This window comes from Paenibacillus ottowii (assembly GCF_050516475.1).
Taxonomy (GTDB): Bacteria; Bacillota; Bacilli; order Paenibacillales; family Paenibacillaceae; genus Paenibacillus; species Paenibacillus ottowii.
This window is the reverse complement of the sequence record NZ_CP191577.1, coordinates 2182321-2239991: the sequence shown is the minus strand read 5'-3', so window position 1 is coordinate 2239991 and position 57671 is coordinate 2182321. Positions and strand designations below refer to the sequence as shown.

56 protein-coding genes, 5 tRNA genes and 2 riboswitches (1 of these 63 running past the window's edge) are annotated in these 57671 nt (G+C 44.1%); of the genes, 39 read left to right on the top strand and 22 right to left on the bottom strand.

Annotated elements, in window-relative coordinates:
- From groL to ACQQ6X_RS10720, 3 genes are all read left to right on the top strand, one after another.
- On the top strand, positions 1 to 1014 hold the 3' portion of the coding sequence (gene groL, locus ACQQ6X_RS10730) for a chaperonin GroEL (protein WP_063207884.1). The gene continues 615 nt to the left of window position 1, outside the view; 1014 of the gene's 1629 nt are visible here — the last part of the coding sequence; its start codon lies off the left edge, out of view; the stop codon is at positions 1012 to 1014.
- 503 nt (positions 1015 to 1517) lie between these two features.
- A riboswitch (M-box (ykoK) riboswitch) is annotated at positions 1518 to 1690 on the top strand.
- A gap of 311 nt (positions 1691 to 2001) precedes the next feature.
- Positions 2002 to 2556, top strand: coding sequence for a DUF1003 domain-containing protein (locus tag ACQQ6X_RS10725; protein ID WP_064795429.1), 555 nt, complete (start codon positions 2002 to 2004; stop codon positions 2554 to 2556).
- Positions 2557 to 2659: 103 nt separating this feature from the next.
- On the top strand, positions 2660 to 2728 hold the full coding sequence (locus ACQQ6X_RS10720; protein WP_369425854.1) for a hypothetical protein: 69 nt from the start codon (positions 2660 to 2662) through the stop codon (positions 2726 to 2728).
- A gap of 202 nt (positions 2729 to 2930) precedes the next feature.
- Here the strand turns inward: ACQQ6X_RS10720 and ACQQ6X_RS10715 are convergent, their stop codons facing one another.
- The 5 genes from ACQQ6X_RS10715 to ACQQ6X_RS10695 all read right to left on the bottom strand — a co-directional run bounded on the left by ACQQ6X_RS10715 (position 2931) and on the right by ACQQ6X_RS10695 (position 7611).
- A complete protein-coding gene (locus ACQQ6X_RS10715) occupies positions 2931 to 4439 on the bottom strand; it encodes an oligosaccharide flippase family protein (RefSeq protein ID WP_430493579.1) in 1509 nt (502 codons plus the stop codon).
- Between the two features lie 56 nt (positions 4440 to 4495).
- Positions 4496 to 5620: an amidase domain-containing protein gene (locus ACQQ6X_RS10710; protein WP_430493578.1), complete on the bottom strand. Its 1125-nt coding sequence runs from the start codon at positions 5618 to 5620 to the stop codon at positions 4496 to 4498.
- A gap of 46 nt (positions 5621 to 5666) precedes the next feature.
- Positions 5667 to 6323, bottom strand: coding sequence for a class F sortase (locus ACQQ6X_RS10705; protein ID WP_326401961.1), 657 nt, complete (start codon positions 6321 to 6323; stop codon positions 5667 to 5669).
- Between the two features lie 48 nt (positions 6324 to 6371).
- Complete coding sequence (locus ACQQ6X_RS10700) at positions 6372 to 6698, bottom strand: hypothetical protein (protein ID WP_305165304.1); 327 nt, start codon at positions 6696 to 6698, stop codon at positions 6372 to 6374.
- Between the two features lie 121 nt (positions 6699 to 6819).
- Entirely contained in the window at positions 6820 to 7611 is a 792-nt protein-coding gene (locus ACQQ6X_RS10695; protein ID WP_305165303.1) for a polysaccharide deacetylase family protein, read from the bottom strand.
- A gap of 216 nt (positions 7612 to 7827) precedes the next feature.
- Between ACQQ6X_RS10695 and ACQQ6X_RS10690 the strand changes: the two genes are divergently transcribed.
- From ACQQ6X_RS10690 to ACQQ6X_RS10675, 4 genes are all read left to right on the top strand, one after another.
- The gene (locus ACQQ6X_RS10690) at positions 7828 to 7941 is read left to right on the top strand and encodes a YjcZ family sporulation protein (protein ID WP_081276706.1); all 114 of its coding nucleotides are present in this window, start codon (positions 7828 to 7830) and stop codon (positions 7939 to 7941) included.
- A gap of 315 nt (positions 7942 to 8256) precedes the next feature.
- On the top strand, positions 8257 to 9000 hold the full coding sequence (locus ACQQ6X_RS10685; protein WP_305165302.1) for a collagen-like protein: 744 nt from the start codon (positions 8257 to 8259) through the stop codon (positions 8998 to 9000).
- 469 nt (positions 9001 to 9469) lie between these two features.
- Positions 9470 to 10354 carry an AraC family transcriptional regulator gene (locus tag ACQQ6X_RS10680; protein ID WP_305165301.1) on the top strand — a complete coding sequence of 295 codons (885 nt, stop codon included), beginning with the start codon at positions 9470 to 9472 and terminating at the stop codon, positions 10352 to 10354.
- A gap of 98 nt (positions 10355 to 10452) precedes the next feature.
- Positions 10453 to 11766 carry a prolyl oligopeptidase family serine peptidase gene (locus ACQQ6X_RS10675; RefSeq protein ID WP_305165300.1) on the top strand — a complete coding sequence of 438 codons (1314 nt, stop codon included), beginning with the start codon at positions 10453 to 10455 and terminating at the stop codon, positions 11764 to 11766.
- Positions 11767 to 11828: 62 nt separating this feature from the next.
- Here ACQQ6X_RS10675 and ACQQ6X_RS10670 read toward each other — a convergent pair whose 3' ends face one another.
- Entirely contained in the window at positions 11829 to 12614 is a 786-nt protein-coding gene (locus ACQQ6X_RS10670; protein ID WP_305165299.1) for a polysaccharide deacetylase family protein, read from the bottom strand.
- Between the two features lie 371 nt (positions 12615 to 12985).
- A complete protein-coding gene (locus tag ACQQ6X_RS10665) occupies positions 12986 to 13159 on the bottom strand; it encodes a hypothetical protein (protein WP_013369893.1) in 174 nt (57 codons plus the stop codon).
- Between the two features lie 92 nt (positions 13160 to 13251).
- Here ACQQ6X_RS10665 and ACQQ6X_RS10660 point away from each other — a divergent pair, with 92 nt between their 5' ends.
- Both ACQQ6X_RS10660 and ACQQ6X_RS10655 read left to right on the top strand, forming a co-directional pair.
- Entirely contained in the window at positions 13252 to 13968 is a 717-nt protein-coding gene (locus ACQQ6X_RS10660; RefSeq protein ID WP_305165298.1) for a hypothetical protein, read from the top strand.
- A 436-nt stretch (positions 13969 to 14404) separates the two neighbouring features.
- The gene (locus ACQQ6X_RS10655; RefSeq protein ID WP_305165297.1) at positions 14405 to 14782 is read left to right on the top strand and encodes a hypothetical protein; all 378 of its coding nucleotides are present in this window, start codon (positions 14405 to 14407) and stop codon (positions 14780 to 14782) included.
- A 112-nt stretch (positions 14783 to 14894) separates the two neighbouring features.
- Here the strand turns inward: ACQQ6X_RS10655 and ACQQ6X_RS10650 are convergent, their stop codons facing one another.
- Complete coding sequence (locus tag ACQQ6X_RS10650; protein WP_305165296.1) at positions 14895 to 15215, bottom strand: hypothetical protein; 321 nt, start codon at positions 15213 to 15215, stop codon at positions 14895 to 14897.
- A 193-nt stretch (positions 15216 to 15408) separates the two neighbouring features.
- On the opposite strand from ACQQ6X_RS10650, the gene ACQQ6X_RS10645 reads away from it, so the two are divergent.
- The 6 genes from ACQQ6X_RS10645 to ACQQ6X_RS10620 all read left to right on the top strand — a co-directional run bounded on the left by ACQQ6X_RS10645 (position 15409) and on the right by ACQQ6X_RS10620 (position 22135).
- Complete coding sequence (locus tag ACQQ6X_RS10645) at positions 15409 to 16374, top strand: carbohydrate ABC transporter permease (protein WP_305165295.1); 966 nt, start codon at positions 15409 to 15411, stop codon at positions 16372 to 16374.
- On the top strand, positions 16371 to 17192 hold the full coding sequence (locus tag ACQQ6X_RS10640; protein WP_305165294.1) for a carbohydrate ABC transporter permease: 822 nt from the start codon (positions 16371 to 16373) through the stop codon (positions 17190 to 17192). Before ACQQ6X_RS10645 ends, ACQQ6X_RS10640 begins: the two co-directional genes overlap by 4 nt.
- Before the next feature lie 120 nt (positions 17193 to 17312).
- Entirely contained in the window at positions 17313 to 18680 is a 1368-nt protein-coding gene (locus ACQQ6X_RS10635) for an ABC transporter substrate-binding protein (RefSeq protein ID WP_305165293.1), read from the top strand.
- 256 nt (positions 18681 to 18936) lie between these two features.
- On the top strand, positions 18937 to 19521 hold the full coding sequence (locus ACQQ6X_RS10630; RefSeq protein ID WP_305165292.1) for a TetR/AcrR family transcriptional regulator: 585 nt from the start codon (positions 18937 to 18939) through the stop codon (positions 19519 to 19521).
- A 24-nt stretch (positions 19522 to 19545) separates the two neighbouring features.
- Complete coding sequence (locus ACQQ6X_RS10625) at positions 19546 to 20910, top strand: HlyD family secretion protein (RefSeq protein WP_305165291.1); 1365 nt, start codon at positions 19546 to 19548, stop codon at positions 20908 to 20910.
- A 1-nt stretch (position 20911) separates the two neighbouring features.
- Positions 20912 to 22135, top strand: a complete 1224-nt coding sequence (locus ACQQ6X_RS10620) for an ABC transporter permease (protein ID WP_305165290.1) — start codon at positions 20912 to 20914, stop codon at positions 22133 to 22135.
- A 94-nt stretch (positions 22136 to 22229) separates the two neighbouring features.
- Here the strand turns inward: ACQQ6X_RS10620 and ACQQ6X_RS10615 are convergent, their stop codons facing one another.
- Complete coding sequence (locus ACQQ6X_RS10615; RefSeq protein WP_305165289.1) at positions 22230 to 24824, bottom strand: glycine betaine ABC transporter substrate-binding protein; 2595 nt, start codon at positions 24822 to 24824, stop codon at positions 22230 to 22232.
- Complete coding sequence (locus tag ACQQ6X_RS10610; RefSeq protein ID WP_305165288.1) at positions 24799 to 26022, bottom strand: quaternary amine ABC transporter ATP-binding protein; 1224 nt, start codon at positions 26020 to 26022, stop codon at positions 24799 to 24801. Before ACQQ6X_RS10610 ends, ACQQ6X_RS10615 begins: the two co-directional genes overlap by 26 nt.
- 513 nt (positions 26023 to 26535) lie before the next feature.
- Here ACQQ6X_RS10610 and ACQQ6X_RS10605 point away from each other — a divergent pair.
- Both ACQQ6X_RS10605 and ACQQ6X_RS10600 read left to right on the top strand, forming a co-directional pair.
- A complete protein-coding gene (locus ACQQ6X_RS10605; protein WP_063207928.1) occupies positions 26536 to 27099 on the top strand; it encodes a GbsR/MarR family transcriptional regulator in 564 nt (187 codons plus the stop codon).
- A gap of 152 nt (positions 27100 to 27251) precedes the next feature.
- The gene (locus ACQQ6X_RS10600; protein WP_305165638.1) at positions 27252 to 28733 is read left to right on the top strand and encodes a carboxylesterase/lipase family protein; all 1482 of its coding nucleotides are present in this window, start codon (positions 27252 to 27254) and stop codon (positions 28731 to 28733) included.
- Positions 28734 to 28873: 140 nt separating this feature from the next.
- Here the strand turns inward: ACQQ6X_RS10600 and ACQQ6X_RS10595 are convergent, their stop codons facing one another.
- The 6 genes from ACQQ6X_RS10595 to ACQQ6X_RS10570 form a co-directional block, all read right to left on the bottom strand.
- Positions 28874 to 30904, bottom strand: coding sequence for a methyl-accepting chemotaxis protein (locus ACQQ6X_RS10595; RefSeq protein ID WP_305165287.1), 2031 nt, complete (start codon positions 30902 to 30904; stop codon positions 28874 to 28876).
- A gap of 236 nt (positions 30905 to 31140) precedes the next feature.
- A complete protein-coding gene (locus ACQQ6X_RS10590) occupies positions 31141 to 32088 on the bottom strand; it encodes a DMT family transporter (RefSeq protein ID WP_305165286.1) in 948 nt (315 codons plus the stop codon).
- Positions 32089 to 32258: 170 nt separating this feature from the next.
- Positions 32259 to 32403, bottom strand: a riboswitch (FMN riboswitch).
- A gap of 76 nt (positions 32404 to 32479) precedes the next feature.
- Positions 32480 to 33172, bottom strand: a complete 693-nt coding sequence (locus ACQQ6X_RS10585) for an ABC transporter permease (RefSeq protein ID WP_305165285.1) — start codon at positions 33170 to 33172, stop codon at positions 32480 to 32482.
- Positions 33165 to 34088, bottom strand: a complete 924-nt coding sequence (locus ACQQ6X_RS10580; protein ID WP_305165284.1) for an ABC transporter ATP-binding protein — start codon at positions 34086 to 34088, stop codon at positions 33165 to 33167. The genes ACQQ6X_RS10585 and ACQQ6X_RS10580 overlap by 8 nt, the downstream gene beginning before the upstream one ends.
- Before the next feature lie 102 nt (positions 34089 to 34190).
- Complete coding sequence (locus ACQQ6X_RS10575) at positions 34191 to 35135, bottom strand: sensor histidine kinase (RefSeq protein WP_305165283.1); 945 nt, start codon at positions 35133 to 35135, stop codon at positions 34191 to 34193.
- Position 35136: 1 nt separating this feature from the next.
- The gene (locus ACQQ6X_RS10570; protein WP_149035779.1) at positions 35137 to 35844 is read right to left on the bottom strand and encodes a response regulator transcription factor; all 708 of its coding nucleotides are present in this window, start codon (positions 35842 to 35844) and stop codon (positions 35137 to 35139) included.
- 362 nt (positions 35845 to 36206) lie between these two features.
- Between ACQQ6X_RS10570 and arcA the strand changes: the two genes are divergently transcribed.
- From arcA to ACQQ6X_RS10535, 7 genes are all read left to right on the top strand, one after another.
- Positions 36207 to 37439 (top strand): arginine deiminase, encoded by a 1233-nt coding sequence (gene arcA / locus ACQQ6X_RS10565; RefSeq protein WP_305165282.1) that lies wholly within the window; start codon positions 36207 to 36209, stop codon positions 37437 to 37439.
- Positions 37440 to 37463: 24 nt separating this feature from the next.
- The gene (gene argF / locus ACQQ6X_RS10560) at positions 37464 to 38462 is read left to right on the top strand and encodes an ornithine carbamoyltransferase (protein WP_305165281.1); all 999 of its coding nucleotides are present in this window, start codon (positions 37464 to 37466) and stop codon (positions 38460 to 38462) included.
- Positions 38463 to 38529: 67 nt separating this feature from the next.
- Positions 38530 to 39945 (top strand): arginine-ornithine antiporter, encoded by a 1416-nt coding sequence (gene arcD / locus ACQQ6X_RS10555; RefSeq protein ID WP_305165280.1) that lies wholly within the window; start codon positions 38530 to 38532, stop codon positions 39943 to 39945.
- 35 nt (positions 39946 to 39980) lie between these two features.
- Positions 39981 to 40922 (top strand): carbamate kinase, encoded by a 942-nt coding sequence (arcC, locus tag ACQQ6X_RS10550; protein WP_305165279.1) that lies wholly within the window; start codon positions 39981 to 39983, stop codon positions 40920 to 40922.
- 142 nt (positions 40923 to 41064) lie between these two features.
- Positions 41065 to 41754, top strand: coding sequence for a Crp/Fnr family transcriptional regulator (locus tag ACQQ6X_RS10545; RefSeq protein ID WP_305165278.1), 690 nt, complete (start codon positions 41065 to 41067; stop codon positions 41752 to 41754).
- Between the two features lie 274 nt (positions 41755 to 42028).
- A complete protein-coding gene (locus ACQQ6X_RS10540; protein ID WP_326402175.1) occupies positions 42029 to 42532 on the top strand; it encodes a DUF6933 domain-containing protein in 504 nt (167 codons plus the stop codon).
- Positions 42533 to 42666: 134 nt separating this feature from the next.
- Positions 42667 to 44298, top strand: a complete 1632-nt coding sequence (locus ACQQ6X_RS10535) for a formate--tetrahydrofolate ligase (RefSeq protein ID WP_305165276.1) — start codon at positions 42667 to 42669, stop codon at positions 44296 to 44298.
- Here the strand turns inward: ACQQ6X_RS10535 and ACQQ6X_RS10530 are convergent.
- Positions 44291 to 44506 (bottom strand): helix-turn-helix transcriptional regulator, encoded by a 216-nt coding sequence (locus ACQQ6X_RS10530; protein WP_430493577.1) that lies wholly within the window; start codon positions 44504 to 44506, stop codon positions 44291 to 44293. The two genes, ACQQ6X_RS10535 and ACQQ6X_RS10530, sit on opposite strands and share 8 nt — an antisense overlap.
- Here ACQQ6X_RS10530 and ACQQ6X_RS10525 point away from each other — a divergent pair.
- The 6 genes from ACQQ6X_RS10525 (at position 44491) to ACQQ6X_RS10500 (ending at position 50912) form a co-directional block, all read left to right on the top strand.
- Positions 44491 to 44727 (top strand): LysE family transporter, encoded by a 237-nt coding sequence (locus tag ACQQ6X_RS10525; protein ID WP_305165275.1) that lies wholly within the window; start codon positions 44491 to 44493, stop codon positions 44725 to 44727. The two genes, ACQQ6X_RS10530 and ACQQ6X_RS10525, sit on opposite strands and share 16 nt — an antisense overlap.
- A gap of 110 nt (positions 44728 to 44837) precedes the next feature.
- Positions 44838 to 46115 carry a DUF4367 domain-containing protein gene (locus ACQQ6X_RS10520; protein ID WP_305165274.1) on the top strand — a complete coding sequence of 426 codons (1278 nt, stop codon included), beginning with the start codon at positions 44838 to 44840 and terminating at the stop codon, positions 46113 to 46115.
- A 266-nt stretch (positions 46116 to 46381) separates the two neighbouring features.
- Positions 46382 to 47578: an alanine racemase gene (gene alr, locus ACQQ6X_RS10515; RefSeq protein ID WP_305165273.1), complete on the top strand. Its 1197-nt coding sequence runs from the start codon at positions 46382 to 46384 to the stop codon at positions 47576 to 47578.
- A 293-nt stretch (positions 47579 to 47871) separates the two neighbouring features.
- Complete coding sequence (locus ACQQ6X_RS10510) at positions 47872 to 48153, top strand: CopG family ribbon-helix-helix protein (protein WP_063207982.1); 282 nt, start codon at positions 47872 to 47874, stop codon at positions 48151 to 48153.
- A gap of 6 nt (positions 48154 to 48159) precedes the next feature.
- Positions 48160 to 48510, top strand: a complete 351-nt coding sequence (locus ACQQ6X_RS10505) for a type II toxin-antitoxin system PemK/MazF family toxin (RefSeq protein ID WP_007429335.1) — start codon at positions 48160 to 48162, stop codon at positions 48508 to 48510.
- Between the two features lie 179 nt (positions 48511 to 48689).
- Positions 48690 to 50912 carry a Tex family protein gene (locus ACQQ6X_RS10500; RefSeq protein ID WP_305165272.1) on the top strand — a complete coding sequence of 741 codons (2223 nt, stop codon included), beginning with the start codon at positions 48690 to 48692 and terminating at the stop codon, positions 50910 to 50912.
- Positions 50913 to 51018: 106 nt separating this feature from the next.
- On the opposite strand, the gene cmpA is transcribed toward ACQQ6X_RS10500, so the two are convergent.
- Complete coding sequence (gene cmpA, locus ACQQ6X_RS10495; RefSeq protein ID WP_016821163.1) at positions 51019 to 51153, bottom strand: cortex morphogenetic protein CmpA; 135 nt, start codon at positions 51151 to 51153, stop codon at positions 51019 to 51021.
- Between the two features lie 142 nt (positions 51154 to 51295).
- Between cmpA and ACQQ6X_RS10490 the strand changes: the two genes are divergently transcribed.
- From ACQQ6X_RS10490 to ACQQ6X_RS10480, 3 genes are all read left to right on the top strand, one after another.
- Positions 51296 to 51808, top strand: coding sequence for a SprT family protein (locus ACQQ6X_RS10490; RefSeq protein ID WP_305165271.1), 513 nt, complete (start codon positions 51296 to 51298; stop codon positions 51806 to 51808).
- Positions 51809 to 51852: 44 nt separating this feature from the next.
- Positions 51853 to 51928, top strand: a tRNA-Asn gene (locus ACQQ6X_RS10485).
- A 1-nt stretch (position 51929) separates the two neighbouring features.
- Positions 51930 to 52018: transfer RNA gene (locus ACQQ6X_RS10480), tRNA-Ser, on the top strand.
- Between the two features lie 167 nt (positions 52019 to 52185).
- Here the strand turns inward: ACQQ6X_RS10480 and ACQQ6X_RS10475 are convergent.
- Together ACQQ6X_RS10475 and ACQQ6X_RS10470 are read right to left on the bottom strand one after the other, a co-directional pair.
- Positions 52186 to 53061 carry a Cof-type HAD-IIB family hydrolase gene (locus tag ACQQ6X_RS10475; RefSeq protein ID WP_305165270.1) on the bottom strand — a complete coding sequence of 292 codons (876 nt, stop codon included), beginning with the start codon at positions 53059 to 53061 and terminating at the stop codon, positions 52186 to 52188.
- A 71-nt stretch (positions 53062 to 53132) separates the two neighbouring features.
- The gene (locus ACQQ6X_RS10470; RefSeq protein WP_305165269.1) at positions 53133 to 53894 is read right to left on the bottom strand and encodes a DeoR/GlpR family DNA-binding transcription regulator; all 762 of its coding nucleotides are present in this window, start codon (positions 53892 to 53894) and stop codon (positions 53133 to 53135) included.
- Positions 53895 to 54141: 247 nt separating this feature from the next.
- On the opposite strand from ACQQ6X_RS10470, the gene ACQQ6X_RS10465 reads away from it, so the two are divergent.
- From ACQQ6X_RS10465 to ACQQ6X_RS10440, 6 genes are all read left to right on the top strand, one after another.
- Positions 54142 to 54213 (top strand) — tRNA-Glu (locus ACQQ6X_RS10465).
- An 86-nt stretch (positions 54214 to 54299) separates the two neighbouring features.
- Positions 54300 to 54375, top strand: a tRNA-Lys gene (locus tag ACQQ6X_RS10460).
- A 15-nt stretch (positions 54376 to 54390) separates the two neighbouring features.
- Positions 54391 to 54473, top strand: a tRNA-Leu gene (locus ACQQ6X_RS10455).
- A 165-nt stretch (positions 54474 to 54638) separates the two neighbouring features.
- Positions 54639 to 55094 (top strand): MarR family winged helix-turn-helix transcriptional regulator, encoded by a 456-nt coding sequence (locus ACQQ6X_RS10450; protein WP_326402177.1) that lies wholly within the window; start codon positions 54639 to 54641, stop codon positions 55092 to 55094.
- Positions 55095 to 55279: 185 nt separating this feature from the next.
- Positions 55280 to 55654 (top strand): helix-turn-helix domain-containing protein, encoded by a 375-nt coding sequence (locus ACQQ6X_RS10445; protein WP_305165267.1) that lies wholly within the window; start codon positions 55280 to 55282, stop codon positions 55652 to 55654.
- 89 nt (positions 55655 to 55743) lie between these two features.
- Positions 55744 to 56124 carry a helix-turn-helix domain-containing protein gene (locus tag ACQQ6X_RS10440; protein WP_305165266.1) on the top strand — a complete coding sequence of 127 codons (381 nt, stop codon included), beginning with the start codon at positions 55744 to 55746 and terminating at the stop codon, positions 56122 to 56124.
- A 122-nt stretch (positions 56125 to 56246) separates the two neighbouring features.
- On the opposite strand, the gene ACQQ6X_RS10435 is transcribed toward ACQQ6X_RS10440, so the two are convergent.
- Both ACQQ6X_RS10435 and ACQQ6X_RS10430 read right to left on the bottom strand, forming a co-directional pair.
- Positions 56247 to 56468, bottom strand: a complete 222-nt coding sequence (locus ACQQ6X_RS10435) for a Rha family transcriptional regulator (protein WP_013369935.1) — start codon at positions 56466 to 56468, stop codon at positions 56247 to 56249.
- 292 nt (positions 56469 to 56760) lie between these two features.
- Positions 56761 to 57498 carry an urease accessory protein UreF gene (locus ACQQ6X_RS10430; RefSeq protein WP_305165265.1) on the bottom strand — a complete coding sequence of 246 codons (738 nt, stop codon included), beginning with the start codon at positions 57496 to 57498 and terminating at the stop codon, positions 56761 to 56763.
- Positions 57499 to 57671: the final 173 nt, after the last annotated feature.

The following is a 57671-nucleotide window of genomic DNA, read 5'->3' as shown; positions in this document are numbered from 1 at the left end:
ACGGACAAAATGGAAGCTGTACTGGACAATCCGTATATCTTGATCACTGACAAAAAAATTACAAACACACAAGAAATCCTGCCATTGCTTGAAAAAATCGTACAACAAGGCAAGCCACTCGTTCTGATCGCTGAAGATATCGAAGGCGAAGCGCTGGCTATGCTCGTTGTCAACAAGCTGCGTGGTACATTCAACGCTGTAGCTGTTAAAGCCCCTGGCTTTGGTGACCGTCGTAAAGCAATGCTGCAAGACATCGCTGCCCTGACAGGCGGTCAAGTAATCACAGAAGAACTGGGTCTCGACCTGAAAACTGCTTCTGTGGACCAACTGGGTACAGCACGTCAAGTGCGTATTACAAAAGAAAACACGATTGTGGTTGACGGTGCTGGAAACAAAGCCGACATCGACGCTCGTGTTAGCCAAATCCGTACGCAACTGGAAGAAACTACTTCCGAGTTCGACAAAGAGAAACTGCAAGAGCGTCTGGCTAAATTGTCCGGCGGCGTAGCGGTAATCAAAGTCGGTGCGGCTACTGAAACAGAATTGAAAGAACGCAAACTGCGCATCGAAGATGCTCTGAACGCAACCCGTGCTGCGGTTGAAGAAGGTATCGTATCCGGTGGTGGTGTAGCGCTCCTGAACGTATACAAAGCAGTTGCAGCTGTTGAACTGCAAGGCGACGAGCAAACAGGCGTGAACATCGTGTTGCGCGCTCTGGAAGCTCCAATTCGCACTATTGCTGCTAACGCAGGTGAAGAAGGCTCTGTAATCGTTGAGCGTCTGAAACGCGAAGAAGTTGGCGTAGGCTTTAACGCAGCTACTGGTGACTGGGTAAACATGATCGAAGCTGGTATCGTAGACCCTGCAAAAGTAACTCGTTATGCATTGCAAAACGCTGCTTCCGTAGCGGCTATGTTCCTGACTACTGAAGCAGTGATCGCTGACAAGCCAGAACCAGAAAAGGCTGCAATGCCTGACATGGGCGGAATGGGCGGCATGGGTGGAATGATGTAATAAAACCCAAAAACCTTGTTGCACCAAGGGTTTAAGGGGTTGTTATATTGATTTGTTAACGATTTGTTAACAATCAGTCTGTTTTTTAGAGGCTCTCATTAGTTCTCCGAACTTTTGAGAAGCCTCTTTGCTTTTTCTGGCTTAGTGCCGGTGGGGTATTTTTTTTGTTTTTAGGGATGCTCTTATGACAAACGGAGCTTTTCTACACGATTAGCCAAAAAAGATATTGACAACTGATTATTTATTGAACAAAAATAGTAAATGATTATAAAATACTGGGATTTCTATGCGGAGGGTGGCTATGACACTCGAGGTGATCAGCATGAACCATACATTTAAAGTGTTAAAGTCTTGTCTTGCCGTACCTGCGGCACAATGACTTTTTATTTTTCATTATATTGGGGAGCGTCAGCGTCGCTGTTATCAGGCACAAACACAAGTATAGTAAGTATATTTGGGTTGACAGCACATTTGGACAGCAGTATGCTTTGCTAAGGAAATATTGATGTCCTCGTTAGGTGAGGCTCCTATATGAACATAAGCCACTGCCCGGAAACATCGAAAGATGCCAATGGGTATAACAGGAATTGCCGGATTAAGGCTCTTCTTAATGTGGCTAAAGAACTTTGGTTCTTTTACGTCGTATAGTGCTAAAGCTCGACTGGGGGGAACCGGATATTTGTATGCTTTATCTTGCATGCAGAACTGCGCCCTTCAGTTGAGCTGAGGGGCGCTTTTATTTCAATGTGCAGGTTTGGCAATGATCTGGTTCCAGTGTGATCAGTAAATTATGGAGCCCACAACATGTTAAGGGGAGAGGGGTTGAACCATTCAATGAATAGTCGAAGTTCGTCTGAACCGGATCCAGAACCAGTGAGTCTATTGGTAGTCGGGTTAAAACTAGATGCCATAATTGAATATGGTTGCTACTCCTTTCCTACGGGTTAGTATTGGGCCCGACTGCCTTAAAACAAGGAGGCAGTTGACATGTCAAAAATGAATTTTTTTCAAAAAAAACAGCAAAATAAAAATGCTACTCATATTCAAGGCTTTGATATTGAATTGAATCAGGAAAATACTCGTCGTATTGATCGTCTAGTCGATAGTTACGAAAATAGCATTCTTTCTCATTTAGATGAAGCGTACCAAAGAACAACTAGCTGGCAAGATCGTCTTGCGGATCGGATTGCATCATTTGGCGGTAGCTGGAGATTTATTACTTATTTCGCTATCTTTCTGACCCTTTGGATACTCTTGAACAGCTTGCCGTTTACTCGCTTTCATTTCGATGAACCTCCATTTATCTTGTTGAACTTGTGTTTGTCCTTTATCGCAGCATTTCAGGCTCCGGTCATTATGATGAGTCAGAACCGCCAAGCTGCAAGGGATAAACATGAATCGATCATTGACTTCGCGATCAACTACAAAGCCGAACAAGAGATTGACGATATGCAGAGCCATCTTCATCGGATCGAAGGCGAACTGATTGAGATAAAAAAACTCTTACTCGTTCTAAAACAACCGAATGAAGAACACAAATGACTCTTTAGATTATATAGAGGCCCCTTAGAAAAGCTTTTATCTGAATCGATTCAGATTAACGAATCTTATTTCTTCCGAATCAGTTTGAATTTAGAGTAGATATATCGGTGGTTCTTCAGGATCAAGCCCATATAAGGATGTACAAATTTATGATCCGAAAAATAATACATGAGCCTCGGGAAGTAGCATGCCTACGGCTCGTGCTGCAGCAACTTCCGTTGTTTATGGAAATGATATTTATGTAATTGGTGACATAATGAGTCTGTCACTTTTTCAAAAGTGGTTTCCAATTCTCATTGTGCTCATCGTTAATCGTTGGCTCACGATTAACGCGTCCTTGTAAATAAGCAGGGCTCCCGCGAGGGAGCTCTTTTCTATGCAAGTGCTTTTAATTTTACTTTTAAGAATAGGGTACACCAACAGCAAAAATGGATAATCTCTACAACCATAATGATGGATTCTGACCAGTTAAGTAGGGTTAAAGCTTTGGAACATAGTGTGCACATAATTAGAATGGCTTCGAAAATCAGAACGTCTATTAATAAAAAGATAATTGTACGTGATTTAGGCCTCTGTAAGAGCTGTAGAGCGTGGAAATTCCAGAATGTGGAGACTAATTCCATCATTATGACGCCCACACACATCCCGATATAACCAAATTTGGGGATAGCCAGTAGGGTGTAGAGGATCATGAAATTGGAAAGGACGCCAATGCAGAGGCCAATAAAAGGAGTTTTCTTCTGATTTTTTGCCCATAAAATACTTGTAGTCACTTCCCGTAACCCGACAACTAATGGTAACATTGCTAACGATTTAATGGGATTTGCAGCATTTTGTATTCCAAAAATATATAAGGAAATTTCCGAGGCATATTTAAAAATGAAAAAACCTGAGGCTAATCCCCAGACCCATGCTATATGCATGGCAATATAGCTCTTTTTGTAGAATAAATGATATAGCCTATTCTGCCAATCTGCAGTTATTTTCATCGTGAGTGTATGGGTTAGGGAGCCTGTAATCAAAGTAGGCATATAAGCGACAACAAGTGCGATGCCAGTAACAGTACCGAACATCTCGGCTGATTCTTTGGGCGAAACTCCCGCAACCTGTAATCGCTGAGGGATGATCATTGCATCAATAAAGTCGGAAGCAGGAATAAGTAAGCGTGTAAGTGCAATAGCAAGTGAAGCCTGTACTAACAAAGGCAAATCTGTTCGAATAGATGGAAGGGGTGAGGGGGATAACCCGATTACGGGACGATTATATATAAAAAAAGCAGAAAGAATAGCAAACGATACGATCGCGCCTGTAAAAGTCCCAAGTACTGCTCCGCCTACAGCAAACTCAATGCCAGATTGAATAAATAGCGGCACCATACACATTAAGGTACCAATTCTCACGGATTGTTCAATAATTTCTGAAAGGGCTATGGTGGTATATCTTTCAAGCCCTTGCAAATAGCCGCGCAGTAAACTTAACAAGGGAACGACCAGTATAGCAGGAGAGAGGTAGCGAATCGCAAAGTTGAGCTGCGGATAACCAAGCAAATTAGCAATTGACGTTGAAAAGCGAAAGACCAGGACACTACATGCTATGCCCGCGAGCATCATGAAAACTGCAAAAAACTTAAATAGCCGCCAGCCTCTGGCTGTATACTTAGCTGTAAACATACCCAGAGCTGTCGGCAATCCTCCAGAAATAATCATTAGTATTAAGCTATAGAAGGAGTAGGCCAGCTGGTAAAGCCCCATTCCTTCTGCTCCAACAAACCGTGTCATAAATACTTTTCCGACCAAACCTATGGCTTTCACAACAATCATTGCATTAGCTCTTACCATGGTTTGTTTTAAGATAAGAGGTAATTTCAAATTTTTTTCCCCCATTAGAAGTTGTCCATTATCATCTTATGACAGCAACCGCTGGGGTATGAACATGATACTTAATCTTGTATGTGAATCAACAAATACTTGGTGTTTTTATCCCATCCCAAATCAAAAGGCACTTTAAAACGGTCGGCAGTATGGGAGTTGACTAAAGGGTAGCCGCTCTGATCAAATCCTACTACAACAGAGAAATGATCTACGTCTCCTCTTAATACGTAAGCAATCAAATCACCTGGAAGTAGCTGGGGTTTTTCGGGTTGCTGCTGTAAGTCATTGACGGATTGGACGATATTGGAAAAGCTTCCTTGTCCGATAATCCTGCCATACCCAGAGCGTATAAGAAAGTTTTTAAATGCATCCGTCTGAACCCATGCTTGGCTCCCACCGTTGTTATAGAAGTAATGCCATCCAGATCTCATAGGAAGTCCTCCGCCTTCCTCCTTGTCTCCGATAACTTGAGAGGAAAAGTTAGTGCAGTCTCCTCCTTTAGAGTTGTAATCCAGGTATTTTTGGTTGTAGCGCTGACCATTTCCTGCCCCCCATGTTATTCCTGCATACTTGTTGGCATAGTCAACGGCTCGTGTTCGGTTGTATTTATTAATAATTTTTGCTGGCTCTAATACAGCTTTATTGGGAATGAATTGCAAATCGCTTTTTTCGATTTTTTTTGGGTTCTCTTCCAGAGGATCTGAATACCATTCCCGTTCCACGTACCAACGATTATCCTTTTTTCTTAGTGTGATGCCATGACGTGTTCCAATTCCAAAATCATGCTGACCTGGATAGCTATTTACATACTCATAACTCAATTTCAAGGACTGCACAAGCGACACTTTTGCCATGTCGCTCAGTACTTCTATACGAGCTATCCTAATTGAGCTTTCCGCATTCACAAATTTTATTTTACGATGCTTGGCCCATTCTTGAATGTATTCGGCTCTATTGATTTCATGAAGATATGCGTAGTTACTTCGTTTGTCTTTTAACAAGTAATGGTCCTCGATATGCTTTTTATCCTGATCCATTAATAATCTGGTACGGTCTTCAAACAATTCTTGAAGAAAAGGGACCACGTTATCCTTCTGAACTGGCTCGGCTTGTGCATGAAAATTAATGAAGCTGCAAGCGGTGAGCACGAGCAAGATCATGCACAGTAATTGTAATTTTTTGATTCTAAGCACCTGCATTCATTCTCCTTGGAAAGGTAAATTGTTTTTTGAAAATACCCTACTTTTGTATCATAAGTTTCTCACAGGCTGAATTCATGTGTGCTAATTTGGTAAAGACGACCAATCGCCCTTCATGTTCCTTCTTGCTTCGACTGTAGCGCCCAGCACAGGTAATCAAGTTTAAACGGTGCTCTTCTGTAGGACCAAAAATCGTTTGAATCGGTGCTTCGGGGGTAAGGTAAAACTTTACGGACTCCACTACAAATTGAAGCTTGCAACCATTATCGCCAGTCACATACACATAATCGCCTTTTTTCAGTTTTTTTAGAGGATAAAAAACTGCTGGGCCCGTGTATGTATCGACATGCCCGTCCATAATTGCATTACCTGCTGAACCCGGCAACACATGGTTAGATAAATACCCTACTCGGTCTGTTTTAGCTGGGACGCCCATCTGGCCATTCTCTAAATAAGTTACCGGTTCTATAATTGAATGAATACGAACCGCTGGAATATCGATTTTATGTGGAATGATCCCGGGAAAATAATTTTTTTTAACAGGTAAAGAATTTTTTGTGATTTTATAGGGTTGAGTTTTAACCTTAATTGGCTGATTCGTGGGAATTTCCCTTTGATCTTTAGCTGTAGGCGAACAGCATGTGGTTCCCAATAAAATCAATAGCACCATAAAATAAATGATCCACTTTTTGTTCATATGAAGAAAGAGAGAGGGGGTTAGTTGATCCTCTCTCTTTTGTCCCTCCTAATTCATTTGCTCGCTTGCGCCACCAAATCCTGTTTTTGGTAACTTAGTAGCCTTTGCTTTAATGCTTTTAGCTTTAATACTTTTCGTATGCATTGTTTTTCCATCGATAATTTTGGCAGGTGCAGCTTCACGTGCATGTAGCTTGTGAGTTTTCTCATGCTTGCTCTTAGCATGCACTTTATGCTCTTTTTTCGTATGGCTCTTAGCCTCTTGTTGGTGCATTTTGTGTTCCGGTTTTTCGGCTGCGGGTGCAGATGCAGATGCCATCGATCCTACAGACATAAATACAGCCAGAGATGCAACAGCCAATATTGCTTTTTTCATGATATTACCTCCTTGGATAGTTGTTAATTGTTAATCCCTAATATAATTTCCGTACTAAGAGCTTTTCATGTAGCCAAGTATTTCCTAGAAGGAAGTTGTATTGGAATTTACATAAATGAAGTCATTTATTCACTTCAATAAATCCTTCAGGAGTCTTGTGAGCCGCAAGTAGTTCGGAAACAGTTACAAAGGTAAAGCCTCTTTTTTTCAGGTCAGGCAAAATGATTTTCAAGGCTTCCATAGTTTGTGTACTTTTATATACATAGTCGTGCATAAGAACAATATCGCCGTTGCGAGCATTACGGAGTACTTTGTTGGCGATGCGTTGCACACCAGGTTTTCGCCAATCCAAGGTATCTTGATGCCAGGACCATAAAATTATTTTTAGCCCTTTTTCTTTAGAAAGTTCGACGAGTGAATCTGTATAATAACCGCCTGGTGGACGGAAAAAGTGAGTTTCTGTTCCTGTAGCCTTAACAATGCTGGCTTGACCCTGGTCAACCTCAGATAAAGCTTTATCACGGGAAATTCGATGGAAAGATGGATGATGAAAAGTGTGGTTGCCGACATCATGCCCTTCTTTAAGCTCTCGTTTTACAATGTCAGGAAATTTTTCTACACGGCTACCAACAACGAAAAAAGTCGCTTTAGCATCATATTTCTTAAGCAAATCCAAAATAGCCGGCGTGTTACTTGTATCCGGTCCATCGTCAAAAGTCAGGGCAATTACCTTGGGTTGATGAGTAGGAACTTCCCATACAATATCGCCACGTTCTTCATAATAGGATCTTCCCTTTGTATGTGCAGGAGTGGCGTTTGAGGTATTCTGTGCGATCACATATGGAGTAGGGAAGAAGCTGGAGCACAGCAAAAAAGCAGCGATGGCAGAAGACACCAGTCGAATGTTTTTCATCGGGCCTAATCTCCGTTCTAACGTTTTTAGGTTAGGTTGCCATGAAGAAGTGTGCTTTATTCGACTATCTTAGAGCATCGATAGACTAGGATATGTGCTGTATGATCTAATCTTTTAATGGGTTGGCAAAATTATTATCTACTTACATGAATGCCCTGTCATAGAATGTATTTATACATATATTGAATTGTACAACGAGTAAAGGAGGTTAGGGCTATGGGAGCATGTGATAATAACACTCCAGGTGTTGGCGGTATGTGGACTTCTACAGCAGCAATCTTGGTACTTTTTATTCTGTTGGTTATAATCACTAAATCATTCTGGGTTTAATTTTGCTAAATAACTTCTATTAAAAATGGTGTAAACACCCTACTGGCTGTTGAAGTGCACCTCTTAGAATAGACATTGGAAACCTCCTTGGTTATTCCGATGAATTCTAGGGGGTGTATTTTTGCGGTTTGCTCTTTTTTCTTATACGCAGATCAAATTAAAGAGGGACGTGTTAACGTCCCTCCATCAAATCCATTGAATTGAATAAGCCTCAGGTCTATGCCTATCTTTCCTAGATGAAAGTCAACAGCCCAATCTTTTTAGTTCATTGCACAATAAACTAATTTGACTAGACTTTGGAGGTGAGCATTAATTATGTTTCGACATCATTGTTGGCAAAACAAATTGCATCGGAGAAAATTAAGAAGATGTGTAGTTAAAAAAGTCAAAGTTTTACCGAAGGTCATTGTTAAAGGGATTCAAGGTCCTCAAGGTCCTCAAGGGCTCCAAGGACCACAGGGGCTGCCAGGTCCACAGGGATTACCAGGCCCACAGGGAGTTCCAGGTGCTCAAGGTCTTCAAGGAATTCCCGGACCTGCAGGGGCAGTAGGAGCAACAGGACCGGCAGGAGCGATAGGACCAGCAGGACCAGCAGGACCGACAGGAGCAGTAGGGCCAGCAGGAGCAACGGGGCCATCAGGGCCTGCAGGCGCCGGGATATCAGACTTCTTAAGTGTTTTCAGAGCAGATCCTGGTACGGGGACTGACACAGTTCCGGGCAACTCACCAATTACCTTTACTGGGGTTTTAGCGAATGTTGGTGGTGCATTTACTTTCACTCCTCCATCTCCAACGATAACCATTAACGAGACGGGGAGCTACTTCATCTCATTTTCTATTCACAATCAAGGTAATGCGGATTTCAATCTTACTGTTAACGGAAATCCTATAACACCATTACCTTTCTCAGGTAATGGTGGGGGACCTACCGCAGCTGAGGTTATCATAACCGTTACAACAGTTCCAACTACAATACAATTGGTAAATGCCAATGCAACTCCTGCTCAGTTGCACAATAACATTAATACAACTATGACAATATTAAAGTTGACGCCTTAATATTGTTGCTTAGTAGTAACTTATTCAGTAAAAGGTTTAAGGTTTATGTCTTTTATCCGGTCAGTTTGTCTAATTTTTCGGGGGCCTGAACTATGTAGGTGTGAAATGTAGAATGCCATGCCTAGAGGGAGAAGCCCCGAATGGGATAAAGCCAAAAGGATGTAGCTGGAGAGCAGCGGACGATGTGACTAAGGATATTGTCGCTGCTTTCTGTTCCTGAAAGTCGCAAGATAATGAGGCAGTTGGACGCCTTGAGTGAAAGCGCTGACATGAATTTTAACCCTCTATATACTTAACTTAGTTAAATAAAAATGAATAACATCAGGATTGTTACTGTTATGTAAAACACAGGCAAAACCTAAGGGAACAAAATGTTAAGATCTCGGGATCTTATGTATTTTGTTATCTTAGGTTTTTTTGTTTATGGAGAGAGGAGGTATTATGTTCACATCTGAGAGGAGCGACAAATTTGGAGTACAAATATGAGCTGGTTCAGGCAGACCACCATTTTCCATTAAAAATTATAGTTCATTCTTCTAATGAACCAGCATACATACCTAAACATTGGCACGACAGTATCGAAATATCCTATGTACTTTCAGGAAGAATCGATAATATCTATATAGATGGCACAAATTACAGCTCCAAAGAAGGAGATATTGTGCTCATTAATTCGAATGCTATTCATTCCTTTTCTGTGGCTAAGGGCAATGGGAGAGAGGCTATAACCGTTCTGATTCCTTCTGGATTTATTCGAGAAAATATGAAGGACAGTAATCCTATTTCATTTGATTGTATATCCATTTTCGAAAGCAACGAGCAGCGATTACAGCATTTTAAGGAACTGCGTGATCTATTAAACACATTATTTGTAGCTTATCTCAACCAGCACAATGACCCTTTAGTTCATATCCATTTAACATCGCTATCTTATAAACTGGTGTACCTTTTATTAATGCATTTTAAAAAGGACAACCAATCGATCCCTGGCTTTAAAACTAACAAATATTTGGAGCGGTTGACGTTGAACACCGATTATATCAAAGAAAATTACGATCAGAGTCTATCCCTGGATTCCATAGCCCAGGTTTTTGGATTGTCTCCCGAATATTTGTCCCGTTTTTTTGTAAAGCATGTAGGTATGACGCTGTTTCAATATATCAATGCCATCCGTCTGGAGAAATCTTTCCATGTTCTTATGAATACGGGTCATTCTATCCTACAAATTGCGCTGGAACACGGATTTCCGAACGAGAAGTCCTTTGTCAGGGTATTTAAAAAGGTTTATCAGGCGACACCGCATCAATATCGAAAAAAACACAAGGAGCGTCTGAAGCCAGGAGTCAGTAATTGACCTGAATTAGGCTAATAAAAGGCAGGATGTAAATAAAAAAAATCATTAAGATCATTTATGTAAGCGTTTTACAAATGGAACTGGGAGGTAAGACATCTATGTTTAAACAGTTTAGAACAGTTGCTAAAACAACTATGTTATTTACTTTAGCTGTCAGTACGACCCTTGCTTTCAGCTCTGGTGTATGGGCCAAAGAGTCCACCTCATACCAGACGGTTGCGGAGGTTAAGGATTGGGGAGCAACCATTACGAAGATCATTGTTAATCTGGGTAAGCCGATACCCAAAGATGCGATAACCAAGGAAACATTTAAGGTACATGTGGAAAGAAGCGACAATAGGTTGGTAAATTCCTTTATTGAAAAAGGCAACAGAAAGGTCACCAAGGCCTATGTATCGGACAAAAGCGGCAACCCTGTAAAGAAAACGGGAAGCTACGTTGTGCTGGAAATGGAAATCGGCCCGGCCTTAACATTGGGCTCCGCTATTCATTATGATGCAGGTTCCGGGTTTAACGGGTGGAATGATAATCAATACACGATCACGCAGCAAAAGGCTATTAAAACCCAATCAGGAACGATTTCCGGCTTGAAAATTGAAACCTCCTCAGGCGAGATTCGGAAGCTTGTTGATCAATTTACAACTGGCAAAGCGACTTTTGATGGGGTTACTTTAACCTATGCGGATTATGCACCGGCAAAAGACAAAGTGAAAAACCCTTTGGTGATCTGGCTGCACGGGATGGGAGAGGGAGGTACAGATCCGACGATTCCAATTTCGGGTAATAAAGCAGCGAATTTTGCCTCTAAGGATATTCAATCTTATTTTGGCGGGGCTTATGTGCTGGCACCGCAGACCCCAACCTACTGGATGGATGGTTTTACAGGCTTTGGTGACGGAACCTCAAAGTACGAGCAAGCCCTGATGTCCTTAATTAAGGACTACGTGGCCAAGAACAAAGACATTGATACAGACCGAATCTACATTGGCGGTGATTCTAACGGCGGATACATGACGATGCTGCTGATCCGTGATTATAAAGACTATTTTGCAGCAGCTGTGGTGGCGTGTGAAGCCTTGAAGGATAGCCTTATCACCGATGTACAAATTAACGATATGAAGGATCTGCCGATCTGGTTTGTGGCTGCCAAAACCGATACCGTGGTTCCACCCAACGATTATATGATTCCGACCTACAACCGTTTAGTGAATGCCGGAGCCAAGGATGTCCATATGTCGTTATTTGATAATGTAGTGGATACTTCTGGTTTGTACAAGAAAAGCGACAAAACACCGTATGAATACAATGGTCACTGGTCCTGGATTTACGTGTATAACAACGAAGTATCGAAGGTGATTAACGGAAAGAAAACAACGATGATGCAATGGCTGGCCTCCAAAACATTGGACTGAAAAGTATAGAGAGGCCTCCTGCATATTTTATTGCTTAGCTGATCTTGTTGTTTCTTGCCCTTTTACTTATTCACCTCAATCAGTCCATCTGGCTTTTCTCGATTATAGAGTAACTCAGATACAGTGACGAAGGAATAACCTCTTTTCTTGAGCTCAGGGAGAATAATCTTCAGGGCTTCAACGGTTTGTGTGCTATGGTGTACAAAATCGTGCATGAGGACAATGTCGCCGTTACGGGCGTTGCGAAGCACCTTATTAGCAATACGATGTACGCCTGGCTTTCGCCAATCTAGGGTGTCCTGATGCCAGGACCATAAAATAATTTTCAGCCCCTTTTCCTTGGCTAGCTTGACGAGTGAATCGTTATAGGAGCCGCCTGGTGGTCTAAAAAGATGGGTCCCCGCACCAGTTGCCTGAACGATGCTCGCCTGACCTTGATCCAGTTCGGACAGAGCTTTATTGCGAGAGATATGCTGAAAGGATGAATGAAGGAAGGTATGATTGCCAATTTCGTGGCCTTCCTCTCGTTCCCGCTTTACAAGGTGTGGGAGCTTCTCTACACGGCTGCCGACAACAAAAAAGGTCGCTTTCGCATCATATTTTTGAAGTAAATCGAGAATGGCAGGTGTATTGCTAACGTCCGGTCCGTCATCGAATGTGAGGGCGATGAGCTTACGATGGGTAGGGACTTCCCATACAATGTCGCCCCGCTCCTCGTAATAGGTTCTTCCCTTTGCAGGAGCGGGGGAGGCGTATGAGGTGTTTTGCTCATTAGATAGAGTGGCGCAAGGACTGATCCACAGCAAAGAAACAGCGATTCCAGCACATAGCAAACGGTTATATTTCATCAGGCTTCTTCTCCGTTCTAATGTATTCTCACATTAGCTTGCCTAGAAGAAGCGTGTACCATTCCTCATTTCTGAAAATTATATTTGGTTATTCTGTTTAATTGTAAAGAAGCTGCTGATACAATCGATTTAAGTTGAATCAATATGGTGTTTGTAATTAACGAAAGCAAATTAAAATTTTTTGTTTAGTTGCTCTTTTAGTATTTCTATATGCTTACTGAGCAGTTCTATTTTTCTTTGAAATAATTTATTGGTTTTTCTTATTTTAAAGAGATAGATCATTGCACATGAACATATAAAAATATGGATAAAGCAGAACCAGTAGATTATGGTTACAGATATAGTCCAGGTACCTATCAGAATCCTCTCCTTTATTTCGATTTTATTAGGTGTGTTGTTTCTGCCAAAATCTCATCCAATTGATGCAATGCTTTGTTATTTTTAAAAGTGCAAATAATAAAAATAAGAGCAAAAATGAAGAGAAGTAACTCACTTCCTAAGAGAAAAACTAAAGACATTTCATGAAGAAATAATTCATCGAACATAGAATATACCTCCAATTTTAATGTTATTTGACATATAAATCTATAATATGTTAATCTTCAGTAGCATCATACCATATTAAAGGAGGAAGAAGATGAAAAAAGTTGTAGCATCTGCAATATTGTCCGCTTCTCTTTTACTTTCAGTTGCACCTGTTAGCTTTGCAAGTGAGGTCCCTTCTGTTTCATTTTCAAGTCAGGATCTAGATAAGATATCTGAACATTTAAATGACTTGGGTCTTTCTAAAGAAGTACAGCAAAGTCTAATAGAAAAAATGAAGGCTGGTGAACTTCCTGATTCTGATAATCCAGAAAAAAGAGGTACTGGTATTACAAGTGAAATAGAGTCACCAGATGGTTTGAAAATACAACGAACTACATTTCCTGATGGTTCCGTAATTCAGTCAACAATAGATCTTACAAATGCGAAAATAAAAGAAGAACATGTTATCACTCCAAATGACGTTTCAGGGGGCTATGCCTCAGGAGGAAGTGGTTATAGAACATTTACAAATGCAACAGTAAGAGAAGAAACCTCTTACGTTAAAGCAAGATTTTTTGCTGATTACACACTAGTTCAAGGTGGCTATAGCTATATATCAGACGCTTATGATCCTTATATTGATATAATGGCAGGGTACTCAAGTGGCGAAAACTTAGTTGTGGATCAACCTAAACAGACTGACTCAAGACCTGCTCGTGCAACCTTGTCATTTACTTGGGTTAAAGTAAATGGTTACTTTAGTTCTACATACAAATTATTTTTATATGTTAACAACAGCTCAGCAACCTCACAATTACAAACATATTAATTAAATAATTTGTTGGTGTTTTTCCGTAAACATTCCATTTACAAAAGGCTTCCTCCTAGTTAAATAAACTAGAGGAAGCCTTTTTATGATTTGACAAGTGAGTTTAGTATAGGAAGCGTCAGAGGAACAATAGGTGAGTTTTCAAACCTGTTTTATACGATTACGGTCTTCTATTAATATAGTGTCTGAGGCAAAAGATAGTACATAGCAAGATATGATTGCTGAATTATAACAGGCTGGCTTGCTTGTTGATAACATCCTGTGCCTATGTTAAGTTGTACATATCCATCCTTGGTTTTAATGTGCAGTAGTAATCAGTTAATGTCCAATTCTTATTCTGACGAAAATGAGAGGTCAACGGGATAAGTCGCAAAAGCTGGTTTGAGGTCATGGAGCTGCGACTCATTCCTGAACTTCGAACAGGAGATGAGATGGGATGACAACAGATGAAAAAGAGCTGCGAGCCATTAGTCTGACGTTAGAAGCTGGCGAACACATCCGATCTTGTATTAAGTGTACGTATGATTTGCAGCAAAACTCCGAGAAGATATCGCTTTGTGGAATGCTGGCCGTAACGTCCCAACGAATCATCTTTTATTCCTGCACTATGGATTATCCTTGGGTCAAGTTCATTAATTATCACCATATTTCGCTGGCCAAGCTGGAAAAGGATTTGTCGGATACTAGGGGGAACGTCCTGCTAATCCATCGGGGTGAAAATGAGGTGTTCTGCCTCCTCCCCAATGGAGAGCGTATTGATCGTTTTGTAGCTGTTCTGGAGCAGGAAGCGGGTATCTCTTGTAAGGACCAATAATTATAGAACACAAATAACTAAAACCTCCAACTTCGTAATGTGCCAATAGTAGGCTTCTTACGGATTTGGAGGTTTTTTGCCTTTAGTTAGACAGATGGCATGGATTAAAGCGCTAGCTCAACAGGGTAATAGCCAATAAATTATACAGCACCAGCGGCAAAATGACATTGTTGCTAGCAAAGGAGCGATAAGGACTCGGGGTGCTTGAGGAGGGGGAGTGATACTGCTGAGGGACTCTCAGATACAAATGATCCGCATCCATGTGCGCAATGGTTCCTTCATACACATGATGATCCATCGTTTGTACCCTGACCGTATGATTCATGTAGGGACTCAATTGATGATGCAATTGATCGCGGACTTTCCTGATTTCTTGTTGAAATTCAGGTCTAGCCTGGTATAAAGTTTTCGGACTGACGGTGTTGTACGGCATTCGCCTCTGACCTCCATACTCATAATAATGATATATCGTATGCAGAAGCCTGTGCCCTTGTGCAGGTACCCAGTAAGACAGGTTTTACAAAGAGTCAAAACATTAACATTTTACTCCAGTCCACTTGATGTTCCCTTTACACCAAAACGATACACTTACTGAGGTTGGTTTGAAAAGAAAGGGGCGTTCCGTTTTGGGTGAACTTAACAAATCTTTAGGACTGGGGACGAGGAGCCAGCAACGGACATCGTCTAAAGCTCGCATACGCACGGGTTCGCTAAAAATTCAAAGACTGCGCGAAAACGCGCTGGCGTATACCTTTTTGGCTCCATCGCTTATTTTGTTTGCTGTATTTATGTTTTATCCGATGATAAAGTCCGTTTATCTCAGCGTGCATTCTACAGATCCGGCAGGAAATGTTGCAAATTATGTGGGGCTAGATAACTTTGCTATGCTGTTCAGTTCAGGTCAATTTCTGCAAGGGATTAAAGTCACGCTGCTTTTTGCGGTATTAACGGTTCCTGTAGGTATTTTACTGGCGCTAGTACTCGCAGCACTTACACACAGTAAATTACGTGGAATGCGTATCTTTCAGTTTGCATTTTCGTTGCCTATGGTATTGTCGGTAGGTTCATCAGCGGTCATTTGGAAATTTCTTTTCCATCCCACACTGGGGATGTTCAACTATGTGCTTTCCCTGTTACATATCCATCCGGTTCCGTGGTTGACCAGCCCGGACTGGGCGCTGTTCTCCGTAGCCATCATGACCATCTGGATGAATCTTGGCTTCAATTACATTATCTTATCGAGCGGACTTCAAGGGATTCCGGATGACATGTACGAAAGTGCCAAAATGGACGGAGCTGGACCGTTGGTCACGTTCTGGCGTATCTCGATGCCACTACTATCACCGACGATCTTTTTTGTGACCGTAGTTTCCATCATTGGTGCCTTCCAGTCTTTTGCTCAAATTAATATTTTGACCAAAGGTGGTCCCGTGAACAGTACAAATGTATTCGTATATTCCATTTATCAGGAAGCTTTCGTTAATTTCCGGTTCGGAACAGGAAGTGCGCAGGCCATTGTTTTGTTTGCCGTCATTTTGCTGCTTACGATGATTCAGTTTAAATGGGTGGAAAGAAAGGTGCATTATCAATGAAACAACACCTGAATTCAACATTACTGTATGGGCTGCTTACGATTGCAGCCGCTCTGATTTTGTATCCGGTGATTTATACATTTTTTATGGCGGTCATGTCACCAGAAGAAGCAAGTGCTTATCCACCAAGCTTTTTCCCGCATTCCTTTCATATGGCCAATTTTAGTGAAGTGTTTGAAATCGTTCCGATTGCAGCTTTTATCGGTAACACCTTTCTCATTTCGGGTCTGACAATGATTGGTCAACTGGTTACAGCCAGCTTGGCGGCCTATGCCTTTGCCAAAATGGAATTCAAGGGGAAAAACTTCATTTTTAGCATGTTTGTCGCGACGATGATGATCCCTTGGGAAGTTACAATTATTCCCAACTATTTGACAGTACGAAGCTGGAACTGGCTTGATACATATCAAGGGTTGACGGTTCCTTTTCTGGCGACGGCATTCGGTACATTCCTGTTAAGGCAATTTTTTCTCCAGCTTCCCAAGGAACTGTTCGAGGCTGCTCGTATGGATGGGTGCGGACATATCCGATATTTCCTGTTTCATGTGCTCCCGTTATCGCGCCCTGCGCTCGGTACACTGGCTGTATATTCATTTCTGAACATGTACAATTCATATCTCTGGCCTTTGCTGGTCACGAATAGCGAGAATATGCGTACTGTACAGATCGGTATATCCATGCTCGAATTTCAGGAATCGACTTCATGGAATCTCGTGTTTGCGGGTACGGCACTTGTTATTTTACCGTCTCTGCTCCTACTGATCTTTGGACTCAAACAGCTGGTGCGTGGAATGGCAGCAGGTGCGCTTAAAGGCTAATTTATAGATGCAAAAGAACAGCAACACCTGCGCAAGCAGCCTATATACAAAGCTTTAACACACAAGAAATACGAACATTTCATTCAAGAATCATTTAATCAAAGGGAGAGAAGAGAGATTATGAGATTTTTTCGTTTGAAAAGTGCTTTGACCCTGCTTATTCTGACTGCTATGGTGGTTGCAGCAGGTTGTAGCAACAATACAACTGCGGAGAAGCCGAGTAATGGTAATGATACGGGGACTGCAGGGGCTTCACCTATAAAGCTGACTTGGTGGCATTCAATGTCCGGCAACGGTGAAAAAGCGATCAAGCAGATTGCTGCTGACTTTAACGCTAGTCATAAGGACATTCAGGTAGAGCCAGTATATCAAGGCAAATACGATGATAGCTTGAATAAGCTGAAAGCGTCACTGGGTTCTAATAGCGGACCGGACATCATTCAAGTATACGAAATCGGCAGTAAATTCATGATCGATTCCAAAATGATCACACCTGTGCAACAATTTATTGATGCAGATAAGTTCGATTTGTCGCAGCTTGAACCGAATATTACACGATACTACACGATTGATGGTAAATTGAACGCCATGCCGTTCAATACGTCAAACCCGATTTTATATTACAACAAAGATGCTTTCAAAGCCGCAGGACTTGATCCAGCTAATCCCCCGAAAACGTATGATGAATTCGAAAAAGCCGCCAAAGCCTTGAGCAAGGATGGTAAATCCGGTGCATCCATTGCCATCTACGGCTGGTTTATGGAGCAATTGTTTGCCAATCAAAACGCAGACTATGTGAATAATGGCAACGGACGCGAGCAAGCAGCTACGGAATCTTTGCTGAATTCGGATGCTGGTGTAAAAACGCTGACATGGTGGAAGAAAATGATCGATGAAAAGGTCGTATCCAATCTTGGACGTAACTCGGACGACACGGCAAAAGCTTTTTCCGCAGGACAAATTGCGATGACACTGGATTCCACCGCTTCGCTGCGTAATATTGTGGAGCAGGTTGGCGATAAATTCGAAGTGGGCACAGGATTCCTGCCAAGAGCCAATGAAGCAAAAGAAGGCGGCGTGGTTGTAGGTGGCGCGAGCTTATACATCATGAACAACAAGCCTGAAGCTCAGCAAAAGGCAGCATGGGAGTTCATTAAATTCGTCGCTTCCCCGGCAGTACAGGCACAATGGAGTGTGAACACCGGGTACTTCCCGATTACGAAAGCAGCTTATGACGAGAAGGTACTCAAAGATAACATGGTAAAATATCCGCAATTCAAGACAGCCGTTGACCAGCTGCACGCGTCAGCACAATCCACTGCTACACAAGGCGCAGTGATGGGTGTATTCCCAGAAGCGCGTCAAATCGTCGAAGGTGCGATCGAAGCTGTTTTGAGTGGCCAGCAGCAGCCAAAACAGGCCTTGGACCAAGCTGCACAAGAAATTACAAGCAAAATTGCGCAGTACAATCAAACAGTGAAAAAATAGTTAGCCCTCCCCTAAAATCAGCTGATAATTCGTAAATGTGCCCCCTTATTAGCTGATTTTATGAAATAACGGATCGAATGAGTGACCCCCTCACTTATTCGATCCGTTTTTTGCATTTTTATTTTAGAATAGTCGTTTAGACGAAGTGTCTAAAATAGTCAATTTTACACATTTCCTATTGCTGGATAACTGAATATGGGCTTATAATAAATACATAATTTTTGTACTGGACGGTCAGTTCAAAAAAGGAGGAAGCATGAAACAGCAGACAAAGGAAATTATTTTTAACGGCGCACTCAAGGCTTTTTCCGAACGAGGTTTTAACGAAACAAATATGGAGGAAATCGCCAAGGTATGTGGCATAGCCAAAGGAACCCTGTACTACAATTTTAAAAACAAGCAAGAATTGTATATTTACATTTTGAAGATGGGGATGGAGCGTTTTGTCCAAGATATCCATGAAGCGATGGCTCAGATTCCTATGGATCAGGTGGAAGTCAGGGTTCGCAAGCTGATCCAGGTACATATTGAGTTTATTGGGAGAGAGCCGGACTTTTGTCGTCTACTGGTCAGTAAGGGATGGGTCTCACAGGAGCAGCATTTTAATATTAGGCAGGTGCTGTCAGACTATTTTGATTTTATGGAGGCAGAGATTGATTCCGGCAAGTCCTATGGGAAAATTTCAAGTAAGCTGGATGCAAAAACGACTGCAAATTGTTTATTCGGCATATACATTTTTACTCCAATGCGGTCGATGGTATGGGGCGAAACGATGAATCCACAGGAAGTTCGCGAAAGTATCGAGGTATTTGTGTGTAACGCGCTGGGGATGCAACATTAAATAGACAGGTGGAGTGATGAGAACATGAAAGCTAAAAAATATGCGATTTACATCGTACTTATTGTTTTAATTGCTGTAGGAATCTATGCTTTGACTGCATTCCCACGAGGGAGCGCCAGCTTATCTGCAGATGAGTCTTCTTCTATCCCTACGGCTTATGTAGAATCGGATACGCTCAATGCCAGCTTTAAGATGGCAGGACGTATTGATCAGATGCTGGTGAATGAGGGCGACAAGGTAAAAAAAGGGCAGGTGATCGCCCATTTGGAAAGCCGTGAACTGGAAGATAAGGTGAAGCAAGCACAGGCTGCATTACTGGCAGCCAAGAGCAATGTGTCCAAAGCGAAAGCCAGCGTATTGCAGGCCCAAGCAGGAGTAGGTCAGGCACAGGCTACTGTGAGTGCCGCTCAGGCCAAAAAGAGCCAGGGGGCGACAGCAGTCACTGTGACCGCTGAGGCTTCCTCCAGCCAGATTGAACAGGCCATAGCAGCTTCTAACGCCGCCAAAGCAAAACTGGATGCCCTCAAGAGCGGGGCAAGACCGCAGGAGCTTGAGCAATTGCAAGCATCTGTGAAGGTGGCCAAGGAAACGCTGGACCTGACCGTTAAAAATCTGGAGCGTGCCAAAAAGCTTCAAGAAGCCGGTGCAGCAACTCAGGCATCGTTGGATCAAGCGACATTGGAACATCAACAGGCAGTGGCCAAGTATAATGCAGAGTCGCAAAAATTGGATATGGCACGCGAGGGCAGCCGCAAGGAGGAAATTACAGCGGCTGAAGCCCAATACCGCCAGGCTTTAGCTGCCGTGAAGGAAGCACAGGCAGGAGCAGGCAAGGTTGCAGTGCAACAGGAAGATGTCAAAGCTGCTCAGGCTTCGGTAGAGCAAGCGCAGTCCGCTGTGAAGGCGGCGCAATCGACGGTAGAACAGGCACAATCTGCGGTTGAAGGTGCCAATGCACAGGTAGCCCAAGCGCAAGCTGCACTACAGGAAGCTCAGACCTATTTGAGCTATACTACGCTACGTGCGCCTGAGGATGGGATCGTCAAATCCAAGTCGCTTAGCTTGGGTGAGATGGCTAGCGCAGGATTCCCGGTCTATACCATTGAAACATCTACACAGCGTTGGGCTAAATTTTATGTACCGGAAACGTCTCTGCACGGCCTTCAAGCAGGGGATACAGTCCAAGTTAAATTACTGTCAGGTGGCAAGGAGCTGAAAGGCAAAGTCATTCTGTTAGAATCGGCTGCGGACTTTGCTATTCAAAAACCGAGCCAAAGCTCTGGTGATAAGGATGTCCGTTCCTTTGGTGTGAAGGTTGCATTGCCGGATCTTGCCGCTTCGGTTCCAACAGGCTCCACGGTTCTGTTTACAGGCAAAGGGGCGCAGTAATATGCAGGATTCACAAGAAAGACTTCGTATCCGCGATGTGTTTCGCGAGGAATGGCTGAGTATCTTCCGCGACCGCCGCTTTATGGCTATTCTGCTGATTACACCAATAGTGTATACGATACTGTTCGGTTTCCTGTATTCGCATCAGCGGATTACCGAGATGCCTGTCACAGTGTATGATGGTGATAATTCGCAGCTTAGTCGCCAAATTATTCAGGCGTTCGATGCGACCGATTCATTTGCCGTTACACGGCAAGTGACCAATCAGGATGATGTAGTTCGCCAGGTGGAGACTGGGGAAGCTAAGGTCGGAATTGTCATTCCCGACAATTTTACCACTCGGCTTAAGCATGGAGAAAATCCACCTGTGCTTACGCTGATTGACGGCAGTAATATGATGTATTCCAATAGTGCCAGTCGAATAGCCAATCAGGTCATTAGTAGCGTGAGCGCTGGAGTATCGCTCAATTCCATGAAGCAAAAGGGGATGAACGCCGAACAGGCCGCCTCGACGCTGACTACCATCCCGTTCCGCTCCAGGGTGCTATTTAACCCGGTATATGATTATAAGCTATTTATGCCGTTGGGGGTTATTTCTGCGGCTCTCCAGCAGTGTTTGCTGCTTGGTATTGCGTTGTCCTGCACGCGTGATAAGGAAGCAGGGACTTGGGGAAGATTTGGCGCATGGAAAAACACTCCTTGGCGCTTGGCCATTGCCAAGCTGGCACCCTATTATGCGGCAGGGGCTTTTAATGTGCTGACTGTATTCAGTATCAGCGCTCTATGCTTCGATATTCCGTTTAGGGGACAGGTACTGCCATTGATTTTGGTGTCACTCGTCTTTAACTTTGCCTTGTGCGGATTAGGGTTCCTGTTCAGTCTTTTTTCCAAGACCAGAGTAGACGCGACACAAACCCTGATGCTCATTGCTGTTCCTTCCTTTATGCTGTCAGGCTATACGTGGCCATTGGAAGCAATGCCCGGCTTCTTGCGGGGGCTTGCTGAGATATTGCCGCTGACGTATTATCTGGATGCTGTACGGAACATTACGCTCAAGGGACTGGATATCACATACATCTTTAAGGATATGATCGCTCTAGGTGTCATTGGTTGTGTGAGTCTGCTGGTGGCCTTCGTGATCTATCCGTTATTCTTTAGACAGCATCAAACGACAGCGCAGCCAGCCGAAATGCCTGTACAAGAAGGGTTCACACTTAAAGGCTGAAAGCAAATTTTAAATATGGGTATTCAAAAGGCAGATCGGGAGTAACCCTGATCTGCCTTTTACTTATTAGTATGATTTACAAATAGAAGAAGGATTATTGTGTTTTGAGATCCTCAATAGAATCAATTGGCACATAGGATGGAACGACAAGTCCAGACATAACGCCAGTCATGCTGGTTCCGATGTCATCTACCTTATCCTTGTACTGAGCCCAATAATCAGCATGCGTCAATGGAAGCCAGGCAGCTGCGGTAGCATCTACGCTTCCGCTAGCTACGCCTGTCCACATTGGGCCGATTTCCACTTGCAACGCTGTTACTTTATAGCCCAATTTTTGTTCCAATACATACTTTAATACGTTCGTACTGGCAATTTCCGAATCCCAAGCAGCATAGCTCAGCTTCAGGGGATCGCCGTTGACAGCCTTCAAGTCCTTGATCCATTCCTGTATCTTATCAGGATGCTTATCAGCCCAGTTCTTGGCAGCCTGCTGTGGGGGAGTACCATTTTGAATTGCGATCATCACTTCACCCATATCTTCCGCAGTCCACTTAAAACGGCTTAGAAATTCATAAGCCACAGGAGCATCCTGTTTCAACCCTTTGCGGGCAATGGTATGAATTTCTTCTTTATCACCATACGCCTTTTTAGGGTCTTTTAAGTATTTCAAATCATACTTGTTAAACATCCAGTGAGGAGTCCAACCAGTTACAACAATAGGTTGCTTGGCCTTGATGGCTTTATCCAGTGTAGCGGTCATAGCAGCCCCGGAGCTTTCAAGCAGTTTCCAGTCGGACAATCCATAGTCACTGATAGCTTTAGCAGTTAGCTTCATCAGTCCGGCGCCAGGGTCGGTACCGACAATGCGGTACCCGACCTCCTTGCCGAACTCTCCAGTAGCGGCGGAAGCTGGAGCCGAAGCGGCTCCGTTATCCTGCAATTCAGTAATGGATTTAACATTCATATAAGCTGGAACAACCAAACCGGTTTTAACACCAGTCATATTCGCGCCCAGATCGTCGAGCTTATCTTTGTATTTAGCCCAGTAATCCGCATGTGTTAACGGCAGCCATGCAGCTGGGGAGGCGTCTACATCACCACTAGCGACACCCGTCCACATAGGACCTGCTTCAACTTGCAGTGCGGTTACTTTGTAACCCAGTTTATTTTCCATTATATATTTCAGCAAATTAGTACTTGCAATTTCCGAATCCCAAGCTACATAGCTTAGCTTAAAGGTATCGCCATTGACAGGTTGCAGTCCTTGAGTCCACTCCTGAACCTTGTCGGCATGTTTCTCTGCCCAATCTTTGGCAGCTTGTTCTGGACTGGTTCCGGCCTGGATGGCAACCATCATCTCACCCATATCTTCCGACGTCCATTTGAAACGTTTTAGAAACTCATAAGCAATGGGTGCATCCTGCTGCAATCCTTTGCGGGCAATCGTATGAATACCCTCAGCTTCACCATAAGACTTCTTAGGGTCTTCCAAATATTTGAGATCATATTTGTTGAACATCCAGTGAGGAGTCCAGCCTGTAACAATAATCGGTTTCTTCGCCTTGATGGCTTTGTCCAGCGTGGCCGTCATGGCTGCACCGGAACCCTCAACTAGCTTCCAATCAGACAATTTGTAGTCCTGAATGGCTTTAGCCGTTGATTTCATAATGCCAGCCCCAGGATCAATACCGATAATTTTATAACCCACCTCTGCGCCAACCGTATTGGCAGCTGCACTGCCTTTGCCAGCAGTGGAATGATCCGTTCCAACAAAGTATTGAGATGCGCCAGCGATCAAAATGACTGCTGTAACTGCTGAGGTGATCCATACTCTTTGCTTGCTGGATACACGGCTTTTGCCTTTCTTCGTCGGCTTAAATAGGTTTTGCGTAAAGCGGTCAAGCACAATAGCCAGAACGACGACAGCCAAGCCAGCTTCAAAACCTTTACCGATTTGTAACTGAGTTACAGCACGATACACAACTGCACCGATACCTTCCGCACCGATCATGGAGGCAATAACAACCATGGACAGTGACAGCATAATCGTCTGATTAATACCAGCCATCAAGGTAGGCAATGCCAGTGGCAGCTGCACTTTAAACAGCTTTTGCGCCGATGTAGAACCGAAGGCATCAGAGGCTTCAATCAGCTCATCCGATACTTGCATAATCCCCAAGTTTGTCATGCGAATGGTTGGGGGGATTGCAAAGATAACGGAGGCGATCACACCCGGTACAACACCCAGGCTGAAAAAGGTAACCGCCGGGAGCAAGTACACGAATGCAGGCATCGTCTGCATAAAATCAAGCAAAGGCGTAATAAAACGTGATGCTGATTTACTGTATGCACACCAGATCCCGATTGGAATACCGATAACAATGGATACAAGCGCAGACGTGATGACCAGTCCGAGCGTATTCATCGTTTCACCCCAATAGCCGAGATTATCAATCAGCAGGAATCCGATGACAGTAAACAGTGTAAGCTGCACCCGCCCGATCATAAAGGCGATAATCCCAATGATCACGATGAACACCAAAGGATGTGGAAGCATGAACAAGCCAGAGAAGAAGCCTACTACGGCTTCAATAACCATAGAAATAACATTAAACAATCCAGCCAGATGAATACCCATCCAGTCTACTATGGATTGAATCCACTCAGCGATTGGCAGTTTCGGTATCATGGGCATTCACCTCCTTTGTAGTAGGTACATCTCCACTTAGTGCACCCAGTAAAGCTCCACGGACGATAACGCCAAGCAACTTCTGCTTGTCATCGACGACAGCCACCGGTACCTTCGACGAGCTTGTAATTTCAAACAGATCATTAATGACCGTTTCAGCAGTCACCTGCGGCCCGTCCGTGATCAAAATATCTTCAATCTTCAAATTGTTGCGCAGTGCATGAACAGCATCCTCGGCATTAATAACACCTAGAAGCTTTTTGGTGCGGTCAATGACGAAGAGATTAGAAATCCCACGCTCCCGCATCAATTCCAGAGCTACACGCGGACCACGGTCCATCGTGATGGTTTCTGGACGAAGCATGACATGAGCAGCCGTCAAAACTTTGGACAGATCCACATCCTCGACGAAGCGGGCTACATAAGAGTTAGCTGGTTGGATCATAATTTCTTCCGGTGTACCAATTTGTACGACCACCCCGTCCCGCATCAAGGCAATCCGGTCACCAATCCGCAGCGCTTCATCCAGGTCATGGGTAATAAAGACAATCGTTTTCTTCATTTTATCTTGGAGCTCCAGCAGCTCATCTTGCATGTCACGACGAATGAGAGGGTCCAATGCGCTGAATGCCTCATCCATCAGGAGAACTTCAGGGTCATTCGCCAGTGCCCGTGCAAGACCGACACGCTGCTGCATACCGCCACTCAACTCATCGGGCATTTTATCGCCCCAGTTTTTAAGACCAACCAGTTCCAATGCTTGTTGTGCCTTTTTCTGGCGCTCTGCTTTATCTACCTTTTGAATTTCAAGACCATATTCTACATTTTCCAATACAGTCCGATGTGGGAACAGGGCGAACTTTTGAAAAACCATGCTGATGGTTTTGCGACGAACTTCGCGGAGTTGTTCTTTGTTCATCTTCCGGAGATCTTTGCCGTGGACCAGAATTTCACCGGAGGTAGGCTCAATCAAGCGATTTAGCATTCGCACCAAAGTGGACTTGCCGCTACCTGATAACCCCATAATTACGAAAATTTCACCTTGCTTAATTTCCATGTTGGCCCGATTCACACCAACAGTAATCTGTTTTTCTTTGGCCAGCTTTTCTTTGCCCCAGCCTTGCTCCAGGAGCGGAACACCTTGCTCTGCGTGAGGACCAAAGAGTTTGCTGACATTTTTGACTTCCAAAATCGTCATACATACACCTCTTCTTTCTATACTTTGCTTGGTATTAACCCCATGTTGCATGATGGATTGAGTATAAAAATCATAATTCTGTACATCCTGAACGGTTAATGACAAAAATAATTGTAACAGAAGCATTGCTTACATTTCAAACAAAAAAACTGTTCATAAAGTACATACAGAAAAAACTGTACAAACTTTTCTTCGATATGCTCCTTCGTTCTTTAGAATGCTCAAACATTCGGAACTTTACAACCGATAGTGCTTTTTTTAAAATAGACAATGAAATATGACCATAAGAAAAAGATCTATGTATATCCATAATTTTAAAAGTTTACTATTATTAGCAATTTTGCGAATTATGATTTTGAACGATCATGCTGTTGTAATATAGACAGAAGCATTGCTTTTGAAACATTTCATTGATATTGAAAGATTTCATATATTGCTTCAAAGCTAATCCTTTACGGGTAAGTCGTTCATACTAGGTTGTGCAAAATGCTCTAAAATTAGGAGGTTGCAAGCATGAGCTTGTACCAGTTAGGTGATGAGCAGCAGGCTTCGCTGCAAAAAATTCGCAAACGTGTCATAGAAGCTATAGGTAAAAACATGGACCTATATGGAATCACTCTGTCTGCGGGGCATTTGTATGGTTTGCTTTTTTTTGCGGATAAACCGATGACGCTGGACGAGATGGGCCGTGAAATGGAAATGAGCAAAACGAGCATGAGTACAGGAGTTCGAACGTTGTTGGACCTGAAAATGGTGAACAAGGTATGGAGCAAAGGCTCACGCAAGGATTTGTATGAGGTCGAGTATGACTGGTATCAAACATTTACTGACTTCTTCGCTATTAAATGGAGAAAAGCAGTAGAAACAAATTTATTGGTACTTCGCAAAGCCATCGATGAACTGGACAAATTGATGGCGCAGGGTGAGGAATACGAGGAATTTAAGGCGATTCTTCAGCAAGACCGTTTGAAAATGAAGCAGGCTGTTGCTTATTACAAGTGGCTGGACCGATTGATTGACTCGATGGAAAGCGAAGAAATTTACAAGCTGATTCCGAAAGAAGAGGTTCGGGATTAATCACGACCCGACTGGCCTGTCTACAAAATGCCGGAGCGCAAAAGCGCTTCCGGTATTTTTTGGTTTGACTCTGTGCAGAGGGTATAATATAGATATGTAAAGATTGTTAGTATACCGTTCAGTTGAACATATGAGATAAAGGAGGGTTCATGATGGAGAGTGTTACAGTACATACTCGTCTAGGTCAATTACGTGGGGAAACGAGGAATGGGTATCATGTATGGAGAGGTATTCCATATGCACAGCCTCCCGTTGGCAAACTACGCTTTCACGGACCGCAGCCGCTGGAACCTTGGGAGGGTGTACGGGATGCGACGAGTTTCGGACCTATCTGTCCGCAGCCCATGCCCTCCGCTGAAAGTATGACCGGAAATCTGGTGGAACCGCCAGAGCAGTCCGAGGATTGTTTGTACCTGAACATTTGGACACCTGCTTCAAAGGCTCCTGAGAAGGGACGCCCAGTGATGGTGTGGATCCATGGCGGTGCCTTTGTCACTGGATCTGGGATCATCCCTTTATATGACGGGGAGCGCATGGCGAAGAATGGCGATGTGGTTGTAGTTACGATCAATTATCGGTTAGGGCCGTTAGGATTTTTGCATTTAACTCCAAAGGGAAATGGGCTGACCTCAAATGCTGGCTTACTGGATCAAATCGCTGCACTGGAATGGGTTAGGGATCATATCTCTGCATTTGGCGGCAATCCAAATGAAGTAACGGTATTCGGTGAATCGGCAGGCGCGATGAGCATTGCCGCTTTATTGGCGATGCCGGCCGCAGAGGGACTGTTTCAGCGTGCAATTTTGCAGAGCGGGGCATCACAGGTGTTGCCAACTTCACAAGCCGAGCAAGTGGCGGCTGTGTATTTGCAGCAACTGGGTGTGGACACTCAGCATCCTGAGCGATTGTTTACGCTGCCAACGGATGCACTGATGCTCGCTATGGCGAAAACGCATGAAGTCATCGGACCAGGGATGGCGATGATTTATCAACCCGTTGTAGACGGAGTCACCTTGCCTGATGTCCCACTGTCGGCAATTGCCCAAGGCTCTGCCAAACGGGTATCCGTTATGATTGGAACGAACTTGCATGAGGGAGACTATTTCATCCGTAAAGAATCCCATCTCATGAACAGGTCAACAGCATTTCAGGCATTGGAAATGATGACAGGCATGTCTGACATTGGCGACCTGATCGAAGCATTTCCAGTTACGATTAAGGGACAGGCACAAATGCTGACGGATTTCATTTTCTGGCGTCCTGCGTTGGCTCTTGCCGCTGCACAGTCGGAGTATGCCTCGGTATGGATGTATCGTTTTGATTGGACACTGCCTGGACATCCAACTTTCGGACAAGCGGTTCACGGTGCAGAGATTGCTTTTGTTTTCGACAATCTGGAGCTGCTGGGCAAGCTTGGATTAGAAATTCAGCCTTCGATGCAGAAGCTCGCTCATCATATGCAGCAGGCGTGGGTTGCTTTTGCACGTGATGGGGAGCCTATGCTGCCTGAGAGGGTATGGCCGGAATACAGCAGGCAACAGCGAGCTACAGCTATTTTTCATCAGGATATTATGGTGGAACATGATCCGGAAGGGGATAGACGCCGCCAGCTAACAGGGCAGATGAACATATAGATATATACGAGACATTGTCGAAATGTTTAACGAAAAAGCCTTCACCCGTAATTTGTATACGGATGAAGGCTTTTGTTAGTAAATAGATTTGGCGCTAATTATGCTTGATTGCATGAAACTTAAATCATGCAGTGTAGAGGTTAAATCTTGAATCGCTTAACAAGCTCTTGCAGATCCTGGGCCATTTTGGACAACTCCTGTGAGGAAGATGCGATCTCCTCCATGGCTGCCATTTGCTCCTGAGCGGCAGCGGAGGTTGTCTGCGAACTGTCCGCCGAATTGCGGGATAGGCTTGCCAAATGGGTAACAGTAGCGGAAACCTCCTCCGTGCTGGCTGAGATTTGCTCAGCAGCAGCGGATACGCTTTGAATTTGCTCCACGATATGAGAAGTAGAGCGTTCAATATTCGCAAATGCACCTTCTGCATCCTGACTAATTCGCAATCCCTCACCTACCTGATTACGAACATTACCGTTCATCGTGGCGGTAGAGCGTTGAATCAAGTCGAGCATCTGCGTAATAATCTGACTGATGGAATCGGCGCTTTCCTTGGACTGTTCCGACAGCTTGCGCACCTCTATAGCGACTACAGCAAATCCACGCCCAGCTTCGCCAGCTCTAGAGGCTTCAATAGATGCGTTCAGGGACAATAAATTAGTTTGCTTAGCAATGGCGGCTATAGCTGAATTCATTTGCTTTGCATCGTCCGAGAGCTGAGATAGCTCATCCATCAGACTAGCCGTTTGGCTTACCGCCTCCAGAATACGGTCCATTTGTGTCCGCACATGGCTGATCATTTGACTACCTTGAGCTACGTCTTGCTCAGTTTCTCCAGCTGAATCCACGATAGAGCTGGCCGATTCAGCAATCGTGCTGACACCCTTCGCCATTTCTTCAACGGCATTAGCGGTTTGCTCGGATGCTTCGGCGCTGGTCGCTGCATTTTCCGCGGATTCCATAACCGTTTCCGCTACATGTTGTACGGACTCCGTCGTTTGCTCTGTGCTCTCCTTGATTATCAGGGAAGAAGATGCAAGTCGGGAGGACGTTTGGTTGACCTCCGAGACCATCGTATGCAAGGAATGTGTCATCTGGTCAAAATTCTGTGCCAGCTCGCCGAACTCGTCCTTCCTAGATAGATTTACACGTTCGGTCAGATTGCCATCACGGACGATCCGTGTTCCTGCTTGCAGCTTCTTAAGTGGGATCAGGAACGAGCGGACCATGAGCACAATAATGATTGCAGCGCCCAGTATGGAAATAACAATTACAATCAGGCTTTGCTTCAGAATTGGCTGAGCTGCATCACTGTAATCCTCCAGATCTGACAGTGCGACAATGTTCCAGCCAGTGAGCGGGTCCTTAAGTGTAAAGGCCTGCACGTCCCGCTTCATAAATTGAATTTGCGACACGGAAGGAGTATTATTTTCTCCGGTTGCCGCCACTTTGGGAAGTCCCTCCATGGTGTCAGCTGGTTTTTTGCCTGTCTTGTCAAAGGCTGCTCCAGCTCCAGATACAACCTTATGGTCAGAATCAACAATGATGAGTCCTCCGCGTTCGCCTATCTTAACAGACTGCAGACTGTCCCCCATCTTGTCCAGATTCAAAGCCAATGCAACAGCCCCTTCACCGTTCTTCAGCGTTGCCGATACATTAACTACTAGGTTCCCTGTCGTAACGCTGGCAACTGGAACACCGACAAATATGTTGCCCTTATGTAGCATCGCGTTTTTGTACCATTTTCTCTCCCTAGGATCATAATCAGCCTCCTTTTTTATCGGAGAACGGATATATTCTCCTTTCGCATTGCCGAGGAGCGCGGCATCTAACTCAGGATGAGCTTTGACGATGTCATCCAACTTTTTCTGAAGGGCTTCTTGATCGGAACCAATGGAGTCAGCCTGGATTTCACTGGTAAGAACGTCCACGTCCTTCATGATCGGTGATACATACTGATTGACATTGCTTTGGATCAGATACAGATTCGTGTATACGGAACTAGCCATTTGCTGACTGAGCTGTGTCGTAGCCCCCTGATAAGAAAAGTATCCAATAAGTAAGCTCGGAATCAATAACACAGCCAAAAAAGAAATGATTAATTTTGTCCTCATTAAATAAAACTGCTTGAGAAACCTGTTCCACCACGGAACTGTTTGTTTTTCTTTAGTCATGTTTTTTCTCCTCTGTGTCTGATGGTCACTACATTGTTTTATTCGACAGAAATCGACTAATTTTATAGATGTAATCTTAAAAATTGAGGAATCAAGGCATGTTTTAGATATTTTTTTTGAAAAATAGTTCTTAAGAACTAATCGTGATATGAATATGAATACATAAAAAGCCAAATCGGAGATGCAAAAGCATCTTCACGATTTGGCTTGGGTGAGCATGAAAGGGAATCATGCTATTAATTTTTCTGTTGACGAGAAATCATAAAGAGTGTAATCCAGATCAGCATAAAACCAGTCAATTGCGCTATGGTAACGATTTGCTGGAAAGCAATCCAGTTAATCACGACACCAACCATGGGAAAGCTCAATTCTGCCATCGTAGCATAAGAAGCTTTGGTTGTACTTAAGCCTTTGTAGTACAGTAATAAGCTGAGAAGACCCGGAAGCAATGCCTGCAGCAGCAAGTTAATAATTACAGCGGCGCCCGCCCATGTACCTGTAGGCATATTCCACGGAGCATGCTCCACAGAGGTGAGAACAATGAGCAGAGGGAGCGCCACCATGAAGCGGAGAGAGGTTACCGTCTCATATTTCATCGAGCGAAGCAAGTAGCTGCCCATAACGGTCGAGCCGCCCCACAGAATTGCTGCACCCAGCGCAAGCAAACTACCGACGTGAACAAAATCATGAACATGCCCAAAGGGTAGCGACCAACCGAAGGTCAGAAGATACGTCCCGAACAGGGCGATAACAATTAATACTCCAAAATGACGCGGCAGCATTTCCTTCAATATCACGCGGGCCAGAATAATAGCGACTAAAGGCTGGAGCTTCTGGAGCAAAAGAACTGCATTCAGATCACCGTTGCTGAGTGCCATGGTGAAAATCACACTGGCCAGTGCCGAGCCGCCCCACGAGACAAACAAAATAGCGAAAACTTGACGAAAACGTATCGTTTTGAGCTCCTCGCGATGCTTCCACAGCATCGGTGTCAGAGCGATAAAGAGCAGCACATGCTCCATCAGTACGATTTGTGCTGAGGTAAATGATTTTAGCAAAATAATACGAAACAGCGGATCTGCGCCCCACAAGGCCGCTCCAATTGCGACTAGCCAAAAACCGCTTTTCATGTGGGAGCTACGATCAAAACCTTTGGATGATAGTACAGTTGATGATTGACTCATTCTTAATTAGCTCCTTGCGAATACAGGACCGGTGGCACAAAAACCCCCGTCCATGGCGAAGGCCATGCAAGACGGGGGTTGATCAAATAAACTTGCCGCTTTATGCAAGTTAAATGAAGCCACTGCATAACCATAATGCAGTATTCATCGACTTTGCGGCATGTTCCTACTTCGATCTTCTTCCATCCGGACTTTACCGTCGGCTTTGGCATCTCACCAAATCAGTCCGTATCCTGTTGCCAGATACAGAGTCGCGGGCTTAGCTCCATGAGCCATACCGCCGGTTGGGAATCTCACCCTACCCCGAAGATCCTTATTCCGTTTTTAATTTCTCCTATAGGATATACCTGTTTTAGAATGAAGTCCAGTGAAAAATGTGTGTATATTGTTACTAGGCAATATCCTTATACTCAATGCGCCGAATGGCTGCATAAGCTACAAGCATGCCCAGCACAGAAAAGCTGATTTGCACGGGGGCAATGGAGCTAAGGGTAGCACCGTTATTATTGGAGAAAAGCAATGCTACAATCAGAATCGAGGTCACAATAGTCGTGGGTACAGAGTATCTTCGCATTCCCATATACAGTGGAACCAATCCCATAAAACTGGCGGCAACAGCATTGATTAGCGTGCGCGCTAATTGGTCGGTTAGTATGGAAAGAGTAAGCTTATCCGGTACAATTATGACAAATTGGTTGAGCAAATGAATCGCAGCCGTAATGATGATTTCCGATATTACAATAGACAAGAACGTAAACAGCAGTACAATCAAGAGCTTGGCGATCATTAGCTTTTGACGATGAATCGGATACATGAACAAGATTGTAATCGATTTGGATTTAAATTCTCCTACGATAAAACGGCACAGTAGAACGGAGGCAAATACAATAAACGTGGCCCTCACTATATTGTCCATAAGTTCGAGAAGCTGAGCGTACTGTGTAAATTCGGGTACTCCTTCATTTTGGCTGTCCAGCGCAATAATACTGATTAACCCTAGTATGCAGGCGTTGGCGATCAGCGCTGAACGGATATAACCCACCAGATGAAGCTTTTTCATCTCCAACTGTATCAATTTAAGCATGGTGATCCCCTCCATGTAACAGACGTAAAAAGTAGTCTTCCAGCGTACTGCTCTTCTGATGAATGGAATCGACCTCTACATCATTTAAAATGAGCGTTTTCGTAATTTGCTTCTGCGGTACACTAGTATCGTAAATACGTATACTTTGTTCGTTGAGCACCTTTATATTATTCAGACTCAGATGATGGGAGAGGACGTAGGCTGCCTTTTTGCAATCGTTGGTTGTAAATTCGATATATTCCGTATTGGCATCCCGTACCTGTTCCATCGAAACTTCCTCGATCAGCCGTCCGTGATTAATTACACCTATCGTATCTGCAATCTGCTCAATTTCCGCTAAAATATGACTGGACACGAGCAGCGTCATCCCATATTCCTTGCATAGCATATGGAATAACTGCCGAATTTCCTTGATTCCCACCGGGTCCAGACCATTAATCGGTTCATCCAAAATGAGTAGCTCCGGCTTGGTCGCAATGGCTCGGGCAATCCCGAGACGCTGCTTCATTCCTAGTGAAAAGTCTTTTACCGGCTTGTCATCTGCATTCCGCAAGTTCACTAATTCCAGTGCATCCCGGACAGCCTGCTTATTATAATAGCCCATGTATTCACAATGAAGTTCGAGATTTTGCTGAGCTGTCAGCCTTTCATAAAAAATCGGATATTCAATAATCGAACCCATCCGTCCGAGCAGATGATAAGACTGTGGCGTTAGCTTTTCACCGAACAATTCAATCTCGCCCAAAGTCGGCTTGAGCAGATTGGTAATCATTTTCATCACCGTCGTCTTGCCCGCTCCATTGGGACCGAGAAAGCCATAGGTTTCTCCCTTGCGCACATTCATACTGACCCCTGCTACAATTTCATTGCCCTTCAGAGTTTTGGTCAGCTGATGTGTACGTACTATGTAAGTCATGGGTGTTCTCCCTTCGTATACTGTTGATATTTCAAGAATAAAGGGCGAAGTGTTCATTTTTCTTTCGTAATTCTTACAAATTTATTAAGTTGAGCAATTCGCTTAATAGTTGATCTTCTTCAAGGTAAAAGAGAAGACGGTCTGCTCATAGGGTTTGCTGGTTAATTGCATCTCTCCGTTCATGCATTCAACCAGGCGCTTGGCAATCGTAAGACCCAGTCCACTGCCCTGTACCGCTTTATTACGCGAATCCTCAAGTGTGTACATGCGTTCAAAAACCTTATCCTGCTCCGGCTCCTGTATGCCTTTTCCACGATCCCACACCTCTATACGCACTGTATCCTGCTGTTCTAACAGCCTCAGGCCTAGCGTTCGACCTTCTGCACCGTAGCGAATGGCATTCGAAATGAGATTGCTCAGCACCCGCCCAATGGCTCCTTCGTTCCCCAAGGCATGTATGGGATGCTCCGGGATATCAATATGTACCGTAAACCCCTGAGCCGTCAGCAGATCATAAAACTCCAAAATGCTGCGTCTGCACAGTTCTCCTATCTCCAGTCGGGTCAGTGGAATGTCAGTATCGTTAGCTTCCAGCTTCGCCAAGTTAAAAAAGCTTCCAATCAACTCAATCGCCTCGCTGGTCTTTTGATGAATTCTGGATAGCAGCTTTATACGTTCTTCCGGCAGTATATCCGGATCGCCATCCAGCATCTCGGCATATCCAAGCACAACGGTAAGCGGGGTCTTGAGATCGTGGGAAATGTTCGAAATCATTTTTCGCATAGCGATTTGGCTTCGGTTGTAATCGGCTGATACCCTCAAATTTAAATCTAGTAACCGGTTGATTTCCGTCATGAGTCGCTGCAGTTCCACGTCACCTGTAACATATAGCAGCTTTTCCGCATGATTTACGGTCACGATCCGCTCTAGTAGGGTTCGAACATTCTTGATTTTGCGCTTATAGGCGACACGTTCTCGCCACAGCCATAGGATAACGACGGACATCATAAGGACGACAATCCATTCGAAAATGTTTTCGATGTTCATATCAACCGTTCTCCCATTTGTAACCGATGCCCCACAGTGTCTTAATGTGGACAGGGTGAGAGGGATCTTCTTCAATTTTCTCACGCAGACGACGAATATGGACGTTAATCACGTTCTCATCCCCCATATAATCGTCTTTCCAAATAAATCCGTATAGTTGAGCTTTCGTAAATACCCGGTTCGGATTGGATGCAAACAGCTTCAGGATATCGGATTCTTTGGCTGTTAGCTGAATTTCATTTTCATCACGTGTGACTGTAAAATGATCAAAATCAATGCGCAAATTTCCATAGGTCAACACTTGTGCTTGCGGCTGTTCCTCCTGCTGTTGCAGACGAGCATAGGTAGTCGATCGGCGGATTGCGGATTGAATACGTGCCGTCATCTCAAGCATCGAAAAAGGTTTGGCAACATAATCATCTGCCCCGAAGCCTAGTCCAAGCGCTTTATCCACATCGCTATCCTTAGCCGACATAATCAGAATCGGCACGGCGCTGCGGGTACGAATTTGCCGGATTACCTCCATACCGTCAACCTTTGGCATCATCAAATCCACGAGGATCAGGTCGTAAGTATGACGTTCAAAGGCAATAAGCCCTTCTTCCCCGTCATAGGCGGTGGTTAAATTGTAGCCCTCCTTGGTGAGTGCTTTTAGCAGCATTTCAGCAATAGATAGGTCGTCTTCAATAAGTAAAATATGCTGTGGCATAGGTGTGGAACACCCCTAATTTTTAGATTAGCTCGTGTGGCGAACTGTATCTGAATTATATAGAGCGGTGGAGGGGATTTCCATAACATTATCCCAGAATAATTAAAACTCCCGGGATTGCCAGGGAGCTGCGTCACTAACAATTGCACCATCGCATTCAGAAGAAAGACTTAATTCAATCATAATATGGAATAGATTTCGCAAATCAGCGGGTTTATAAAAATACAGGTTTTTATGAATCTAAAAGTAAAATCGTGAAATATTTCACAATAGAAGTGTTGGCATTTGCACGAGACGGGAAGCATGGACCATGTATGATGCACTTGTAAACATCAAAAATCAAAAAAAAGGAGGTACGACAAATGGAGCATCCATTGCATGTTGCTTCGGAGATTGGGGAATTACAAACGGTTTTATTAAAACGTCCGGGACAAGAATTGGAAAACTTAACGCCGGATTATTTACAGCCGTTATTATTTGACGATATTCCCTATTTGCCGATGATTCAAAAAGAACATGATTATTTTGCCCAAACCTTACGCAATCGAGGAATTGAAGTTCTTTATTTGGAACAACTTGCGGCTGAGGCATTAGTGGATGAAAAACTGAGAGAAGAATTTGTTGACCAAATGCTAGAAGAAGGAAGGGCGGAGGGAAATGTTTCACATCGAATTTTAAAAGAATATTTACTTTCCTTCTCCAATGAAGATTTAGTTCAAAAAATAATGAGTGGTGTCCGAAAGAATGAAATTGAAACGAGTAAGAAAGTGCAACTCCATGAATTTATGCAAGATCATTCTCCATTTCATCTAGTTCCACTGCCAAATTTATATTTTACCCGCGATCCTGCAGCAGTGATTGGGGATGGATTAACGATTAATAAAATGAGAGAAACGGCGCGAAGACGTGAATCATTGTTTATAGAGTATGTCATTAAACACCATCCGATATTTACTAGTCATCATGTACCGATTTGGCTGGACCGCAATTATGAGTTTCCAATCGAAGGCGGAGATGAGCTCATTTTAAATGAAGAAACCATTGCTATTGGTGTATCAGCCCGTACCTCAGCTAAAGCCATTGAACGTTTAGCCCTAAATCTATTTAGCCGTCAAAAAAAATTCAAGAGAGTACTAGCCATTGAAATTCCAAAGTGCCGGGCATTTATGCATTTAGATACCGTATTTACGATGGTTGATTATGATAAATTTACAATTCATCCAGCGATCCAGGGACCGCAAGGAAATATGAATATTTATGTTTTAGAGAAAGGTCCAGATGAGGAGACACTTAAAATTACCCATCACACCTCTTTAATGGAATCTCTAAAAGAGGTTTTGGGCTTAAAGGATTTGGTTCTTATTCTTTGCGGAGGAGGAGATGTAATAGCCTCTGCTCGTGAACAATGGAATGACGGATCCAATACATTAGCCATTGCGCCCGGAGTAGTTGTTACGTATGACCGTAACTATGTATCCAATGCTTTATTGCGTGAACATGGTATTGAGGTAATCGAAATATTGAGCTCGGAATTATCCCGTGGCCGCGGGGGACCACGTTGCATGAGTATGCCCATCGTTCGGAAAGATATTTAAATCATAGAGAAAGTAGGGATAAATATGGGAGAAACGATTTCAAGCTTACAAGGAAAAAGTTTTCTTGCGGAGATAGACTTTACAGAAGAGGAATTGTTGTATTTTCTCGATTTAGCAGCAGATTTAAAAGCGAAAAAGAAAAACGGCATTCCCCATCGTTATTTGGAAGGAAAAAATATAGCTCTTTTATTTGAAAAAACTTCTACTCGTACACGGTGTGCATTTACAGTAGCTTGTACAGATTTAGGCGCGCATCCTGAATATTTAGGTAAAGGGGATATTCAGCTCGGTAAAAAAGAATCCGTAGAAGATACGGCAAAAGTGTTGGGCCGCATGTTTGACGGAATTGAGTTCCGCGGCTTTGCTCATAAAACAGTGAGATCTTTAGCTGAGAATTCAGGTGTACCGGTGTGGAATGGTCTAACGGATATGTGGCATCCAACCCAAACGCTCGCGGATTTATTGACCATCCAAGAACATATAGGGCATTTGCGAAATGTAAAGCTCGTTTATGTTGGCGATGGCCGAAACAATATTGCGAATAGCTTATTAGTTGGTGGTTCAATCGTTGGAATGGAGGTTCGGATTTGTGCACCAAAATCATTATGGCCGGCACAGGAAGTCATTTATTTGGCGCAAAAGTTTAGTGACCAGGTCATGGTAACCAGCAGTATTGATGAGGCGGTTGCAGGTGCAGATGTAATCTACACAGATGTCTGGGTATCTATGGGGGAAGAAGATAAATTTGCGGAACGTATTGAACTGCTTTCACCTTACCAGGTAAATATGCAAATGATTAAAGAAACCGGGAATAAGGATGTTATTTTTTTACATTGTTTGCCTGCATTCCATGATCTCGAAACCATGTATGGAAAAGAAATTTATGAAAAACATGGATTGAGAGAAATGGAGGTAACCGATGAGGTATTCCGCAGCAAGCATTCAAAAGTATTCGAGCAAGCTGAAAATAGATTGCACACCATTAAAGCGGTTTTAGCAGCTACTTTAGGAAATATGGAGTAAAGAGGGAGTTTACATGCCTTCTTAATCTCTCTTCCCTATCACTATCCAAAAGAGAGAGGCGAGAGTAGTGGGTGAAGAAAAGAAATTAGGACTATTTACTTTAACAGCCCTTGTTGTCGGTTCGATGATCGGTGGTGGAGCATTTAACTTGGCCAGTGATATGGCCAAAGGAGCCGGCCCCGGAGCTATTATTATCGGGTGGATGATCACAGGAACCGGAATGATTGCACTTGGGTTATCTTTTCAGAATTTAACTCAAAAAAGACCGGATTTGGAAGGCGGTATTTTTAGTTACGCAAAAGCTGGATTCGGTAATTTTATGGGCTTTAATAGTGCGTGGGGATATTGGGTAGCCGCATGGCTCGGTAATGTAGCTTACGCAACTTTATTATTTAGCTCATTAGGCTATTTTTTTTCAATTTTTGATGGGGGACAAAATATAGCGTCGATTATTGGTGCGAGCATAATGCTCTGGTGTGTTCACTTGCTGATTTTACGAGGCGTACAATCGGCGGCGCTTGTAAACTTAGTAACTACAATCGCGAAATTAGTTCCAGTGTTTGTATTTATTATTGTGGGGATCTTTGCCTTTCAAATCAATATATTCGTAGACGGATTTTGGGGACAAGGCGGTACATTGGATTGGGGGGCGGTAGGCAGCCAAGTTAAAAGCACTATGCTTGTAACTCTCTGGGTATTTACTGGTGTTGAAGGGGCAGTTGTTCTATCTGGCCGTGCAAAAAATAAAAGTGATGTCGGGAAAGCAACAGTCATTGGATTGATAGGGACACTTATTATTTATGTATTGATTACAGTATTATCTCTCGGGCTTATGCAGCAAGCAGATATCGCTAATTTAAAAAATCCAGCCATGGCCTATTTGTTTGAAAGTGTTGTTGGAAAATGGGGCGCAACATTTATTAACCTGGGTTTGGTTATTTCCGCCTCAGGCGCTTGGCTAGGGTGGACTTTACTCGCCTCTGAGATTCCATATTTATCTTCTAAAGATGGGCTTTTTCCAAAATGGTTTGCGAAAGAGAATAAAAATAAGGCCCCTGTAAATTCATTATGGATTACGAATGGTTTAATTCAACTTTTTTTATTAACCTTCATTATTTCGGATCAGGCATATCATTTTGCGTTTTCTCTGGCATCCTCCGCTATTTTAATTCCTTATGTGTTTTCAGCGTTTTATCAATTGAAGTATAGCTTGCAATCAAAAGAAAAAGACCGAACCATCAATATCGTCATTGGTATCGTTGCGAGCATCTATGGAATGTGGTTAGTTTATGCCGCTGGATTGGATTACTTGTTGTTAGCCATGACCTTATATGCACCAGGCATCCTCATCTATTATAAGCTGCAAAAGCAAGATCACCCCAAGCGAATATTGACTCGGGTGGAACTGATCTTATCTCTTGCTATTGCTGCTTTAGCAGTTTTCACAATCTATGAATTAGTGACGGGAAATATAACGATTTAATATATTTGGAAATAAATATAATTGGAGGTCGAAATATGGAACGTAGAAAAATGGTAGTGGCCTTAGGTGGAAATGCTATACAATCCGGTGATGCTACGGCAAAGGCACAACAAGAAGCATTAGAACAAACAGCAGAACAACTTGTGAAAATAATACAAAGTGATGTAGATGTCATCATTGTCCACGGGAATGGTCCGCAAGTAGGAAATATTTTATTACAGCAAAAAGCGGCGGAATCGGAGAAAACCCCCGCTATGCCGTTGGATACTTGTGGTGCGATGAGTCAAGGAATGATTGGCTATTGGATGGGAAATGCGATTGCAAAGGTATTGAGAAAACAGAGCATAACTAAAGATGTGGTAACAATCGTAACAAGAATGATTGTCGATGAAAACGATGAAGCATTTAATAATCCCACCAAACCAATAGGGCCTTTTTATACAGAGGACGAAGCAAGAAGATTGATGAAGGAAACCAAAGCAGTATTCAAAGAAGATGCAGGAAGAGGATGGAGACGAGTGGTACCGTCACCAGCACCTGTAAGCATTCTTGAATATAAAGTGATTGATTCTTTAGTGAAGGATGGGAATATCGTCATTGCTGTTGGAGGTGGCGGAATACCAGTAATTCAGTCTAAAGAAGGATTAACAGGAACTGAAGCAGTTATTGATAAAGACTTCGCTGCTCAGAAATTAGCCGAATTAGTAGATGCCGATACACTTGTCATTTTAACTGCAGTTGATTATGTGTATGTGAATTTTAACAAGCCTAATCAAAAAAGATTAGAGTCTGTAACTGTGGATGAATTAGAACAATATATAAAGGAACAACATTTCTCAGAGGGAAGTATGCTTCCCAAAATTGAAGCTGCTATTCATTTTGTTAAACCAAATTCAGCACGAAAAGCCATTATTACTTCTTTAGAAAAGGTATATGAAGCATTGGAAGGAAAAGCAGGTACGCTTATTTCCCAATAAGTGGGACCTGTTCATGAATAAATAACTTTTAAAAATACGGATTTTTAAACCCATTGGTCGAGTTTGGGATGGCTTTTGCTCCCGAATTCGGCCTGCTTGTTTCGTTGATCCTTTATAGCTTAAAGATAACAGAGGTGGATTTATGAATAAACGGAATGTGATAGAAAATTTAAAAGAGTTTGATTTATTTGCTGAATTATCAGAAAAAAAACTACAAAGCTTAACAGAGTTTGTCTATTGGCGAACTTATAAGAAGGGCCAATTTTTATTTCTGGAAGGGGATTCAAGGGAACGAATTTACCTTATGCTAGATGGCTTTGTAAAGGTAGAGCGGGTAAATCAAAGTGGGAATTTACTATATGAGGACTATGTAAAACGATATTCAATTTTTCCTTATGGCGGCATGTTTACAGATAAAAGATACAATTACTCAGCAGAAGCACTGACAGATGTAGATGTATATTATATTCCTACAGCGGTTTTTGAAGATATGTTGAAAGCCAATCAAAAACAACTAATATTTGTTGTTCAGCAGTTTTCTTTAATCTTAAAACTCCATGAACATCGTATACAACATATTACAATCCCGAATGCACAAGATCGGGTAATACAGTCACTTAATTACTTAAGGCAGGATCTAGGAGAACAAAACGGGGAAGAGATTGTGATTTCGTGTCCACTGACCACAATCGAAATTTCTAAAATATCCGGAACGTCTCGGGAAACGGTTAGCGGTGTGTTAAACCAGTTAAAGAAGGATCATATTATTACAGTTTCAGGTAAAAAAATTATAATCCATGACCCCACCTATTTTGAGGAAATCTCTATATGAACATAACGATGAACGTCTTCAAAAAGAAGTCGTTCATCGTTTTTTTTGGTTATGACAACGAATAAAATCATTGGAGCAGTCATGTCACTCCTAACACAAGATGTAATATATTTAATATTCATATTCTGCTCCCTATATTATTCTGAAAGAGTTTACAGGCGGCTTTTAGAAATCCGGTGTTATGATATATAAGACATGTCTTATGCAGAGAGCAGGTATGTCGAATCATGAATTATGCATTACGGTATAGGACCGTCAATAAAGGAGAGCAATGATGTTTGTTATACGGGGAACACAAAAACTGCTGAAGGAATGGGAGACTGAACCACTTCACGTTGATATTTATCCGCCTTTGAATAGCTGGCATGCCGGCTTGTTTTTACTGAATCGGAGAAAAAATATTGTGTTTATGCATGATATATCCCGCTTAAGCGTCACGCTGTTTGGAATTAAAAAATCGCAGTACAAGAATCTGCCGGCTCTTTTTGTACAAGCCTTGAAGGAATTAATGATCAGCGAAGGGTTCGATGAGCAGATTGTAGAGGCATATACACAGGAAGGCGAGCAGATGCTGGCAACTACGACAAATAGACATAGTGTGATGGTAACCTTAGATGAGATTATATTTATTATGAAGGAACTGGATATGGAGCATGGATGCGAGCTGGAAAAGAACCAGTGGAATAACCGGATTGTGTTCAAAACGGATCAATACAAGTACCCTATTGATGTTTTTAAAGAACTGCTAGAAAAGCATTATAAAGTAGAGAGCCGTTGAGCGTTTGCTAAGGATAGCAACGCTTGCGATGAAATGAATCATAGCGCAATAAACGGTATACTTTGTTAGAATGAAATGATAAAGGGTTTGACATCACCAGTCGGACTTATAATACAGGGGGTACATAACGAAGGATGAAGAGGATTGTTGAAGTTGCCAAAGAAGCAGGAATTGAAGAAGAGCATCTGGAGACGTATGGCAAATACAAAGCGAAGCTGAATCCATCTCTGTGGGAACACTTGAAGGATCGCCCGAATGGAAAGCTGGTGCTGGTTACGGCGATGAATCCCACTCCGGCTGGGGAAGGAAAAACACTGACAACCATCGGGCTGTCCCAGGCATTAAATGCGATGGGGCATAAAACCGTGGCAGCCCTGCGGGAGCCGTCTCTTGGGCCTTGCTTTGGGATGAAAGGAGGAGCAACCGGGGGAGGAAAGGCCCAGATTGTTCCGGCGGAAGACATTAATCTGCATTTTACAGGTGATATACATGCGATTTCGGCAGCACATAATTTGCTGGCAGCGATGATTGATAACCATTTGTTCCATGGAAATGCTTTGCGGCTGAAGCCAGAACGAATTGTGTGGAAACGGGCTGTCGATATGAATGATCGGAGCCTGCGAAGTATTGTGACCGGATTGGGTACGGGGAATGGAGCGGTGAGAGAAAGCGGCTTTCTGATTACCTCAGCCTCGGAAGTCATGGCGGTGCTATGCTTAAGTGAAAATATGGACGATCTTAAAGTACGGTTGGGTCGAATGGTGATTGGATATAACGAAGCCGGTGAGGCGGTAACAGCAGAGGAGCTGCACGCGGTGGAAGGTATGGCTGTGTTGCTTCGGGAAGCCTTAAAGCCTAATCTGGTGCAGACGCTGGACGGAACTCCGGCTATTGTGCATGGTGGACCCTTTGCTAACATTGCTCATGGATGCAGCAGTCTGATCGGTACAAAGCTGGCATTGAAGCTGGGAGAGGTTGTCGTCACAGAGGCAGGGTTCGGGGCTGAACTGGGAGCGGAAAAGTTTTTTGACATCAAGTGCCGTCAGTCCGGTTTGCAGCCAGATGCGGCTGTGCTGGTCGTAACTGCCAAAGCACTGAAATATAATGGCGGTGTAGCTAAACATGAGCTGGACGCAGAAAATCTGGAGCAATTACAACTCGGATTAGCCAATATGAGCCGGCATGTACGGAATTTGCAAAAGTTTGGTGTGCCTGTATTGGTGGCGATTAACCATTTTATAACAGACTGCGAAGCGGAACTGGATTTGATTTTCTCGGAATGCCGCAAGCTGGGTGTACCCGCAGAGCTTTCACAAGTATGGGCGCAGGGGAGCAAAGGGGGAGAAAAGTTGGCCCAAAGCCTGCTGAGCTTACTTCAGGAGGAGAAAGCCCAATTTGCACCGCTATATGATCACACGCTTGATTTGCAAGCGAAAATTAGCGTCATTGCCAAGGAGCTTTACGGTGCGGCAGAGGTAGCTTACGCGCCTGCGGCTAGACGGGCGTTGGCTGGTATGGAGCAGCTTGGTTTTGGTCAACTGCCTATATGTATGGCCAAAACACCCTATTCTTTCTCAGATCAACCTTCCTTGCTAGGTGCACCGGAAGGTTTCACTATTCACGTGTCCAGCGTATCATTGTCCGCAGGCGCTGGTTTTGTAGTCGTAGAAACAGGCAATACCATGACGATGCCAGGACTGCCCAAATCTCCAGCAGCTGAGTATATGTCGCTGGAGGCGGATGGAAGTATCCAAGGACTCATGTAGCATCAGGGAAACCCACCTGACGGGCAACTTCACGTAAAGGCCGTCTGCATTCCAGCAGCAGCCGCTTGGCATGGTTCAAGCGCAGCTCAGGGAGGTAATGCAGCGGCTTTTTGCCCGTTATTTTGCGAAACAGCTGGGAGTATTGCCATATAGAAACGTTCGCCTGTTCGGCAAGCTGCTTGACGGTGGACTGTGCTGGCAAGTTCATTTGATCGGTCAAATACAAGTCATTTCCTGATTGTTGGCTTAGGTATTTTGTTTGGTATTCTTATCCATGATTTAGGCTTGATGACCCTTGTAGCGACAACACGAAAAGCCATGAACCGAACCGCCATCAAATGGGTTACGATCTGTGCCGGTGTGGTTTTGATTGGTTTTTCGGTTTACTTCCTGTATGAATTTATGAGCAATCTCCAAAAGATTTTATAGCATTGTACAAGGATGGTTCCGAGCTTGTCATGCCAGTCTGCATAAATCGAACAAGTCCTTCATAGACATGTACTAATTCATTTAAAACATGTGCTGAAGGGGTTGATGACATGCGCCGGATTTCATGGATGCTTGCCATGGTCATGTGTGTAACGTTGCTGCTGGCCGGGTGCGGCAAGAAGAGCGCAGACGATGTGGTTAAAGATTTGAGTGACGTGGTGAGCGACCTGAACAGCTACCACGGTACAGCTGTGATGACGCTGCATACCGGCGACACGCCGCAGGAATACAAGGTGGATATATCCTATCGCAAGCCGTCCTATTACCGCATTGCCATGACGAACGAGAAAAAGGACGTTACGCAAATTGTGCTTCGTAATGATGAGGGTGTTTTTGTACTGACACCCAGCCTGAACAAGAGTTTCCGATTCAAAAGCGACTGGCCCAACAATCAGGGTCAGGTATATTTATATGAAACGCTGGTTCGCAGCATTATCGGTGATGCTTCTCGTCAGCTGGCTACCGATGATAAATCCTATGTGTTTGATGTGGCCGCGAATTACAACAGCCATGCGCTGGTCAGACAAAAGATATGGCTGTCCAAAAACAACTATGCCCCTACTCAGGTACAGGTATCTGATGCAAATGCCAAGGTGGTTGTCGATCTGAAATTTGATCAGTTCGCTTTTGATACGAAGTTTGACAAGGATTCCTTTGATATGGAACGGAATATGGCTTCAGGAAAAACGAGTGCAGGTAGCGAGGGATCGCCATCTTCAGGGGCAGTAGATTCGAGCGGTCCACTTGATGCCTCTGGTGCGTTAGAAGGAGCGACTGGCGTGACATCCAGTGAAGCCGGACAAGAGCAGGGAACCGCAGGGGGCGATGTCCAGCAGCCTTCTGGTGAAGCGAAGAGCGACAGTACAGCCACAGGCGATACGTCCAAGCCGGAAGCAGCAGCTAATGGAGAGGCGCAGAACCCAGCATCAAGCCCAGCGGAGGCTGCAACCGGAACGTCAGCGGGAACGGATGCCGCAGAAGCTGTGATGGGTGAATTTGGCTTGATCGAACCGTCCTATACGCCAGCCGGAGTACAGATCAAGGATACACCTGAGCTGGAGGATAATGGCACACATGCGGTGATGCTGCGTTATAACGGAACGTATAACTATACCATTGTGGAAGCTCGTCCCAAAGATCGGGCGGTTGCACTTTCCGCAGGTGAACTGGTTGATATTGGAGGAAGCTTTGCTGTTCTGACAGGAAGCGAACAGCAGACGATGACCTGGATGAATGATGGCATAGAGTTCAGAATCACCAGTGCTGACCTGCCTGTGAGCGAAATGATACAAATTGCCGCTTCTATACAGGATCAATCGGGTAAATAAAATTTTATAGACGGATGCAGACGGTCTAGAGTGTACAATGCTCTGCTGCCGCCCGTATCCGTCTTTTGTTCATTCGCAGTCTAAGATGTGCATCGCTTGTATATCCTGTTCTATTGTAGATATGGTAGCGGAGACTGGCAAAGCCCCCCTGCCATTGACAGCCACGTCTCTGAACATTACCATTAACCTTTGGAAGTAAGGATTTTGCTACAACTGAATGGTAAAGGTTACGTTACAGGCTAACAATTGAAGAAGGTGACTGGATTTTGCAAGCACAATACAGATCGACCCGGGCCGAAATCAACCTGGATCACCTTGGCGCCAACTATGAGGCCTTTCGCAAGGTATTGCCTGCGGACAAGCTGATGCTGGTCTGTGTCAAGGCTAATGCCTACGGACACGGCGCCGTAGAAATTTCAAAGGAAATGGAACGCCTTGGTGCGGATTATTTGAGCGTCGCTTTTCTGGATGAGGCTCTGGAGCTTCGTCATGCGGGGATTGAACTGCCGATCCTTGTACTCGGCTATACTTCGCCTGAAGCTGTCCAAACAGCTTGGGAGCATGATATCTCGTTAACTGTGTTTAGTGAGGAAGTGCTGGAGGGTATTCGCAGATTGGACCGCCAAGGAAGCGAACGCAAGCTGAAGGTGCACATCAAAATAGACAGCGGGATGGGAAGGCTCGGTTTGCTCCCTGGAGAAGCGGCTGTCGCTTTTGTTCGGCAGGCTCACGAATTAGAGCAAGTGGTGCTGGAAGGCATGTACACCCATTTTGCCCGTGCGGATGAAGAAGATAAAGGCTATACACTACTGCAATATGATCGGTTTCGGGGCGTGGCGGATGCGCTAAGGGAACAAGGTATTACTTTTCCCATTATACATACGGGCAACAGCGCGGCCACCATTGATACCCCTTCCCTTTCCCCCAATATGGTGCGGATTGGCATCAGTATATACGGTCTGTATCCGTCTGATGAGGTTAACCGGCAAATCATTAAACTGTTGCCTGTATTGTCTTTAAAGACAGCGGTGGTTTATACCAAGACGCTTCCTCCTGGCTGGGGAGTTAGTTATGGCACCCGGTATGTAACCTCTAGTGAAGAGCGGATCGGCACACTGCCAATCGGTTATGCGGATGGATTCTCCCGCATGCTAAGTGGGAAGGTCGAAGTGTTGATACGCGGTCGTCGCGTCCCTGTACTCGGTACGATCTGCATGGACCAGTGTATGGTATCCTTACAATCTTTCGCAGAGGATGCGGAAGAAATTCAAACCGGCGAAGAGGTTGTTCTCATCGGCCAGCAGTCCGGCGAAACGATTGCGGCGGACGAGCTGGCATCCAAGCTTGGTACGATCCACTACGAGGTGATCTGCATGATCGCAGACAGGGTACCGCGTGTTTACATGCGAGATCATGTTCCTGTCGTTCGGGTAAACTCGCTTCTTCCAACCAACTGGAATTAATTTCATAACGCAAATTACCGGATAAAAGCAGGAGTTTTCGTATAACGTCCCGAAATATGTACAAAGGAAAGAAAAGAGCGCTATAACTGTCAAAAGACGCATTAGGCTCCGCTGACACTTGTATTTCGGGGATCAAACGCCTGTACGAAAACGAACTGCGTAGTTTATAATGGAATGCAGCATAGATGATATACGAATATCATATACATTCTTTTATATTCCGTTTGAATAAATTACCGGGAATAACGTTATAATGGTACAATGGCGACAAGGTTTTGGGGGTGGAAGAGAAGTTGGCCAATTTGCAGAACACCAAAAGAATAATGATCAGTTTGCCAGATCATCTCTTGCAGGAAGTGGACGGGATCGTAGCTATGGAAAATTCCAACCGCAGTGAATTTATCAGGCAGGCAATGAAGCTTTATGTAAGTGAACGTAAAAAACGTTACATTCGTGAAGCTATGCAGCGTGGATACATGGAGATGGCTAAAATTAACTTGACCATGGCATCCGAAGCCTTTCACGCGGAGGAAGATGCAAACAGCACCTTGGGCCGTACAGTTAGCGGGGTGTAATCCATATTGATCGTAAAGCGCGGCGACGTTTTTTTTGCAGACCTTTCACCCGTAGTCGGTTCCGAGCAAGGTGGCGTCAGACCTGTGCTGATCATTCAAAATGATATCGGCAACCGGTTTAGTCCTACTGTGATCGTAGCAGCTATCACTGCACAGATTCAGAAGGCAAAGCTGCCTACACACGTGGAGATCGACGCGGCGACGCATGGCTTTGATCGTGATTCTGTTGTTCTTCTGGAACAAATCCGGACGATCGACAAGCAAAGGCTTACCGACAAAATCACCCATTTGGATGAAGAAACCATGCGCAAAGTGAGCGATTCACTACAGATCAGTCTCGGTTTGATTGATTTTTAGTATGATGGAACGATGAGTGAAACGGGAAAAGGACAGCGCATCAGCGCTGTCCTTTTGCATGTCCGAAGAAAAACACAGGCAGGGCTTGCTTTTACGCCACCTGCTGGCGCTTTGAATCATTTTTTGTGATAATAAAAGATATGATGTATGACAAGAGCTGTGAGGAAGAAGGGATAGGTTTGTCTAACGAGGAAACAAAGACGGAAATTGGGCAGGAGCCGAACGAAGCAGAACGCCAAGAACGGATTGTCAAACAAGTGGCGAGAGAGCTGTCGCTGGCACTCAAGCAAATCCGGACAACGATAAGTTTATTGGATGAAGGAAATACCATTCCTTTTATCGCACGTTATCGTAAGGAAATGACAGGAGAGCTGGATGAAAATCAGCTGCGTGAAATTGAAGATCGCGTGCTGTATTTGCGTAATCTGGAGGATCGTAAGGTAGAGGTCATCCGCATTATTGATGAACAGGGTAAGCTGACAGAGGAGCTGCAAGCTGCTATCACCTCTGCGGTTAAACTTCAGGAAGTGGAGGACCTGTACCGTCCATATCGGCAAAAGCGCAAGACGCGCGCCAGTGTGGCCAAGGAACGGGGCTTGGAGCCGCTGTCCATCTGGATATGGGGCCAGCCCAAGCAGGGTGATGCTTTGAAAGAAGCTGAAGCCTATGTAAATGCTGAGCTGGGAGTTGAAACCCCTGAGGCCGCCATCCAGGGTGCCTTGGATATTTTGGCCGAAAATATAGCCGATGATGCGACGATTCGCCAATGGGTACGCCGATATACACTGGATCATGGGATGTTGACCTCTGAAGCAAAGGATAGCGAGCAAGAGTCTGTGTATGAAAACTACTACAGCTATCGTGAGCTGGCTAAAAAAATGCCACCTCACCGTATTCTAGCGATTAATCGTGGGGAGCGGGAAGGTATTCTTAAGGTTGGTCTGGAGGTAGCGCCGGATTCGATTTACAATTATGTGGCAGGTCAAGTGATTAAAGGATCGTCCGTCGTAGAGGACCTGCTACGCAGTGTCATTGAGGATGCATACAAAAGACTCATCGCGCCATCTATTGAACGTGAAGTGCGCGCTGAAATGACAGAGAAGGGCGAGCAGCAAGCCATCTCTATCTTTGCAGGCAATTTGCGCAGCCTGTTGCTTCAGGCTCCGATCAAGGGGCGTCGTGTGCTTGGAGTCGATCCGGCTTATCGGACAGGCTGCAAGCTGGCGGTTGTCGATGACACAGGCAAGCTGCTGGAAGTGGCTGTAACGTATCCGACACCACCAAACAACAAGAAGCGTGAGGCTGCCGAAACGTTCAAGCAGCTAATTGCCAAATATGGTATCGAGTTGATTGTCATTGGTAACGGAACCGCATCGCGTGAAACGGAGCAATTCGTAGCCGAAGTTATCGCAGATATTGGCGACAGCAGTCTCGCATATCTGATCGTTAATGAGGCAGGTGCGAGCGTATACTCTGCCTCCAAGCTGGCACAGGAGGAATTTCCCGATTTGGACGTGGCTGAGCGCAGTGCGGCGTCTATCGCACGTCGTGTTCAGGACCCGTTGGCTGAGTTGGTTAAGATTGAGCCGAAGGCCATTGGTGTAGGCCAATACCAGCACGATGTGTCACAGAAACATCTGGATGAAAGTTTGAAGGACGTTGTAGAATCTGCTGTTAACCACGTCGGCGTGGATGTGAACACAGCTTCCTCGGCGCTGTTGTCTTACGTGGCAGGGATCAACGCGACAATTGCTAAAAATATCGTTAAGTACCGTGAGGAAAACGGAAAATTCAGCAACCGCCGTCAGTTGCAGAAGGTGCCGCGGCTTGGTGCAAAAACCTACGAGCAATCTATTGGTTTTATCCGTATACCGGGTGGTGAGAATCCACTGGATCGCACGCCGATCCACCCTGAATCGTATGCTGTCGTAGACCGCCTGCTGGCGGAACTGGGCATTAGTGCTCATGATCTGGGTTCGAAAGCTGCAACAGAAGCCCTGAATGTGTCCAATATTGAGCAGTTGGCAGCGAAGCTGGAAGTGGGTGTGCCAACATTGCGGGATATTTTGGACAGCCTCCAGCGTCCGGGACGTGACCCGCGCGACGAGCTGCCATTGCCTGTATTCCGCAAGGATGTGTTGAAAATCGAGGATCTGGCACCAGGCATGGAACTTCAGGGAACTGTCCGCAATGTCATAGATTTCGGTGCGTTTGTTGATATCGGTATTAAAAGTGACGGGTTGGTTCATATTTCACAGCTGCGTAGTGGTTTCGTGAAGCATCCGATGGATGTTGTATCTGTCGGTGATAACGTAACCGTGTGGGTGTTGAATGTTGATTTGAAAAAGGGCAGGGTTGGTCTGACCATGAAACCTCCCGCAGATGTGCAGTCACAGGCATAGTGGTTTAAATAAAGCTGTATAACCTTTTATGAAGGTATAAAAAAAGCCGGAATCTCCGAACCATGTTTGGAGATTCCGGCTTTCCATTTGGAATGCTTTTCTGCTTTTAGCCGTTGTTGGCATCAAATTCTATACCAGGTGCTTTATGATAAAAAAACCAACAATCGTTCAACAATTTAATTTGGCGTCGGTCCTTTTTGTAAAAGGCCCGCATGAGCTGGTTGCTGAGCCATTGAGGCAAGCCGATCCCCTCCTCTGCGTTACTTCTGTATGTTTAGCATATGGGATGGATACCTAAAGTGTGCTTATGAATCAGGGTTAGACTTCGGCCGTTATTTTATAATATGCTTGTCAGTATGAAGCAAAGGGGGTACGCCATAAGGATGGAGTCCAAGTCTCTGAGCAATTCAATGAAACCTTGTATGAGTAATGAAGAACTTCAAGCATGGGTAGAACGCATCTCGCTGGAGAGCTTCGGCGTGCCGTTTCAACATCAAGCCACCTTTAACGCGCGTCTGTCTTCTACAGGCGGTCGATATTTTATGAAAAGTCATCATATTGAAATTAATCCACATCAACTTGCAGCTTATGGACGTTCTGAGGTGGAAAAAATAATAAAGCACGAGCTGTGCCATTATCATCTGCATCTACGCGGAATGGGTTATAAGCATCGCGATGCTGATTTCAAAGCATGGCTGGCCCGTGTAGGGGGGAGCAGGCATTGTCAGACTCTGCCGGGAAGAATGGGAAGAAAGCCTCAGCCTTATCGGTACAAGCTGGTGTGCGTTTCCTGTCAACATGAGTATATGCGCAAGCGTAAAATGAACCCACAGCGATATCGCTGTGGAAAATGTGGAGGTAAACTTCGTTTGTTGGTACTTGACGAAACCCCCTGATTCATGGTAAATTAACCATACTGTATGATAATTTACAGTAATGTTCCCTGATAGCTCAGTTGGTAGAGCACTCGACTGTTAATCGAGTTGTCACAGGTTCGAGTCCTGTTCGGGGAGCCATGGAGAGATACCCAAGTGGCTATAAGGGGACCCTCTGCTAAGGGGTTAGACTGCGTAAGCGGTGCGAGGGTTCGAATCCCTCTCTCTCCGTTGGTGTTTATAAGCAGAATAAAGACGCTCGTATGCATATGATGCTTACGAGCGTCTTTTTCGTCTAGATTTATTTTTTAAGAATTTGTTATATGTAAGACGGACGTGTTGCGTACAGCATGAAGCAGCGTTAGTCTGAGTTGTACGCAGTACGCAACGAATCCCTTCTATTTCACGGCGTCGGCTTCGATGGTTTTGAGTAGATTTAGCAGAGCATGGGCGACGCCATCTTCTACATTGGTCAGGGTAACGTCGGAGCAGACTGCCTTTATGTCGTCTTTTGCATTGCCCATGGCGATACCTCTCCCAGCCATCGTTAGCATGGAAATATCGTTATAGCTATCCCCGATCGCTACCGCTTCCTGCATGGGAATGTCCAGATGATTTGCGAGATAACGCAATGCATTACCTTTAGAAGCATCCTTGTGCTCGACTTCAAAGTTATGGTCTGAGGAGATGACCATGTTCAGGCCTTGAACATCCCGGTAACGTTCACGACCCCGCTCCAATTTAGCATGATCAAAGGAGAAGCAGAGCACATTATATATCTCTACATCCAGTGGAATCTGCTCATATGAAGCGATGCGGGTATGCCCGGTCTGTTCATATTGCTTTTCAGCTGCATGTAATAAAGTATCCAGCGAAATATCCGGGTTGGCACTCAGCAAGCGGTCCATTTCAACAGCAAGTAGCTGATGTCCCTTTTGTGGAGAATAAATGGCCCGGTCTGTCATGACCTCATAATAGAAGTTGTTATCCTCGAGCCAGCTCAGCACTTCAAATGTTTTGCTCCGGCCCATGGGAGTAGAGGTTAACTGGCGACGATGCACATCGTGTACAGTGGCGCCGTTTGCTCCGATGACAGGAGTGACAAGCTCTGCTTCCTCTAGTTTTGTCCAGGCATCATACGCGGCTCTGCCAGTGGCAATCGTCACTTGGACACCTTGCTGCTGTGCCTTGCGAATCGCCTCAGCGTTCGCTTTGCTTATTTTTCCTTCCTCGTTCAGCAGTGTTCCATCCATATCAATCGCAAACAGTTTCATTTCTCTCCAGCTCCTGTCTTTTGATCTCTCTGTTATATATCTTGAATCTAGTAAGAAGATTGACTTCAATGTTATGAGGGGACAACCACTTCAATATCATGATGCTGCAAAATTTCTAGCATCGCTGGTTCTGGCAAACGATCGGTGATCACAATATTAACTTCAGACAAATCGGCAAAACGATACGGGAAATTAATTCCAAATTTCGAATGGTCGGCAAGGATGATCACCTGGTCTGCCTGTTTCATCATCTGATGCTTCAGCATACCGTCTTCTTCATGAATCAGGCTTAGTCCGTGAGCCGATATACCTCCAATGCCGATAAAGGCTTTGTCTACAAAATAGCGAGACAAAGTGGCGATTACGGCCGAGCCATATACATACCGGTGTTCTTTTTGCAGGTGGCCTCCCAATAGATGAATGGAGACACCGTCCTTTCTGGATAGCACGTCAGCCTGATTAATTGAATTGGTGATAACCGAACATTCGCGCACATTCAGTCTTTCTGCACAAGCCTGTACGGTGGTCGAGGAATCCAATATAATACGATCCCTATCTCGTACCATGCTGGCAGCCAGTTGTCCGATGACTTGTTTTTCCTCTGATACAGTAAGCAGCCTTTCGTTATAGTTTCCAATTGGATCGTGATGCAGTTTAGGAAGAAGAGCGCCGCCGCGGGTGCGAATAATTTTTTGATGCTCTTCAAGCTTTACCAGGTCTCGACGGGCTGTATCCCGTGAAACATTAAAAATTTCACAAATATCATCCACCGAAATACGCTTGTGAAGCTGTAAGTAATCCAAGATTTTTAACATTCGTTCTTCCTGATACATAGAAAGCTCCTCTAATATATAATGATTTCGGTATCTCGTAAGTGATTATAAGTAAATGTAAGTGATATTGCAATCGATTCTGGTGATTTTCTTAAGAAATAGAGAATTGAAGATAAGGAAACGTAAGTGAATATGCATTTTTTAATTATAAAAAAATAGCTTTATTAAAATTTATAAAAATAAGTATTGTCATTTGCTATTTTATTTGATATACTCTTTCTTGTCGCCAAGTTGGTGTACATTATAAGGCCCGTTGGTCAAGGGGTTAAGACACCTCCCTTTCACGGAGGTAACAGGGGTTCGAATCCCCTACGGGTCATTGTTGTCTTTACAGACTACATGTTGCATGCTTAAGGGAAATTCCTGAGGTCTAGTCTAATGGCGGACAGCTTGGATGAACAGCATGAGCCATTAGCTCAGTTGGTAGAGCACCTGACTTTTAATCAGGGTGTCGAAGGTTCGAGTCCTTCATGGCTCACCATTTATATTTTGTTATGCGGTCGTGGTGGAATGGCAGACACGCTATCTTGAGGGGGTAGTGAGCGTATGCTCGTGGAGGTTCGAGTCCTCTCGACCGCATCAATGGAATAAACGGAAAAGTCTCTCGCGTTAGAGGCTTTTTTTATTTGCGCATTGATAGAATTAAACAATGATTATGATGAAATAATGATTCCATAGTATAATATGACGCCATAATGTTATAGAATAATAAACATATAAACTTATGAAGTGACGGTGAAAAATATGGACACTCAACTGTTAGGAAATATATCAGAAAATATTTTGGGCTTGTTTCCGATTGTGAAGAAGAAATTTTTCACCTACGGTCCGCTTGATCTTCCTTTGCATTTGTCACCTAATAATTTCCAGGTGTTAATGCTTCTGCGTGAAGTGCGTTCGTCTACGGTATCAGATTTGTCCAAACAACTTAACGTCTCACGTCCCAACATGACTCCTCTGCTGGATAAGCTGGTGGAGCATGGGCTGGCTGACCGCCAATCGTGTGACTCGGATCGTAGAGTCGTGAACGTAGCTATTACAGAAGAAGGCGACGCTTTTTGTGAACAGGTATTTCATACCTTCTCCAATAAAATTCAAGAGCGACTGGTGTATCTTCCAGAAGAAGATCTGTTGCACTTGAGTGAAACGTTGAACGAATTGAAGCAGATTCTACTTAAAATCGATAACTCTGCTACGTGATTAGCATGAGTGAACTGACTTAAAAACCGCCCTTTCTTCGGAAAACGGGCGGTTTTTGTTGCATATTGTGGTATAATGAAAGCCAACATACATAATTCGGTAATTTTAGCACACGTGATCTTTGAATTAGGAACAGGGGACATGATATCGTTATTTGAGAGCCTGCTAGGGAGGAAGGAACTTCTATGCAATCTATTTACCAACGCATTGAGGAACTCATTAAGGAACGAGGGATGACGAAAAAGGCGTTTTGCCAGCAGTTAGGCATTAGTACAGGAAACTTTGGAGATTGGAAAAGAGGAAAAACGACACCGGGCACGAATAAACTCATTGAAATCGCTTCGTTTTTTGATGCCAGTCTGGATTGGATTATGCTAGGTCGAGACGTGCAGGGTAAGGTGCTAAAGGAGTCGCAAGACCCTTATTTTTTTGAAGCTTCAGGGCAACTGAATTGCCAAGGGGAATCACTAAGTGAGGCGGAAAAAGATTTTATACTTGAGTATATTGAATTTACCCGCTTTCGTAAAGAGAAAAAACAGCACAATTCAACTACGGGTTAGTAATTTGCTGTGGGATTTGATGAGGGTGATCCAATGTGTACGATTGGAAGTAATTAGAAAAAAGTTACAGCGTTCGGAGGGGAACCATTGTGGGAGATCAAACTATTTATCAGCGGATTGAAGCTTTAATTAAGGATCGGGGAATGACCAAGAAGGCATTTTGTGAAAAGCTTAAAATCAGTTCAGGAAATCTCGGTGATTGGAGAAGGGGAAAAACAACGCCGGGTACCGCCCATTTGATTCAAATTTCGGACTTTTTTAATGTATCGCTCGATTGGTTGATGAAAGGGATCAAGCCGGGGGAAGGCGTACTCCAGGAGCAGAAGGCTGCTTATTTTTTTGGGGTGATGGGGCCACTGAATTGCCAGGCAGAAGATCTGGAGACAGAGGAACAAAACTTTATTTTAGAATATGTTGAATTTGCGAAATACCGTAAGCAAAAAAGGGAGAAGGAACAAAGTAAAGCCTGAGTAACCTATGGCTGAGCATCTGGGTGGATAACCCGTAAAACGGACTGAGGGGTTCGGTTTACGGGTTTATTTGGTTGCTCGACCATATGGCGGCATGGCTGATGCTGGAATACTTGTTGGGACTAGTGCGGTGTCGCCTCCTTATAATCGTTATCGTCGATATTCAGAATTGCAGCAACTTGTTTTCTGTACCTTTGTGCTTTGCGGGTGCCATGAATCAGATTGGACAAGCGTGAAGGCGGAATGTTATGTGTCTCACAAAATGTTTTCTGATCCAGTCGAAGTTCGACAAGCCTTTGTTTGATGGCCCACCCGAAGGAGGTGACAGGCATTTTGTTGTTCAAGAGAAATCGCCCCTTACGGATTCTTGCAGAATAATTGGTGTGATATAATAATCATCAGTAAACATGTTAGAATTAACCATCTAAAACTATGATACACTTTTATACGTGTTTATACAATCGTAAATACGTTATTTTGTTAAAAAAATACTTAATTAAGTGTATGAAGTGTAAATAATCCGGCTATAGACTGTTAGTGGTGTGAATTCGGATAGATGAATAAAGAAATACTCTGCCGCTTGAGGAAAGGACAGAGTATTTTTTATTATGACTGTTGGATTGGTGAGACGAAGCATCAGAGGGATGCTGGAAGGCGTTTAAATAGGCCTGAGATAGAAAAGGGTCTGGATGCATCCAATTGGCTACTATGGCTCATATAGGGTGGCTGACTGATGTAGGAGCTGGTTCGATGTTTGTGGAGAAGGTGACGCTGAAATGAGCTTGGCTTAGGTTTGTTAAACTTCTTCCAGGTGGTGAGCAGCTCGCTGGTCATGCGAGCAATAAGAGGATTTTTTTCCTCGTAAGGAGGATTGAGCAGTCTAAAGGCATCTTCGACACAGAAGGATACCGCTGTGGCAAAATAGCCGTGAACGGTCTGTTCTATATCAGTGTCGAGGAGGAAGTTAATCCAAGTGTGGACAGTAGCAAGTGTGCCGATTGCTTTGTATTGAACGAGTGTGTCTTTCAGTTGGTCAAATTCTAGCCAAGGATAGAGAGCCTTCGTGAGCTTGAGCAGACGCTGACCGGAAAGTCGCGACTCTTTTATATGCTGAGAGGAAGGATGTTGGGTATACAGCATTTTGTCAATAAGGGCGATTCGCCAACCGTCATTCTGCTGGATGGCGACATGCAGATTTTTGATAGCCATGCCGTCAAGGGTTGTAATGTGAGGATACCACTCGTCTCGCATGTAATGTTCCAGATCTTGTAGACTGTTCAAGTGTCCGTTACGGAAACGTTCCTCTAGTCCGTAATATCGGGTGAAACCACCAACGGGTAGGGAAGGGTCCAACAATAATGCGTAGTTTAGCAATCGGTTACCTTTATGCAGGACGGTTCGCCTCCTTGAAGTAAATATTTGTGTAACATTATTTAACTTAATATTGTTTATAATGAGTTAACTCAAATGGTTATGTAATTTATATTTACATAATTGACTATTTTATGTCAAATAAAATATTTTTATGTCTCATATATGTCATATAA

Bases quoted from the DNA above. Each gene is read 5' to 3' on its own strand.
- ACQQ6X_RS10595 (WP_305165287.1), bottom strand. From the start codon at position 30,904: ATGACTAAAGAAAAACAAACAGTTCCGTGGTGGAACAGGTTTCTCAAG.
- ACQQ6X_RS10475 (WP_305165270.1), bottom strand. From the start codon at position 53,061: ATGAAACTGTTTGCGATTGATATGGATGGAACACTGCTGAACGAGGAA.
- ACQQ6X_RS10535 (WP_305165276.1), top strand. From the start codon at position 42,667: ATGAAGAGGATTGTTGAAGTTGCCAAAGAAGCAGGAATTGAAGAAGAG.
- ACQQ6X_RS10615 (WP_305165289.1), bottom strand. From the start codon at position 24,824: ATGATACCGAAACTGCCAATCGCTGAGTGGATTCAATCCATAGTAGAC.
- ACQQ6X_RS10600 (WP_305165638.1), top strand. From the start codon at position 27,252: ATGGAGAGTGTTACAGTACATACTCGTCTAGGTCAATTACGTGGGGAA.
- ACQQ6X_RS10635 (WP_305165293.1), top strand. From the start codon at position 17,313: ATGAGATTTTTTCGTTTGAAAAGTGCTTTGACCCTGCTTATTCTGACT.
- ACQQ6X_RS10545 (WP_305165278.1), top strand. From the start codon at position 41,065: ATGAATAAACGGAATGTGATAGAAAATTTAAAAGAGTTTGATTTATTT.
- ACQQ6X_RS10530 (WP_430493577.1), bottom strand. From the start codon at position 44,506: ATGAACTTGCCAGCACAGTCCACCGTCAAGCAGCTTGCCGAACAGGCG.
- ACQQ6X_RS10630 (WP_305165292.1), top strand. From the start codon at position 18,937: ATGAAACAGCAGACAAAGGAAATTATTTTTAACGGCGCACTCAAGGCT.
- ACQQ6X_RS10445 (WP_305165267.1), top strand. From the start codon at position 55,280: ATGCAATCTATTTACCAACGCATTGAGGAACTCATTAAGGAACGAGGG.
- ACQQ6X_RS10640 (WP_305165294.1), top strand. From the start codon at position 16,371: ATGAAACAACACCTGAATTCAACATTACTGTATGGGCTGCTTACGATT.
- arcA (WP_305165282.1), top strand. From the start codon at position 36,207: ATGGAGCATCCATTGCATGTTGCTTCGGAGATTGGGGAATTACAAACG.
- ACQQ6X_RS10620 (WP_305165290.1), top strand. From the start codon at position 20,912: ATGCAGGATTCACAAGAAAGACTTCGTATCCGCGATGTGTTTCGCGAG.
- ACQQ6X_RS10665 (WP_013369893.1), bottom strand. From the start codon at position 13,159: ATGTTCGATGAATTATTTCTTCATGAAATGTCTTTAGTTTTTCTCTTA.
- arcC (WP_305165279.1), top strand. From the start codon at position 39,981: ATGGAACGTAGAAAAATGGTAGTGGCCTTAGGTGGAAATGCTATACAA.
- ACQQ6X_RS10610 (WP_305165288.1), bottom strand. From the start codon at position 26,022: ATGACGATTTTGGAAGTCAAAAATGTCAGCAAACTCTTTGGTCCTCAC.
- ACQQ6X_RS10470 (WP_305165269.1), bottom strand. From the start codon at position 53,894: ATGTATCAGGAAGAACGAATGTTAAAAATCTTGGATTACTTACAGCTT.
- ACQQ6X_RS10700 (WP_305165304.1), bottom strand. From the start codon at position 6,698: ATGAAAAAAGCAATATTGGCTGTTGCATCTCTGGCTGTATTTATGTCT.
- ACQQ6X_RS10625 (WP_305165291.1), top strand. From the start codon at position 19,546: ATGAAAGCTAAAAAATATGCGATTTACATCGTACTTATTGTTTTAATT.
- ACQQ6X_RS10695 (WP_305165303.1), bottom strand. From the start codon at position 7,611: ATGAAAAACATTCGACTGGTGTCTTCTGCCATCGCTGCTTTTTTGCTG.
- ACQQ6X_RS10660 (WP_305165298.1), top strand. From the start codon at position 13,252: ATGAAAAAAGTTGTAGCATCTGCAATATTGTCCGCTTCTCTTTTACTT.
- ACQQ6X_RS10575 (WP_305165283.1), bottom strand. From the start codon at position 35,135: ATGAACATCGAAAACATTTTCGAATGGATTGTCGTCCTTATGATGTCC.
- ACQQ6X_RS10590 (WP_305165286.1), bottom strand. From the start codon at position 32,088: ATGAGTCAATCATCAACTGTACTATCATCCAAAGGTTTTGATCGTAGC.
- ACQQ6X_RS10580 (WP_305165284.1), bottom strand. From the start codon at position 34,088: ATGACTTACATAGTACGTACACATCAGCTGACCAAAACTCTGAAGGGC.
- ACQQ6X_RS10675 (WP_305165300.1), top strand. From the start codon at position 10,453: ATGTTTAAACAGTTTAGAACAGTTGCTAAAACAACTATGTTATTTACT.
- argF (WP_305165281.1), top strand. From the start codon at position 37,464: ATGGGAGAAACGATTTCAAGCTTACAAGGAAAAAGTTTTCTTGCGGAG.
- ACQQ6X_RS10450 (WP_326402177.1), top strand. From the start codon at position 54,639: ATGGACACTCAACTGTTAGGAAATATATCAGAAAATATTTTGGGCTTG.
- ACQQ6X_RS10605 (WP_063207928.1), top strand. From the start codon at position 26,536: ATGAGCTTGTACCAGTTAGGTGATGAGCAGCAGGCTTCGCTGCAAAAA.
- ACQQ6X_RS10670 (WP_305165299.1), bottom strand. From the start codon at position 12,614: ATGAAATATAACCGTTTGCTATGTGCTGGAATCGCTGTTTCTTTGCTG.
- ACQQ6X_RS10490 (WP_305165271.1), top strand. From the start codon at position 51,296: ATGGAGTCCAAGTCTCTGAGCAATTCAATGAAACCTTGTATGAGTAAT.
- ACQQ6X_RS10520 (WP_305165274.1), top strand. From the start codon at position 44,838: ATGCGCCGGATTTCATGGATGCTTGCCATGGTCATGTGTGTAACGTTG.
- ACQQ6X_RS10690 (WP_081276706.1), top strand. From the start codon at position 7,828: ATGGGAGCATGTGATAATAACACTCCAGGTGTTGGCGGTATGTGGACT.
- ACQQ6X_RS10570 (WP_149035779.1), bottom strand. From the start codon at position 35,844: ATGCCACAGCATATTTTACTTATTGAAGACGACCTATCTATTGCTGAA.
- ACQQ6X_RS10540 (WP_326402175.1), top strand. From the start codon at position 42,029: ATGTTTGTTATACGGGGAACACAAAAACTGCTGAAGGAATGGGAGACT.
- ACQQ6X_RS10705 (WP_326401961.1), bottom strand. From the start codon at position 6,323: ATGAACAAAAAGTGGATCATTTATTTTATGGTGCTATTGATTTTATTG.
- ACQQ6X_RS10685 (WP_305165302.1), top strand. From the start codon at position 8,257: ATGTTTCGACATCATTGTTGGCAAAACAAATTGCATCGGAGAAAATTA.
- ACQQ6X_RS10585 (WP_305165285.1), bottom strand. From the start codon at position 33,172: ATGCTTAAATTGATACAGTTGGAGATGAAAAAGCTTCATCTGGTGGGT.
- ACQQ6X_RS10715 (WP_430493579.1), bottom strand. From the start codon at position 4,439: ATGGGGGAAAAAAATTTGAAATTACCTCTTATCTTAAAACAAACCATG.
- ACQQ6X_RS10655 (WP_305165297.1), top strand. From the start codon at position 14,405: ATGACAACAGATGAAAAAGAGCTGCGAGCCATTAGTCTGACGTTAGAA.
- ACQQ6X_RS10650 (WP_305165296.1), bottom strand. From the start codon at position 15,215: ATGCCGTACAACACCGTCAGTCCGAAAACTTTATACCAGGCTAGACCT.
- ACQQ6X_RS10725 (WP_064795429.1), top strand. From the start codon at position 2,002: ATGTCAAAAATGAATTTTTTTCAAAAAAAACAGCAAAATAAAAATGCT.